The 57,671-nt window shown below is 31.4% G+C and carries 51 protein-coding genes and 1 rRNA gene (2 of these 52 running past the window's edge); 17 read left to right on the forward strand and 35 right to left on the reverse strand.

The genetic code is table 11. The features are described 5' to 3' along the window. The 6 genes from KTC94_RS04425 to KTC94_RS04450 all read right to left on the reverse strand — a co-directional run. A 16S ribosomal RNA gene (locus KTC94_RS04425) occupies nucleotides 1-592 on the reverse strand; it reaches 940 nt to the left of the window's first position. Nucleotides 593-1,175: 583 nt separating this feature from the next. Continuing rightward, entirely contained in the window at nucleotides 1,176-2,120 is a 945-nt protein-coding gene (locus tag KTC94_RS04430; RefSeq protein ID WP_220320568.1) for a ribonuclease Z, read from the reverse strand. A gap of 426 nt (nucleotides 2,121-2,546) precedes the next feature. Then, the gene (locus KTC94_RS04435; protein WP_220320567.1) at nucleotides 2,547-3,164 is read right to left on the reverse strand and encodes a nitroreductase family protein; all 618 of its coding nucleotides are present in this window, start codon (nucleotides 3,162-3,164) and stop codon (nucleotides 2,547-2,549) included. Nucleotides 3,165-3,423: 259 nt separating this feature from the next. Next, nucleotides 3,424-5,094 carry an oleate hydratase gene (locus KTC94_RS04440; protein WP_220320566.1) on the reverse strand — a complete coding sequence of 557 codons (1,671 nt, stop codon included), beginning with the start codon at nucleotides 5,092-5,094 and terminating at the stop codon, nucleotides 3,424-3,426. Between the two features lie 57 nt (nucleotides 5,095-5,151). After that, nucleotides 5,152-6,015, reverse strand: a complete 864-nt coding sequence (locus KTC94_RS04445) for an SDR family NAD(P)-dependent oxidoreductase (RefSeq protein WP_220287455.1) — start codon at nucleotides 6,013-6,015, stop codon at nucleotides 5,152-5,154. A gap of 27 nt (nucleotides 6,016-6,042) precedes the next feature. Next, a complete protein-coding gene (locus KTC94_RS04450) occupies nucleotides 6,043-6,837 on the reverse strand; it encodes an acetoacetate decarboxylase family protein (RefSeq protein WP_216304089.1) in 795 nt (264 codons plus the stop codon). Nucleotides 6,838-7,146: 309 nt separating this feature from the next. Here KTC94_RS04450 and brnQ (KTC94_RS04455) point away from each other — a divergent pair, with 309 nt between their 5' ends. From brnQ (KTC94_RS04455) to KTC94_RS04465, 3 genes are all read left to right on the forward strand, one after another. Further along, nucleotides 7,147-8,457 (forward strand): branched-chain amino acid transport system II carrier protein, encoded by a 1,311-nt coding sequence (gene brnQ, locus KTC94_RS04455; protein WP_220320565.1) that lies wholly within the window; start codon nucleotides 7,147-7,149, stop codon nucleotides 8,455-8,457. Between the two features lie 205 nt (nucleotides 8,458-8,662). Then, complete coding sequence (locus tag KTC94_RS04460) at nucleotides 8,663-10,123, forward strand: IS1182 family transposase (protein ID WP_220287894.1); 1,461 nt, start codon at nucleotides 8,663-8,665, stop codon at nucleotides 10,121-10,123. Nucleotides 10,124-10,558: 435 nt separating this feature from the next. Next, nucleotides 10,559-10,957 carry a (deoxy)nucleoside triphosphate pyrophosphohydrolase gene (locus tag KTC94_RS04465; protein WP_220320541.1) on the forward strand — a complete coding sequence of 133 codons (399 nt, stop codon included), beginning with the start codon at nucleotides 10,559-10,561 and terminating at the stop codon, nucleotides 10,955-10,957. Nucleotides 10,958-10,968: 11 nt separating this feature from the next. Here KTC94_RS04465 and KTC94_RS04470 read toward each other — a convergent pair whose 3' ends face one another. The 6 genes from KTC94_RS04470 to KTC94_RS04495 all read right to left on the reverse strand — a co-directional run bounded on the left by KTC94_RS04470 (nucleotide 10,969) and on the right by KTC94_RS04495 (nucleotide 17,111). Beyond that, a complete protein-coding gene (locus KTC94_RS04470) occupies nucleotides 10,969-13,869 on the reverse strand; it encodes a DEAD/DEAH box helicase (protein ID WP_220320542.1) in 2,901 nt (966 codons plus the stop codon). Nucleotides 13,870-14,078: 209 nt separating this feature from the next. Then, nucleotides 14,079-14,222, reverse strand: a complete 144-nt coding sequence (locus KTC94_RS04475; protein WP_220320543.1) for a hypothetical protein — start codon at nucleotides 14,220-14,222, stop codon at nucleotides 14,079-14,081. Between the two features lie 65 nt (nucleotides 14,223-14,287). After that, nucleotides 14,288-14,443, reverse strand: coding sequence for a hypothetical protein (locus KTC94_RS04480; protein WP_220320544.1), 156 nt, complete (start codon nucleotides 14,441-14,443; stop codon nucleotides 14,288-14,290). Nucleotides 14,444-14,686: 243 nt separating this feature from the next. Beyond that, nucleotides 14,687-15,292: a hypothetical protein gene (locus tag KTC94_RS04485; protein ID WP_220320545.1), complete on the reverse strand. Its 606-nt coding sequence runs from the start codon at nucleotides 15,290-15,292 to the stop codon at nucleotides 14,687-14,689. A gap of 29 nt (nucleotides 15,293-15,321) precedes the next feature. Then, entirely contained in the window at nucleotides 15,322-15,711 is a 390-nt protein-coding gene (locus KTC94_RS04490; RefSeq protein WP_258876471.1) for a hypothetical protein, read from the reverse strand. Nucleotides 15,712-16,067: 356 nt separating this feature from the next. Further along, the gene (locus tag KTC94_RS04495; protein ID WP_220320546.1) at nucleotides 16,068-17,111 is read right to left on the reverse strand and encodes a DnaD domain-containing protein; all 1,044 of its coding nucleotides are present in this window, start codon (nucleotides 17,109-17,111) and stop codon (nucleotides 16,068-16,070) included. A gap of 413 nt (nucleotides 17,112-17,524) precedes the next feature. On the opposite strand from KTC94_RS04495, the gene KTC94_RS04500 reads away from it, so the two are divergent. Continuing rightward, nucleotides 17,525-17,971, forward strand: a complete 447-nt coding sequence (locus KTC94_RS04500) for a staygreen family protein (RefSeq protein WP_258876472.1) — start codon at nucleotides 17,525-17,527, stop codon at nucleotides 17,969-17,971. Between the two features lie 111 nt (nucleotides 17,972-18,082). Here KTC94_RS04500 and KTC94_RS04505 read toward each other — a convergent pair whose 3' ends face one another. From KTC94_RS04505 to KTC94_RS04545, 9 genes are all read right to left on the reverse strand, one after another. Further along, nucleotides 18,083-19,591 (reverse strand): 4Fe-4S dicluster domain-containing protein, encoded by a 1,509-nt coding sequence (locus KTC94_RS04505; RefSeq protein ID WP_220320547.1) that lies wholly within the window; start codon nucleotides 19,589-19,591, stop codon nucleotides 18,083-18,085. Nucleotides 19,592-19,788: 197 nt separating this feature from the next. Beyond that, the gene (locus KTC94_RS04510; protein WP_216304104.1) at nucleotides 19,789-20,199 is read right to left on the reverse strand and encodes a peptide deformylase; all 411 of its coding nucleotides are present in this window, start codon (nucleotides 20,197-20,199) and stop codon (nucleotides 19,789-19,791) included. Between the two features lie 126 nt (nucleotides 20,200-20,325). Continuing rightward, the gene (locus KTC94_RS04515; RefSeq protein ID WP_216304105.1) at nucleotides 20,326-20,583 is read right to left on the reverse strand and encodes a hypothetical protein; all 258 of its coding nucleotides are present in this window, start codon (nucleotides 20,581-20,583) and stop codon (nucleotides 20,326-20,328) included. 302 nt (nucleotides 20,584-20,885) lie between these two features. Next, complete coding sequence (locus KTC94_RS04520; protein WP_216304106.1) at nucleotides 20,886-22,412, reverse strand: transposase; 1,527 nt, start codon at nucleotides 22,410-22,412, stop codon at nucleotides 20,886-20,888. Between the two features lie 701 nt (nucleotides 22,413-23,113). Beyond that, nucleotides 23,114-24,067 carry an IS3 family transposase gene (locus KTC94_RS04525; RefSeq protein ID WP_216304646.1) on the reverse strand — a complete coding sequence of 318 codons (954 nt, stop codon included), beginning with the start codon at nucleotides 24,065-24,067 and terminating at the stop codon, nucleotides 23,114-23,116. Next, nucleotides 24,007-24,690, reverse strand: coding sequence for a helix-turn-helix domain-containing protein (locus KTC94_RS04530; RefSeq protein ID WP_258280590.1), 684 nt, complete (start codon nucleotides 24,688-24,690; stop codon nucleotides 24,007-24,009). Before KTC94_RS04530 ends, KTC94_RS04525 begins: the two co-directional genes overlap by 61 nt. 127 nt (nucleotides 24,691-24,817) lie before the next feature. Further along, entirely contained in the window at nucleotides 24,818-25,204 is a 387-nt protein-coding gene (locus KTC94_RS04535; RefSeq protein WP_220286931.1) for a HEPN domain-containing protein, read from the reverse strand. Beyond that, nucleotides 25,179-25,607, reverse strand: a complete 429-nt coding sequence (locus tag KTC94_RS04540; protein WP_220286932.1) for a hypothetical protein — start codon at nucleotides 25,605-25,607, stop codon at nucleotides 25,179-25,181. The genes KTC94_RS04535 and KTC94_RS04540 overlap by 26 nt, the downstream gene beginning before the upstream one ends. Before the next feature lie 100 nt (nucleotides 25,608-25,707). Continuing rightward, nucleotides 25,708-27,081 carry a DUF4317 domain-containing protein gene (locus KTC94_RS04545; RefSeq protein ID WP_220320555.1) on the reverse strand — a complete coding sequence of 458 codons (1,374 nt, stop codon included), beginning with the start codon at nucleotides 27,079-27,081 and terminating at the stop codon, nucleotides 25,708-25,710. A 366-nt stretch (nucleotides 27,082-27,447) separates the two neighbouring features. On the opposite strand from KTC94_RS04545, the gene KTC94_RS04550 reads away from it, so the two are divergent. Both KTC94_RS04550 and fliB read left to right on the forward strand, forming a co-directional pair. After that, nucleotides 27,448-28,608, forward strand: coding sequence for a metallophosphoesterase (locus tag KTC94_RS04550; protein WP_220286934.1), 1,161 nt, complete (start codon nucleotides 27,448-27,450; stop codon nucleotides 28,606-28,608). 233 nt (nucleotides 28,609-28,841) lie between these two features. After that, nucleotides 28,842-30,062, forward strand: a complete 1,221-nt coding sequence (gene fliB, locus KTC94_RS04555; protein ID WP_220320556.1) for a flagellin lysine-N-methylase — start codon at nucleotides 28,842-28,844, stop codon at nucleotides 30,060-30,062. Nucleotides 30,063-30,132: 70 nt separating this feature from the next. Here fliB and KTC94_RS04560 read toward each other — a convergent pair whose 3' ends face one another. Then, a complete protein-coding gene (locus KTC94_RS04560) occupies nucleotides 30,133-31,872 on the reverse strand; it encodes an ABC-F family ATP-binding cassette domain-containing protein (RefSeq protein WP_220320557.1) in 1,740 nt (579 codons plus the stop codon). 310 nt (nucleotides 31,873-32,182) lie between these two features. On the opposite strand from KTC94_RS04560, the gene KTC94_RS04565 reads away from it, so the two are divergent. From KTC94_RS04565 to KTC94_RS04590, 6 genes are all read left to right on the forward strand, one after another. Beyond that, nucleotides 32,183-32,563, forward strand: a complete 381-nt coding sequence (locus KTC94_RS04565) for a GntR family transcriptional regulator (protein WP_165412281.1) — start codon at nucleotides 32,183-32,185, stop codon at nucleotides 32,561-32,563. Then, the gene (locus KTC94_RS04570) at nucleotides 32,560-33,420 is read left to right on the forward strand and encodes an ABC transporter ATP-binding protein (RefSeq protein ID WP_220320558.1); all 861 of its coding nucleotides are present in this window, start codon (nucleotides 32,560-32,562) and stop codon (nucleotides 33,418-33,420) included. Before KTC94_RS04565 ends, KTC94_RS04570 begins: the two co-directional genes overlap by 4 nt. A 155-nt stretch (nucleotides 33,421-33,575) precedes the next feature. Next, a complete protein-coding gene (istA, locus tag KTC94_RS04575; RefSeq protein WP_304518694.1) occupies nucleotides 33,576-35,138 on the forward strand; it encodes an IS21 family transposase in 1,563 nt (520 codons plus the stop codon). Beyond that, on the forward strand, nucleotides 35,126-35,869 hold the full coding sequence (gene istB / locus KTC94_RS04580; protein ID WP_220320588.1) for an IS21-like element helper ATPase IstB: 744 nt from the start codon (nucleotides 35,126-35,128) through the stop codon (nucleotides 35,867-35,869). The genes istA and istB overlap by 13 nt, the downstream gene beginning before the upstream one ends. A 69-nt stretch (nucleotides 35,870-35,938) precedes the next feature. After that, nucleotides 35,939-36,568 carry an ABC-2 transporter permease gene (locus KTC94_RS04585; protein WP_220320088.1) on the forward strand — a complete coding sequence of 210 codons (630 nt, stop codon included), beginning with the start codon at nucleotides 35,939-35,941 and terminating at the stop codon, nucleotides 36,566-36,568. 111 nt (nucleotides 36,569-36,679) lie between these two features. Then, nucleotides 36,680-36,913, forward strand: coding sequence for a hypothetical protein (locus tag KTC94_RS04590; RefSeq protein ID WP_165412278.1), 234 nt, complete (start codon nucleotides 36,680-36,682; stop codon nucleotides 36,911-36,913). Between the two features lie 111 nt (nucleotides 36,914-37,024). Here the strand turns inward: KTC94_RS04590 and KTC94_RS04595 are convergent, their stop codons facing one another. The 11 genes from KTC94_RS04595 to KTC94_RS04645 all read right to left on the reverse strand — a co-directional run bounded on the left by KTC94_RS04595 (nucleotide 37,025) and on the right by KTC94_RS04645 (nucleotide 49,278). Continuing rightward, entirely contained in the window at nucleotides 37,025-37,231 is a 207-nt protein-coding gene (locus tag KTC94_RS04595; RefSeq protein WP_165412277.1) for a hypothetical protein, read from the reverse strand. A gap of 175 nt (nucleotides 37,232-37,406) precedes the next feature. Then, nucleotides 37,407-37,577, reverse strand: coding sequence for a hypothetical protein (locus KTC94_RS04600; protein ID WP_220286939.1), 171 nt, complete (start codon nucleotides 37,575-37,577; stop codon nucleotides 37,407-37,409). Nucleotides 37,578-37,845: 268 nt separating this feature from the next. Continuing rightward, a complete protein-coding gene (locus KTC94_RS04605; protein ID WP_220286940.1) occupies nucleotides 37,846-38,232 on the reverse strand; it encodes a VOC family protein in 387 nt (128 codons plus the stop codon). A gap of 765 nt (nucleotides 38,233-38,997) precedes the next feature. After that, on the reverse strand, nucleotides 38,998-40,158 hold the full coding sequence (locus tag KTC94_RS04610; RefSeq protein WP_253198235.1) for a cell wall hydrolase: 1,161 nt from the start codon (nucleotides 40,156-40,158) through the stop codon (nucleotides 38,998-39,000). A gap of 281 nt (nucleotides 40,159-40,439) precedes the next feature. Then, nucleotides 40,440-41,393 (reverse strand): TDT family transporter, encoded by a 954-nt coding sequence (locus KTC94_RS04615; RefSeq protein ID WP_220320080.1) that lies wholly within the window; start codon nucleotides 41,391-41,393, stop codon nucleotides 40,440-40,442. Nucleotides 41,394-41,405: 12 nt separating this feature from the next. Then, entirely contained in the window at nucleotides 41,406-41,870 is a 465-nt protein-coding gene (locus KTC94_RS04620) for a C-GCAxxG-C-C family (seleno)protein (protein WP_216303740.1), read from the reverse strand. Between the two features lie 245 nt (nucleotides 41,871-42,115). Further along, entirely contained in the window at nucleotides 42,116-43,528 is a 1,413-nt protein-coding gene (locus KTC94_RS04625; protein WP_216303741.1) for a phosphoglucomutase/phosphomannomutase family protein, read from the reverse strand. A 40-nt stretch (nucleotides 43,529-43,568) separates the two neighbouring features. Beyond that, the gene (locus KTC94_RS04630; RefSeq protein ID WP_220320079.1) at nucleotides 43,569-45,971 is read right to left on the reverse strand and encodes a GH36-type glycosyl hydrolase domain-containing protein; all 2,403 of its coding nucleotides are present in this window, start codon (nucleotides 45,969-45,971) and stop codon (nucleotides 43,569-43,571) included. 142 nt (nucleotides 45,972-46,113) lie between these two features. Continuing rightward, entirely contained in the window at nucleotides 46,114-46,995 is an 882-nt protein-coding gene (locus KTC94_RS04635; RefSeq protein WP_165412270.1) for a carbohydrate ABC transporter permease, read from the reverse strand. Nucleotides 46,996-47,018: 23 nt separating this feature from the next. Next, nucleotides 47,019-47,888, reverse strand: coding sequence for a carbohydrate ABC transporter permease (locus KTC94_RS04640; protein WP_216303743.1), 870 nt, complete (start codon nucleotides 47,886-47,888; stop codon nucleotides 47,019-47,021). Between the two features lie 124 nt (nucleotides 47,889-48,012). Further along, on the reverse strand, nucleotides 48,013-49,278 hold the full coding sequence (locus KTC94_RS04645; RefSeq protein WP_216303744.1) for an ABC transporter substrate-binding protein: 1,266 nt from the start codon (nucleotides 49,276-49,278) through the stop codon (nucleotides 48,013-48,015). A 361-nt stretch (nucleotides 49,279-49,639) separates the two neighbouring features. Here KTC94_RS04645 and KTC94_RS04650 point away from each other — a divergent pair, with 361 nt between their 5' ends. Both KTC94_RS04650 and KTC94_RS04655 read left to right on the forward strand, forming a co-directional pair. Beyond that, nucleotides 49,640-51,400 (forward strand): sensor histidine kinase, encoded by a 1,761-nt coding sequence (locus KTC94_RS04650; RefSeq protein WP_220320078.1) that lies wholly within the window; start codon nucleotides 49,640-49,642, stop codon nucleotides 51,398-51,400. A gap of 17 nt (nucleotides 51,401-51,417) precedes the next feature. Further along, a complete protein-coding gene (locus KTC94_RS04655) occupies nucleotides 51,418-52,239 on the forward strand; it encodes a response regulator (RefSeq protein ID WP_216303746.1) in 822 nt (273 codons plus the stop codon). Between the two features lie 56 nt (nucleotides 52,240-52,295). On the opposite strand, the gene brnQ (KTC94_RS04660) is transcribed toward KTC94_RS04655, so the two are convergent. Continuing rightward, entirely contained in the window at nucleotides 52,296-53,594 is a 1,299-nt protein-coding gene (gene brnQ, locus KTC94_RS04660) for a branched-chain amino acid transport system II carrier protein (RefSeq protein ID WP_304518716.1), read from the reverse strand. Between the two features lie 396 nt (nucleotides 53,595-53,990). Next, complete coding sequence (locus KTC94_RS04665) at nucleotides 53,991-55,457, reverse strand: amino acid permease (RefSeq protein ID WP_220320076.1); 1,467 nt, start codon at nucleotides 55,455-55,457, stop codon at nucleotides 53,991-53,993. Nucleotides 55,458-55,708: 251 nt separating this feature from the next. Between KTC94_RS04665 and KTC94_RS04670 the strand changes: the two genes are divergently transcribed. From KTC94_RS04670 to KTC94_RS04680, 3 genes are all read left to right on the forward strand, one after another. Beyond that, the gene (locus tag KTC94_RS04670) at nucleotides 55,709-56,107 is read left to right on the forward strand and encodes a hypothetical protein (RefSeq protein ID WP_253198236.1); all 399 of its coding nucleotides are present in this window, start codon (nucleotides 55,709-55,711) and stop codon (nucleotides 56,105-56,107) included. 29 nt (nucleotides 56,108-56,136) lie between these two features. After that, a complete protein-coding gene (locus tag KTC94_RS04675; protein ID WP_216303749.1) occupies nucleotides 56,137-56,628 on the forward strand; it encodes a hypothetical protein in 492 nt (163 codons plus the stop codon). Nucleotides 56,629-57,016: 388 nt separating this feature from the next. Beyond that, nucleotides 57,017-57,671, forward strand: the 5' portion of a protein-coding gene (locus KTC94_RS04680; protein WP_304518695.1) for an endonuclease I family protein. 167 nt of this gene lie beyond the right edge of the window; the window shows 655 of its 822 coding nt (coding positions 1-655); it begins with the start codon at nucleotides 57,017-57,019; its stop codon lies off the right edge, out of view.

Below are 57,671 nucleotides of genomic sequence, written 5' to 3' on the forward strand. Positions count from 1 at the left end.
ATTTCACATCTGACTTAAATGTCCGCCTACGCATCCTTTACGCCCAGTAAATCCGGACAACGCTTGCCACCTACGTATTACCGCGGCTGCTGGCACGTAGTTAGCCGTGGCTTCCTCCTCTGGTACCGTCATTATCGTCCCAGAAGACAGAACTTTACAACCCGAAGGCCTTCATCATTCACGCGGCGTTGCTGCGTCAGGGTTTCCCCCATTGCGCAATATTCCCCACTGCTGCCTCCCGTAGGAGTCTGGACCGTGTCTCAGTTCCAATGTGGCCGATCACCCTCTCAGGTCGGCTACGCATCGTCGCCTTGGTGAGCCGTTACCTCACCAACTAGCTAATGCGCCGCGGGTCCATCTCAAAGTGGAATTTTCCGAAGAAAAATCCTTTGATGTTTCGATCATGCGACCAAAACATATTATGCGGTATTAATCTCCCTTTCGGGAGGCTATTCCCCTCTTTGAGGCAGGTTACCCACGTGTTACTCACCCGTCCGCCGCTAATCCACCCCGAAAGGTTTCATCGCTCGACTTGCATGTGTTAGGCACGCCGCCAGCGTTCGTCCTGAGCCAGGATCAAACTCTCAATTTAAAAGTTTACACTTTTTTAGTTGAAATGATTAATCTGCGACAACTGTTAAGTCGTTTAATCAACAATTAAGTTGATTCGCAAGCTCATTACATACTTTTAGTCTTACGACTAAATTTTACTTTATACTAAAGTAATTAACTGGTTTAACGAAATATTATTTCGCTATCTTTACCTATTTCTCTGTTTAATTTTCAAAGACCAATTTGTTTTGTCATCATGTGACGACTTCTACTATATTACTAGGTATTTCTTGTTTTGTCAATAACTTTTTAAAACTTATTTTCATTTGAAAACATATTAAATAGTTATCAACAGTTAGCTTATCGTGCCACTAGTTTGTGACGACAAGGAGTATTTTATCACATAAATAAGAGCATAATTTCACAACATAGGTACCCTAGCTAGATTATATTCATATTTCTACATATTAGTCTAAATAATTCAATATTTCGCATCCTGATACGCATGGCTAAATACTAAAACCACCTCTTTATCTACCATAAAAGAACTTGCGTCATTTGTAGTACTAGCTAAAAAAACCACTACTCCTATAAGTAGTGGGTTACATTAAGGAATATTTTTTCTAATCTTTAAAAGACATAGTCCGTACAATTCTATCAAAGCCAATAATAGTGTTTTGAAAAATGCCTTCTGCTCTATCTTTATACTCTTGCGGGTTAAACATTGAAGGGCTAAAATGTGTTAATAAAAGTTCTTGTACATCTCCACTTAAAGCAAGTTCTGCCGCCTCACTAAAGGTCATATGTTTGTTCCTTATGGCTTTTTCAATATCATTTTCATTACCATAAGTACCTTCACAAATGAACAAGTCACTTCCTTTAATAAAAGTTGTTATTTTAGGAGTTGGTCTTGTATCTGTTATAAAACTAATTTTTATCCCTGTTCTTTCTTTTCCCATCACCATGCTTGGAAAATATGTTTTATCATGTTCATTTATAATCTCATTTTTTTGCAATCTACTCCAAAATCTCTTTGGTATTTCATTTTTAGCTGCACTTCCTACATCAAATTTTGGTTTTCTATTAAAATAGAGGCTATAACCCAAACAATTAGTTGAGTGCTCAAGTTCTAGTGTTGAAATTATTAAATCATTAAATTCTCCTACTGAAGTATTAATACATTTTAATGAAGCTTGTATTTTCACGGGTTCTTGAGGATTTTCTAAGATATTAAGTTCGTAAGGAAGGTAAGGTGCTGCAACCCTTAGCCCTTTCACAATATCAGTAATACCTTTAGGCCCAATTATAGTAATGGGATCAGTTCTACCACTGTTACCAATCGTTGCAAGAATACCTGGAAGTCCTACAATGTGGTCCGCATGTCCATGAGTTATACAAATCACATCTATCGACTTAAACCCCCAGCCAAGTATTTTCATGGATACCTGGGTACCTTCTCCGCAGTCAATAAGTATTTTTCTTCCTTTATAGTTTATGAGAAGTGAAGATAAATATCTTTCGGGAATTGGCATTCCCCCTCCACATCCTAGCAGTGCTAAATCAACCAATTAAATCACCTCATCTATTGTTTCAACATGAAAAATATGCTAAAGTCTCCAAGTTGAATCCTATTATTCCTCTTTACAACTTAATAAGAATATCAATTTCGAACTTAAAATCCACAAAAATATAGGGTATTCCTTATATGATTATATACTATCATAGTCTTCTCATATTCACGGACCTTCATTCAAACTCTTTTATTCTAAACTTATTTATATGTCTATATATGAAGGAATTAATAAAAGTTGTAAGAGCCATTATGAAAAATAATAAGAAAATTACAAAGAAAGGTGTTCATATATAATACAAAACACATCCAAGCTATAGAATTTCAAAACTACAATTGGATGTGTTTTTGTGGTATTGAATAACCAAATACAGATGTTCAATACCCCGAGGAAACTATAGGAGACTTTCCTTCTGAAATGTCGTTAAACTTCTTTAACTATCTCATCGTAGCCTCTTCTATATGCCCTTGGATAAAGTGTCTTACTTTCATCTAAGTATCCAAGTGAGATTAGCATTACTACTGTCTTATTCTCATCAAGTCCAAATTCTTTTCTCACACCCTCAAAATCCACGCCACTCATTGGATGAGAATCTACTCCAAGGTTCTTAGCTGCATACATTATAGACATTGCTAGAAGTCCTGCATTACTCTCAGCGAACTTTAATTTATTTTCCTCTGATGTACCATATAAACTATGTGCAAACCCTTGTGTACCTGCTAATTTTTCTTTATCACCACCAAATAGATTTAACATATCCTTCCATGTAGGATTTGTTTCATTATATCCAGTTTTATTACCTACAATTATTAGGGTCACTGGAGCCTCTAATATCTTAGGCTGACTACTTGAAAGTTTATACAATTTCTCTTTAGCTTCTTTAGATTTCACTGCTATAATTTCCCAAGGTTGAAGGTTAAATGCTGATGGAGCTAATACCGCAAGGTTAATTATATCCTTTAGTATTCCCTCTTCAAGACCTTTATTTACATCAAAAAAATTAATAGCTCTTCTATTTTCAAAAACTTCTTTTAAATTCATTTAAATACACCCCTTAATTTCCTTTTTTAAGATTATTCGTTACTAATTATTATTACTTAATTTATATTATTATACCGATAGTTTACTGATTATGTCAAGCATATATTGAAATTATTAATTTCTTTAATACTAAAAAATCGTTTAACTTTGATATTATGCTCGCATTCTATTCATATATCCTTTGAGTCCATAAAAAGTACCTATAGCTAATTCGCTATAGGTACCAGTTTATTTAATCTACTTAGGCATCTTTGACTTGTTATTTTGTTTCAGGAGCCTTAAATATATTCAATACTGAGCTAAGTGATTCACGGAGATTATCATCCCTTAGCATAGTCATAGCTGAATCAATTACTACACGGGTATCATATTGGCCCTTGTAAATAGGAGTAACCTCTTTATCTAACTTGAGAAGAGAATAAACTGCTGTTTGTGCTGATCTAACCGAGTAATCAACTGTAAAAACAACATCGTCAGGCATTTCACAGAATTGTCCAATAAATGCTAAATTAGTTGATCCTATTGGTACAACCGCAGGCCTATCTCCCATTGTTCTAGGTAAAAATTGACTTGTTATAAAAGGCATTATACATGGTATACATGTAGATGTTTTAAGAATTAAAGGCATTTCTTCTTTCAAAGCAAGATGGCAACATAATTCTGTTAATATCTCTTCACCAGTACATTCAGACATCTTTTTTTGCACATAGTTACCTTTTTTATTTGGAGACAAGCAATAGCCCCAACATATATTAACATTTTCAGGTTGATTATTATAATATGGTTGATGAGGTAAAACAACTGACATAAGCCAATTGGAGTCCTTGAAAGTAAATACAGAATTTTCATTAAAACTCTCCATTAATCTGAAAAATGTTGGATCTCTAAAAGTAACTGTGAATGATTCCCATAGCGATTCATCTATATGATCATCAAAAACGGATGGCTTACCAAACTCAGGTCTATTTTTCGCTATATTTTCCCAAAGTTTCCACGAGCCTCCTAAGCTCTTAGCTTCAACCTTAGGTACAGTTGACATTGATCCAAGGCTTGATCCTGCCGTCATAGATCCAATGGTTGCAAGAACATAGTCCCCGTTTTCAATGTGAATACTTTTTGGTTTTCCATTACTAGTATAATGAATACGTTCTACAGTTTTTTCATTTTCAGAAGTTTTAAAATCTAGATTAGTGACTTCACAATTCATTTCAAAGTGGACGCCTTGTTCTTTTAGCCATTTAACTATTGGCAAAACCATAGAATCATATTGATTGTACGGCGTGCGACGGACACCAGATAAAGTGTTAATACGAGGCAACTCATGAATAAATCTATGAAGATATCTCTTAAATTCTACTGCACTATGCCATGGTTGAAACGCAAAAGTTGTGCACCACATAAACCAAAATTTACTTTTGAAAAATGAATCTCCAAAACAATCTTTTACCCTACTTGTTCCAAGTGATTCCTCAGATTGAGCCATAATTTTAATTAAATCCAATCTATTCTGTTGATTAAATCCAAGAGAAGATACATCAATTACCTCTTTATTTTCACCAACTAATCTAGCTTTAGCGCTGGACTTAAATTTCTTATTGAATTCAACAAATTCATCATATAATGTTTTTTCTGAATCAGTTAATGACGGAATGCTTGATAAAAGATCAAAAGTGGCGGTGTAGGCTTCTTCATCGAACATTCTTCCACCACGATAGACATACCCATTTTCAGCTGAACCTTGGGCATCTAGACTACCACCTGTTATATTAGACTCTTCAAATATTGATATATTCTTTCCAGAAACATGTCCATCTCTAATAAAATAAACAGCACTAGCAAGGGATGCAATTCCACCTCCAACAAGATAAGCTTTTATTTTATAATTATCACCATTAGAAAATTCATTTATATTTTTATAGTTTTGTTCCATTTTCGCCTCCTATTTTTTGGTTTATTCACTAATCCTTTATCATATACTGTATTAAAATCACTTAACGCCTCTTATTACATTCATAGATGGACTTCCACCTTCAAACATGTTTTTTACTCTCAGACCTATAAGTGGATTTAACTCTTCATGTGTTAAGATATAAAATTTTTCTTCTTCAATTGCCTTGAATATAGTTGCCCCAATTGTGTCAATTGGTATACCGCCTTTGATAACCTTATGTTTCTTTTGCTCTTCTTCTTTATATAAATCACTTTGATAATAAGGCTGGCTCATATCATTTTTATAAATATTTGGTCTGTGCCTCTCACAATTATCAAGGTCTGTTTGAATAAATCCTGGACAGAATACTGACATTTTTATTTTGTCCGTTTCGCATTGAAGATCTAAGTAGGTAGATTCAGAAAGACCAACCGCTGCAAATTTCGAAGTATGGTAAGCTGACATTCCATTCAAATCCAAAAGCCCAGCTACAGAAGAAGTATTAACAATATGGCACTCAGTATCCTGTTTTAACATTATTGGAATGAACACTTTTTCACCATGGATAATGCCCCAGACATTAGCTTTCATAACCCATTCCCAATCATTTAAAGATAGTAACCAAGCTGGCCCTGCAACTACGACTCCTGCATTATTAAACAATAAATCTATGTGTTGAAATTTTTCAAGGGCAATCTTCGCTAGCATCTCCATGTCCTCAAATTTCATGACATCCATTTCAACAGCTAATACTTCAGCTCCCTCTGCCTTAAGTTGTTCTTCCGCTCTTTTTAAGTCCCTTCCATCAATATCTGCTATAACTATTTTAATCTCTCTTCGTGCACATTCCTTAGCTATTGCAAATCCTATTCCATTTGCAGCCCCTGTAATAACTGCTACCTTACCTTTAAACTCTTTCATAATATAACTCCTCCTTTTTATACTGTTTTATAGAGTATCTTCCCACCAATCCCATTTTGAATTTGAATATGGTAAATACGCAATTGGATCTACTTCTGCCAAAACTTTACCCCTTAAAAGTACTGAAGTTCCTACAGTGTAAGTGCAACCTAGCATCTTTACAACTTCTAATTCTGCCCAAGGGTCATGTGGTGAGTCTTTCAGATTCATCTCAAATTCTCCAGTTTTAAACACTTTATTATCCATAGTTGCACCTTGCTCTATAAGTAGTGGGCTTAAGTCGAATCCACTGCCATCTGGTGACTTAGAATATTTGAAATTAAATATAGGTAATCCCTCTCCATAATTATCAGCAATTATTTTCTGTCCATCTTCAGCATTACATTTTCCATTAAGATTTGCTTTTACACTAAAGAAGTTTATTCCATTTCGAGATACACTTCCGTAAACAGAGTCTCCATCTTTCTTAAGTTCGATTTCTGCCATCTTCTTTGGAAAACCATAAATTTCTCTGCCAAGCCCCATAGCCATGCCATCACTTATAGGCATTGAAAGACAATACATTCCAATTCGACCATTAAAATCTGCTGGTATAAATAAAGCTGCTTCCTTGTATGGAGGGCAAAAATTTGTTCTAGGATAATTAGCTACAAAAGCATGTACCAAAGGTACTTTTAGAGGCTTTAGAGGTGCTGGAAGTATACGTGCAATAATCTCAGGCTTTGTTTCCCAATAAGCTGTGAGCATCTGAGCATCGTAAAAAGTTGTAGGTTTACTAATATATTTTTTAATATCATTTGGATTTTTTACAAAACTATTCATTAATGATACCTCCCTATATTTTATATTTCAGGTTTATTTTACTAATATTATATCATCGCCATCCTTTCTTTAAACTTATATTTTTATATAAGAATTCTACATTTATAATATAACGCTAATAAAAAAGGTGTTAAACAATCAATTTCCTTAATTTGTATGAAAAACATACACTGTACTCAAAGTGTATGTTTTTTGGCATTAGCGGAAACTAAAAGTTAATTATTCCTTGCTTTATTAAGAAAAATAGCTATAATAGAACTAATTTAATTTTTAAATTACATATATTAATTAATTTGGAGGTATGCATTAATGAAAGATTCAACAAAACATTCCGTGATTATAGGTTTTGCACTATTTGCAATGTTTTTCGGTGCAGGAAACCTAATTTTTCCACCATTCTTAGGAAAAACTGCAGGAAGCGCATTTTTTGCATCCATAATAGGATTTCTCATTACAGGCGTTGGTCTTCCACTAACTGGAGTAATTGCCTGTGCCAAAATTAATGGTACTTACGACAAAATGGCCAATAGAGTAGGTGAAAAATTTGCTATAATAACTGGTGTAGCTTTAATTCTTGTTATCGGTCCGTTATTTGCAATTCCAAGAACCGCTGCATCAACTTTCGAGCTTGGAATACATCCAATATTTCCATCTGTGCCACAAAACATAGTAGTTATATTGTATTTTGCAATAACACTTGCCTTTGTGCTTAAACCTTCTTCAATAATTGATAATATAGGTAAAATACTTACCCCCGCACTTTTATTAATGCTAGCTATAATTATATTTAAAGGAATAATAGATCCTATTGGACCAGTTGTAGCTACATCTTATAAAAGTGGATTCTCAAAAGCTTTAATAGAAGGTTATCAAACAATGGATGCTATGGCTTCTGTTATATTTGCAGGAATAATTATTTCATCTGTTAGAGCAAAAGGTTATAAAAATACAAAAGATATAATGAATATGACTATAAAATCAGCACTAGTTGCTGTAGCGGGTTTAACCTTTGTATATGCTGGACTTATGTATCTCGGAACACAAACAAGTACTTTGTTCCCCGCAGATATATCTAGAACTAAGCTAGTTACAGAGCTTGTTAAGTTAGACCTAGGTAGCGTTGGTGCAGTTATTCTTAGTTTATGTGTTGCTCTTGCATGCTTAACAACCGCTATAGGGTTACTCGCAAGTGGAGCAACATTCTTTGCTAATCTTTCAAATAATAAAGTATCTTACAAGACTGCTGCTGTTATTATGGCTGTAGTAAGTGGATTAATAGCTACGAAAGACGTTGATAGTATAATTACATTGGCAGGGCCTGTTTTACAAATTTTATATCCAATTGTAATTGTTCTAATAGTTATTACATTGCTTGGAGATATTGTGAAGAGTAATACGGCTGTTGCTATAACTACATACACAGCGCTAATTATAAGTATTTTAGATACTATAAATAGTATCTACGCAAATAGCATTGGATTTATTAAATTTATTCCTCTATCAAGTGTTGGATTCTCATGGCTTATACCTGCTTTAATAGCTTTTGTAATTTCTAATATTTTAATTAAACCAAAAGAAGTTATAAATGAAGATGGAGCTACTTCAATTTTTGAAGGGTAAGTTAATGTAATACTGTTGATTCATAATTAATATTGTTAGGATAAAAAGCCACCTTTATATGAGAGGCCACTGAAAAACTATATGAAAAATCGTCATCTAATTAAAGATGGCGATTTTTTTATATAAAAGACTAAAAAACAAAAAGGAATTTTAAAAGATATGTCGAATTAGTATAGTAGAATAAAATAAAAGGGGCTAAACTATTATGCTAAAAGGACAATTGGAAATAAAAATAAATACATACCATAGCTTATATTCGTTAATTATTCCGAAAGATAACATTTTAAAGCAAATTAATGACCTTGTTGACTTTTCATTTGTTTATGACGAATTGATGATTAACTATAGTTCATCTATGGGTAGAGGTGCTATTAACCCCATAATGCTATTTAAATATTTACTTTTGAAAGTAATATATGAATTGTCTGATGAAGATGTTGTTGAAAGAACTCTTTATGACATGTCCTTTAAATATTTTCTAAATTTAGCCCCAGAAGAAACAAATTTAATAAACTCAAGTACACTAACTAAATTTAGAAAGCTTCGCCTTAAAGACATGAATTTATTGGATTTATTAATAAACAAGACTGTAGAACTTGCTATAAAAGAGGGGGTTTTAAAAAGTAAAGCAATAATAGTTGATGCTACGCATACCAAGTCACGTTATAACCAAAAGTCAGCAAGCGAGGAATTATTGAAACGTGCAAAAAACTTAAGAAAAACATTGTACGGAGTACATCCTGGTATTAAAGAAGAGTTACCTAATAAAGTTACAACTGGAGTACTTGAAGATATTCTTGAGTACTGCAAATTATTAATTGATACCATAAACGAGAAGCCAGAAACTGCAGCAAATCCAGCTGTGAAAACTAAATTAAACTACTTAATGGAAGCTATTAATGATGACTTAGAAAATCTAAAAATATCAAAAGATGAGGATGCAAAAGTGGGGCATAAAACTGAGGATAGTTCTTTTTTTGGATATAAATCACACCTTGCTATGAGTGAAGAACGTTTAATTACAGCAGCTGTTATTACAACTGGCGAAAAAAGTGATGGAAAGGAGCTCATAACCTTAATAGAAAAAAGCCGTGAGGCTGGTATAGATGTAAATGAAGTAATTGGAGATACAGCTTATTCTGAAAAGAAAAACCTAGAATATACAAAAGAAAATAAAATTGCATTAATTTCAAGACTAAATCCTGTAATTTCACAAGGAATGCGAAAAAAAGAAGATGAATTTGAGTTTAATAAAGATGCTGGTTTATTTGTATGTCCGGCAGGTCATATGGCTATTAAAAAAGCAAAACAGGGAAAGAAGAATGTTGGTAAAAATCAAGTGCTAACCTACTATTTTAATGTAGAAAAGTGTAAAAATTGTGTTCATAAAGATGGGTGTTATAAAGAAGGCGCTAAATCTAAAACTTATTCAGTTTCAATAAAGTCAAATACTCACAAAGATCAAATAGAGTTCGAAAAAAGTGAATATTTTAAAAAACGAGCTAGGGAACGTTATATGATAGAGGCTAAAAACAGTGAACTTAAGCACCAACATAGCTATGATGTAGCAATATCGTCAGGCTTAATTAGCATGCAAATGCAAGGTGCATTATCAATCTTCACTGTGAATCTAAAGAGAATAATTAAGTTGAAAAGCATGAAATAGGGCTTTTAAAACTTAATTATAAAATAAAAAGCATGAGATATCCAAAATATGAATATCTCATGCTTTTTCTATTCAAGCTTGAAAACTCTACTAAATAAAGAGTGCTTTTTTCAGCGGCCTCTTATATGAAGGTGGCTTTTTATCCTAAAATATAGTTTCTCAACGACTCCAACTAGCTTTTTATGAGCTAAAGTCTCTATTGCAGATGACAGAAAAAGAATTGATATTTTACTTGAACATTACTTTAATTTATTATTGCAGAATGAGGCTTATGAATTATAATTTGCTAATTTAGGTAGTAATTCTTGTTTTGTCTATTAAAATAAAAAGTATTCGAACATGGAATTTGAATTTTGGAATACTTGTGTATTTTTAAATGCGCCATCACTTTTACATTCACCCCTTTTATGCTAAACTTATTTAGAGGTGTTTTATATGAAGAAATTAATAAAAGTTGTAGGAGCTATTATCGAAAATAAAGAGAATGAAATCTTATGCGCTCTTCGGTCTCCAATAATGGCTCTTCCAAACATGTGGGAGTTTGCTGGCGGTAAGATAGAGTGTGGTGAAACTTTAAAAGAAGCTATTGAAAGAGAAATAAAAGAAGAGCTATCATGCGATGTTGAATTCATTGATATATTTAATGATAACACTCACGAATACGATAAATTCATAGTAAATTTAATTACTGTTAGGTGCCGCATAGCATCTGGTACCCCCACTGCGAGTGAACATTCAAAATTGATATGGTTACATAGAGATAATTTACTTTCTCTAAAATGGGCTCCAGCAGATATGAATGCTGTAAATCAGCTTGCACTAGAAAAGGTATAGCAAAAATTTTGCTATACCTTTTTTATGAATTCTGTATACAAACCTGCTGGCATTTCATTTTCTAATTTCATTTTAACAGTTATAGGTTTCTCTCCTTCATACTCTATTACATCACCTTTGCCTATGTAAATGTAAGGCTCGGAGGCTCCATCAATTTGCTTATACTTTCTTACAAAAATATGAAGGTTAATTCCTCTTTGTTTATTAAAAATAATATTTTGTCCTCTTTCTGAACTTTGAGCTGTACTATTTGGACTTTGCCATTGAAAATATTTGCTGCCTTTAAATTTATCTTTATAATTTATACTTTCTTTAACATCTTCGTCCTTATGTAAATCTATAAAAAGAAAATATTCTTGACCGTTTGCTATAAGTCCACTCCCTCTAAAGGAGCTATGAATTTTAGTATAATTAGAAAGTAGTGCTGCATCTGTCATTTGATACTGTTCGTATAACTTAAAGAATGGCACTCCATAATACTTACTTTCAAACTCTTTTTCATATCTTATATGAGCATAATTTATAACATCTTCAATGTATATTCTATATTTCTTATTATGTATTACCATTTTAAAATCCCATGTACAATTTAGAACGTCACCATTAAGCTCAAAACATTTAATATTGTTTTTAACTTGAGCTGAATCATAATAGTTTTGATTTAAACACTGGAAAGCATGAATAATACTATTATCATCTACAAACTCAATATACTTTAATATTTCATTTTTAGCTTGATTTAAGCATATTTCTTCATGGCTTAGTAAATATTTAATTATACTAAATTCATATACTCTTTTTATAGGCAATCTTGTTGAAAGTTCTTTAAGGATTTTGAAGAAAACATCCTCTTCTAATAGTTTTTTTAAAGCTTCATCATTCTCCATCTTTGCCACAAACCCAATATAAGTTTTTTCCTTATTTAAAAATCTTAAAGGATTTGGAGCTCCATCATACTTTATATAATCCATAAGAAAATAAGGAGTCTTTCCAGAATTCATCATCTTAAATTCTAAATATTCTTCCTTTAAGTATTTCATGGAATTAAAATTTTCTTCAGTTAACTGTTCTAATATTCTTTCCTGAGCAATTCTATCCATTTGAATATTTGAACATCCAGGTATATTACCAAATTGAGTTGCAACAGCTACCTTTAAACTATCTTTATCATAATATCTTGCACCATTTAGAGCTAATGCTATTAAAAATACTTTTTTATGATTTCCTATAAAATCTAGTACAGTTAAAAAAGATTTTTCTTTATGATTTCTAAGTCCACGACCCAGCTGTTGTATAAATATTATGGGAGAGTTAGTTGGTCTAAGCATTAAGACTAAATTAATAGCTGGTATATCCACGCCTTCATTAAAAATATCTACAGTAAATATAACTTCTAAGTCATCCTCATCTGCTTCTAATTTCTTTATGTAATGTTCTCTTTCATCAGCAGAATTCTTTCCTGTTAAACAGGTACTTCTTATCCCTCTTTTGTTAAATTCAGCTGCCATATACTGCGCATGATCAATACTGGCACAGAACCCTATCCCTTTACGTTTCTCTCCATCATAACCGTAAAATTCCATCTTATCGATAATAAAGTCAACTCTCTCATTAACCTTTAATCTCTTAACTATTTCATCTATATCCTGAAGATTTACATCACTTAAGTCAATACCCTCAATATCAGATATACCAAAATAGTGAAAAGGAATAATTAGTTCTAGCTCCAAAGCTTCCCTAAGTCTCACTTCTAAGGCCACATTATTATCAAAAATATCGAATATATTTCCTCCATCACATCTTTCTGGCGTTGCAGTCATCCCAAGCAAAAACTTTGGTTTAAAATATTCCATAACTTTTTCATAAGATTGGCTCGAAGCGTGATGAGCCTCATCTATAATCATGTATTCAAACTCATCATGCTTAAAATCCCCAAGATTATTATTCATTGATTGTATAGTTGAAAATAAATAATCTACGTTTAATTCCTTACTTGTACCAGTTAAAAGCCCTGTGGTTTTATCTTTATTCTTAACGAGCTTCTTAAAAGCACTCTCTGCATCTCTTAATATTTCTTCCCTATGAGCTAAGAAAAGCAACTTTTCAGGTTTATAGCTAACAGCATCAAATGCTGACATATAGGTTTTCCCTGTAGCAGTAGCAGCAATAACTAATGCTTTATCTTCACCAGAAGCTCTTAATCTATGTAAATTCTCCATAGCTTTCTTTTGCATAAAATTGGGTTTAATTAATTCATAGCTGCTAAAATCCAAGCTATTGTTTTGTTGAGTTTTTTTTATTTGCTTTAGAAAATCACTGTATCTATTAATAAATTCATCATCAACAATAGAAGTTGTTTCCCACAAACTTAAATACTCCTCCAAAACCTCGCGGGTAAAGCTATCATCCTTTTTAGAAATAACTTTAATATTCCACTCTACATTACTTTTTAAAGCTCTCTGAGTTATATTAGAAGATCCTATAATTATTTTATACTCATCTTTGTTTTCAAAAATATAGGCTTTAGTATGAAAACCCTTTTTATTAGTAGCAACAAAAATCTTTAAATCAATATTATTAAACTTATTTATCCTCTCAAGTGCCTTTGGTTCAGTAAAATTAAGGTATGTAGATGTTAATATTTTACCCTCCACGCCTTTTTCCTCAAGTTCCTTAAAAGTGTCTAATAAAAGCTGAAGTCCACTAAAATTAATGAATGCTACACTAAAATAAAACTTTTCACACTCATTTAAGCACCTCTTAAGCTCATCTAATAGATTTCCTTTTTCTGAATTCACTATTAACTTATTATTTAATAGAAATTCGGTGTTTTCTATTTCTTTATATTCAATATCAACAGGATTAAGTTGTTGATATTCTTTAATATCTATTTTATCAAATGTTAAATTCATTTTATCCCCCATAATTTCGTATGTAACTCAAGAAAATATGTACACCATCTTAGACTATTATTTCCCCAATATACCAGCGCTAATATACAATAAAATTACTATCCATCTCTAAAAGCTGTTAAAATTGTTAGTTTTCTCATATGAATTTTGTTAATAATTTTATCTATTTTTCAGAAATTGTTTCGTTCATATCTTCATTATAAATTTATCTATTTAAAGCCTACCTGTATCCTATTATTAATAAGTCTATACTTTTCTGATTTTGATCCGATAGAAATACTCCCATTTTCGCCTAACACTTCACTTTTCCAATTATCACATAAATTTTTAATTAATTCTACATTCTTTGACATGATTATCACCCCACTTATAGCATATTATACCATTATAAAGGTTAAATCATTTACATTTTTACAACTCAATCACAAATAACATCAATTTCATTAATTTCATACATTAAATCAGGATTATTATCTATACTGTTTTTCATTTGAACAGCGGTTTCTATATGCAAGAAATAATTTATTGTATTAAATTCATCATAACTGCTATCCTTTTCTCGATATACTTTCATTTTTTATACCTCTATTAAATAAATTTCTCACCAACTTCCAAACTTCATACACTATATGGTATATTATGTCCATAAATGAAATAGGACTATTAAAATCTCTTTAACTATTATATTTAGCTATTATAGGAACGTGTTAAAAACTAAAAATAAAGCATAGCTTACAAATTTAATTCTCGTCCATTATTACACAACAACACTTATAGACTGATATATTAATATATTTATCAATAAAAGACAAATTTATTAAATCTGTCTTTTTATCTTATTATTAATTATTGTTTTAAATGCCAAAAGAAATATATTTGAGAACACTCCATTTTTAATAGCGTCTTCAAACATTTCTATGAATTCATCCTCAGTAACATCAATTGGTCGTGGAGCTAGTTGAAATTTTCCATTTTTATTTTTCTTATAATAGCCAAATCTTATTTCTCTCCTATCAAGATCTTTGATAAAAATTTGATCTAAACTAAACCTAGCATCACCCAGTGAAAAAGATCCTCTAGCATAATATCTACAATAATCGGTATCACAAAATGCTTCGTCATAAGGATTACCAACTTTTGTATTTTCAATAATCTGATTTATTCTCTTAACAAACCCATCGCTAATTACATCTTTGTTTATAGCCTTTTGGAATAACTCAAATAATTCATCTTCGGTTACATCAAGTGGCCGAATAACAAGCTTGTAGTTATCCTTTATATTTTTCTTATAATATGCAAATCTAATCTCATCTCTTGCTTTATCATTAATATATATCTTCTCTATTGCCATTTTACGTCCTGCGGCCTCATATTCTATACTTGCCTCTTTTAAGATATCGCAGTAATCTGTTGATTTAATCATAAATACATCACTCCTTTGGTTTTTCTTAATTAAAGAATACCACCTGTATGTACTAATTCATAATCTAAAATTACATGTAATTCACTCTTAACTTCATCTATTAATGCTATAATACCAATCTTGGCCGTAGCTAAAATAAACTTATTCGCATTTTTAACAATTTCTTGTTGAGCTTCCGATATCTTCTCATTATTCAAGTTGGCCATTACAAATGCACTACATACATCCATGAAATCCTCGGAGTTATATCCCTTTTCTAGCTTTTCATCAAATTCAAATTCTATAGCACCTTGAGGAGTTCTATCGTGATTTTCATCAGTTAAAGGTTTCAATCTATTGGGTATATATTTAATTATATTTGATGCTGCTAAATAATTACCGAACTTACCATGTTCCTTTTCTCTTAAAGCCTTTGTCAAACTAGATAATCTAAAACTCTTTGTCCATCATCTAATACATAACATGGTAAATCATTAAATATTTCTAATACTCCAGATTTTATAACTTTTGGTGTCTTCATAATATTTATCCTTCCATCATTAGTATTGGTTGTTTATATATATCTAGTATGCTACAGTTGAATATTTTTCTTTTAATACCTAGATACCATATCTCTTTCAGTGACTTTATATTTTTCTTTATTAGCTAAATCATCCCATCTAATCGCCTCTGTTGCCCCACTTTATTTATTTTTAGCCTTTCCAACTAGTTTTCCCATGATAAAACACAGCCTTTAAAAATTTCCATATAGAATATATTCAAAAATAATTTACTGCTATGCTAGTCCCAATAACTGTTTTTCTAGGATATCAAAATCGTATGTTCTCTGTTCATAGTCGCAGAACCCACCACTCTTAACGTTTTGACGTGTCCTGCTACTTTTTTTATTAGCCCATTGTTTTTGATATATTATTACTTGCTCATCAGTTTTTATGCCATTACTTATCCAGTTATTTAGTATTTTTGCAATGTATTTAATGGTCTTGGCATTGTAGTTCACAGCCTCATAGATGGCCATAATGATGACTTTACTACTCACCTGTCTTGTAAAATCTAATATTTTTTCATACACAAAAGGAGTTATGACATGTATGTTCTCTTCGAAAACTTTAATGATTTTTTTTAGGCCTTCTGAAGTAGCCGCAGATTTATTTTTATAGTCTATTGCCACTGTTTCTTTACTCTTTACTTCTTCTTCTTTATTATTTAATCCTTGTTCTTTATTTATTACTTCTTGTTCTTTACTTCTTATTCTATTACTTGGTAGCCTCATGTAAGGGGCTTGTAAGTGGCTATCAAGTGGCCTATTAATTGAAAATTCACTGACTTGTCCAGTTTCTTTCTCTTCTACATCATCATCTGAATTGCTCTCTAAAAAAAAATCATCATCTATAAATTTCTCTACAATAATATTTTCAAAAATTTTCTCCACATCGAGTTGATCTGCCTTGCATTTTTCAAGCAAAACTTTAAGAAATTCTTTGTTTTTAACCTTTTTTAATTCTTTTTGAACACCTAAAATTGCGTTAATATTATTAGGAACATTGTATTTTATCCAATTTAGCACCATAATCTCTTTTGTCTCTTCACAGTATAAGATTTTGTTGTACTCACAGAATTTTTCAATTAATTCATCTACAGTTTCCCTGTTAATCCCTGTTTCCATCTCTATAAACCTTTTGGAAATTTCATAAATACCACTTTGCGTTGTTTTAGTATTTGTTAAAAGATATAAATAAAAAAACTTTTCCTGTGGAGTAAGTTCAAGAACGAAGCTATCACTCCAAAATTCTGTATAAAGCTGTCTATATTTAGCCATTATTTGTTCCTCCTAATGTTTTATCTAAGACTTTTAATTAGTCCCTCTACTATATAGCCACGAGAATGGCAAAACCGAACCCCCTATTATCGCTATACTTTCTATACTTTCTCTTCCTATTTATAATAATTTAATATATTTATTAATGTGATGCATATATAGTTCTGTGGAACTTATCCTTTTACAATACATATATGCTTTTGTTTACAATTTTGGCGCATATATCAAACTATTTTAAAAATAATTTATAAAGGGGATCAGTATCAATGAATAAAGCGATGTATGTTGGACTTTAGAAAAAATGTTAGTTTGTTAAATCATCTGCGCAGGACTTGATTTAAGTACATAACAAGAACATAACAACAGTTAACTTCATAATATATATAATGTATTTATATTATGGAGGGAATGCTTTGAGCAAATTTAATACGGAAATGTTACACGTTAATTTTGGCATGGGAACAGGTGAAACAAAACCAATTATTCCTAGGAAATATACCCTTACTCATTCAGACGTTACCGGAGAATTATTTTTGACTATTGCAGCAAAGTATGATTATGATAAAATCACTGCCATGAGGGATGAAGTGCTGGCAGAATGGATCATAGTTAATAGTGAGTACGCACTGCTGGTTAATGTTATGGTAGATAAAGAAAAGAACCCAATAATGTCAGCTGTACGTAATAGCATTTTCACAAAAGAATTACCGCTAGCATTGCAGGCGCTTAGATATGGAGATAGAGAATTTTTCAGAGAAAATCCCTCTTTAGATAAAGCACCTATTTATGTGAAATTTAATTCTGTTTATCCTATGTTTAATCGTTTAGAACTATGGGGAACTCCTTCAGATTATAAATAAAAATTCTTAATTTAGTATCCATATAACATAACTTAAAATGTAAGAAAACCCACAACTAATTAAATAGTTGTGGGTTTTACTGTATAATAAATACGATTTTCTATTCTTCCTCTAGCTTTTTCCATCTAACAAGTAAAGTTTATCAGCATATTTAGACTCATCTGAAATCTTCAGCTCAGAATTTTTAGCCGCTTGTTTAACCTGAGCACCAGCTATGTTAGGTTTGACAATACACCCAGCTCCAGCCACACAGCCGCCCGGACACGCCATTCCTTCAATGAGATATCCATCATACTTTCCTTTTATGGCATCATTACACATCTCCCTACATTCTCTCAGTCCATTCGCAGCTTTAATCTTTACTTCTCGCCCTGGATGTTCTTTTTTTATCAAATCAGCTACAGCCTTAGCGACTCCACCTGCAACCGCAAAGCCTCTTCCTGAACCAGTTGCTTCATTACTCAAGCTCATATCTGTACCAATTATTTCTACTTCTTTGGCTGTAAGCATTCCAGATAACTCCTCATATGTAATTACAAAATCAACTTCACTTTTTACGCTTTTTCTGGAAGCTTCTAATTTTTTCGCACTACATGGCCCAACAAAAACAATCATTGCATCTTTATGTTTTTCTCTCACAAGTCGAGCAGCAAAAACCATTGGAGTCAAAGTCATTGAAATATTTTCAGCATATTCAGGATATAATTTTTTAGCCATAACAGACCATGAAGGGCAGCATGAAGTAGCCATAAAGGAAAGTTTTTCAGGTACATTTTCTATAAAATCTTTTGCCTCATCAATTGTACAAATATCTGCACCAATCGCAACTTCAACAACATCTTTAAATCCAATTGTAATCATCGCTCTTTTAAAATCATTAAATCCAACATTTTTACCAAACTGCCCCACATATGATGGAGCTACAATTGCAATTACTTCTTTCTTTTGATTAATTGCCTGAATTAGTTGAAATATTTGGCTTTTATCAGATATTGCTCCAAAAGGACAATTTACCAAACACATTCCACAGCTAACACATTTATCATAATCTATTGATGCTCTGCCATATTCATCCGTATATATTGCATCCACTCCGCATGCCATGGCACATGGGCGCCCATGTTTTATTATTGCTGAATACGGACACACTTTAGCACATAAACCACACTTTATACATTTTTCCTGATCAATAACACTTTTCCCATTAGCTATACTAACTGCGCCTTTAGGACAAACTTCTACACAAGGGTGTGCTAGGCAGCCACGGCACATATTTGTAACTTCATAGCTATTTGTTGGACAAGAATTACAAGCAAATTTTATAATATTTACAAGTGGCGGTTCATAATATTTTGAAGGTTTGGTTGCCCCCTCTAATCCCTCCGTAATTGATCTTGGTTTATCACTTGGTCTTAAATTTAGTCCCATTGCCAAACGGATTCGCTCACTAACTATTGCTCTTTCAAGAAATGTACTTTCTCTATACTTACCCACCTCTCCACGAATGATCTCATATGGAATATTCTCTATATCTTTTAAATTGTCTTCAAAGGCCATCTTACTTACGGCCGTAAAAACTTTGTGTCTAATATCAGTAAGTGTTTTATATTCGTATTTCATTTTTACTCCTTTTATGCTTTGATATTTATAAAAACTACATATATATATTCTTCGTTAGAATATCATATAGTATAATTCAGTCAATTTTGTTTGTGTATTTATTTTACTTATAGCTTTTTATATTATAACTGGTTAATTATCATGAATTTTTCTTTAATTGCTGTGATTGCACCTTGAACAGCGCTCTTACCTTTTTTCTATATGACTATCCCATCACAATGGTCTACTTCATGTTGAATAATTTGAGCAATCCATCCTGAGTATTTTCCCCTTCGCTTCTTAAATCCCGAATCAAAATACTCTACTTCTATCTCTTTGAATCTATTAGTTTTTCTAACACCTATAAGTGAAAGACATCCTTCTTCTGTTTCATATTGACCCGATTTATTCGCTATCACAGGATTAATCATCGGAACGTTCATATCGCCCATACTGATCACAATAATTCTTTTTTTGACACCAATCATATTAGCTGCCATTCCTACACACCCTTCTTTATTTGCTTTAAGCGTATCAAGCAAATCCTGTATCACCTGAGCATCTGCTTTTGTAGCAAGTTCTGATTTTTGATTAAGAAAAAATATGTCTTTCATAATTGATCTAACCATATGTTATACTCCTTCTTTAGTCTTATTTATATTTTTAAATGATTCCTCTATTGTACAAATACATTATGGAGCTTGTATTAGAAAATGCATAGCAAAATTTGATTTTACTATACATTTTCTATGAATTCAATATAATTTCTTAATTAATAATGGTAACTTATCTAATTTTTCACTATATCTTTCTTCATTAAATAACTCCTCGTTTTTCAAAACATAATATAGCTCTTCCACTAAAACTGCTCCAATCATTTTCTTTGCCATATCTTGTGCATATCCACAAGCTACTAATTTTTCAAAAACTTCAGTTGTACATTTAGGATTGTTATCCTTTATTTGATTTTCAACAGTTTCCATAATATGGTCTTTTAATTTATCCTTTACCAAGATTGCATTTCCCCTTTATTTAGTTATTGTTTATCGCAAACATTGTTCTCTAAATGCTAAACATCTATATCAATGATAACATAGCTGATAAGAAATATTAATACATTCATCCCTTTTATACTATCTTCTTTTATTCTGAAACTCCCACGCTTAAAAGCATGTGGTTCTTAGGTACTAAATAACTTTCTTTAATATCACGAATGATATTAACACTAATTATTTTCCCCAAAAATTTCACCATCAAGGATTGCAACCAACCCATTAGCGATAGCATAATGCCCGTTTCAAGACATTTTTTTATTCTAAACTCCCATACTACTTAAATTATCTAATCCTTGCAATCTTTTAATTTCTTTACTATGCAATACTAAAAACTTTTCAAAATCTTTATTACATGCATCAAAATTTATACTGCATAAATCATCATTAACATTTTTAATTAGGTATGCCGAATATATATCCCTTTGGACTTTGATTTGTTTGCCATTATATTCAAAATCATTCCACCTTTGAGATAATTTCTTTTTACTATATTGTTGATTTAAGTGGTTATACTGTGAAGCTTTCACTTGCCACGTATTAATTTCAAAGTATTTTCCGCCTTTAGATTTTAGCTTATTTTCTAGCATTGTTAAAAATTTACTAGGTGCTTTATTTGCTAATGATTTACCAAATCTCTTTTTCTTGTTAATCCTTCCAGTCTTATCATTAGTAGTTGCATTTTTAACACGTTTTTGCAATCCTTTAAAATTCATTTCTTCAACATAGACTACATTGCAATTTTTTACTATTTCATTAATCATTATATTATGATCTTGTTCTCTTATATCCCTTTGTTTCCTATATATATCTTTAAGTTTATTCTTAGCTTTTACGTATCTCTTTGAATATTTCCATTCTAATTTAACACCTTTTTTTATACTGCAATTTTCATCGAAATTATTAGGATTAGTTTTTCTCTTACTTCTATCCATATATCTTTGAATTCTACGTTTTTCATTTTCAATATTTTGTACATGTGGAGCCAATTCATATAGCTTAACATCAGATTCACAAGTATAAGCGATTGTCTGTGTGCCTATGTCAATTCCGCAATCTCCAAGGCCGATATCATTTCTAATTTCTCCTGTCTCTTGGTTAAACTTAGTAGGAGCTACTCCATCCAAAACTATTTGAAGTATATATTTATAACGCCCTCGTACAAATTTCCTTTTAATTCTACAGAAACATATTTTATTCCTTAAAGCATCTATCTCATATTGGTTATTTATATTAAGCATTGTTTCAATCTTTAACCCATTCCATTTAAGCGTATTTGTTTCAATATCATATTTTATTCCAGTGCCATTAGATTTACCTTCTAATGAATTTAACGGATTGTTTCTACCTTTAAAGTGAACTTGTTCACCTTTGCCAAATAAATTATTTTCTAAAGATTCCCATACTCTTGATGCAATCTTCTGAGCAGTGAAGCTGTCTAAATTATGTTTAAATGTATGTTGCGTTGATCTTACATCTTCATGAAGTGAATATTCGGTTAGCCTAAATTCTTTAAGCATTGCATTTTTAATATCAAAATACGGAGTGCAAAGCTTGTTCAATTCTTTCTTGTCCAATTTATTTTTATAAATATTTGATAATTCAGATTGATTTTTCCTCCAGTTTTTAGTCTTGCTCATTTCATTATACCTACTTAAAGCTTTACCTAAAACTGAATTATAGATCTTCCTTCCAATCTCAAATCTTTTATCCAATATCTTTTCTTCAAATTTTTCAAGTTTAAGATTTAGGTTCAATACGAACCGTTGTTTAGCTTCTTTTTTTGCCACTGAATATTCACCTCACTTTCTATAGTTGAAGTTTCAATTTTAACGACATTTCAGAAGGAAGTCTCCCACTTCTATAAGCTGGAGTTACATACCCTAACAAACAGAAAACTTCAGTGGAAGTATAAATCTCCTTCTGAAGTCGTTAATACTTCAGCTCCGCAGGAGATGATTTAATCCCCTTAGTTATGTATTTAAGTCTTCTTCTACACTATGTATTAATAATATTTTCTCCTATCCCTTGGACAATATACAAAAATGATAATTAATTATAGTGTTATATTTGTTCCTTTATTATTTTTTTTATAATTCTTTTATTGCCTATCGACAAGTGCTATCCATCCCACACCTTAAGGAGTGGGCTTTCCGCACAAATTCATTGTAAATTCAAAACTGTAATTAGTTTTGAAAAATATATTGACTTCAAATTGAATAGTAGTTTGTAAATGTTACAATAAGCCTGTGAATTTTTCAGTGAGACAATAAAATCCAAAGAATAAAAAGACATTTAGGTGTGCAGTGGTTTATATTAATAAGCTTAGGGAGAAGAATGTTGATGTAGATTTTATTGCAGATGATAACATGGTGGATTGACTATACGAATATATTAAAAGGGAATTCATTTGAACTGCCCCCTGTCAAGTAGACAGTGGAAATAATTAAAGATTTTATGTAAGGCGTCTATTATTTGGTAGGCGCTTTATTTATGCTGCATTACCTAATAGATATCGCTGATATTCCATTGGTGTCATGCACTTTAAACGTTTTTGATAACGTCTATTATTATAATATTCTATATAGTCTTCAATCGATTTCTTTAAGCTTTCATAGTCTTCAAATTTATGAAGATAATACATTTCTGTTTTTAAGATTCCCCAAAATCCTTCCATTGGACCATTATCAATACAATGCCCAACCCTCGACATGCTCTGTATCATTCCAGCTTTTTTTAGTTTTTCTTTAAATATTTTTGAAGTATACTGGAAACCTCGGTCACTATGAAATATTGGTTTAGCATCAGGGTATACTTTAACAGCAAGATTAAAGGTTTGATAAACCAATTGGTTATTATTAGAATGACCAATGACATATGAAACAATACTTCTATCACCTAAATCAAATATTGCACTTAGATAAGCCTTTTGTCCACTTCTCCCATATTTAAACTCGGTTACATCTGTAAGCCATTTTTTATTGACTTGTTCTGCTTTAAAATTTCTATCCAAAATATTTTCTGCAGTAACTTCAGGAGTTGACTTAATATAATTATATCTTTTTTTTCTGCATACGGATTTTAATCCTAATATCTGCATCAGACGATAAATTCGTTTATAATTAACTTTTTTATTATATTCTCTACGGATTTTAATCGTCATCTGGCGATAGCCTAAGATACCGTCTTTTTCCTCATATAACTCACAAATAAGCTTTAATAATTCTTCGTTTTTCAATACTCGGTTACTTTTTTCTCTGTGTAGCCATTTATAATATGCAGAATGGCTAACGCCGCCTATAATGCACAACTCAGTTATAGGAAATTTATCTTTGTTAGATAATTCTTGGATTGCAAGATAAGTATCTTCGTATCTAGCTTCGCTTAATATCGCCTTCTTTCTATCTCTTGGATTTTTTTTAGAAGAGCATTCTCCATCCGTAATCTTCTATTTTGTGCTTCTAAAAGCTTGTATTGAGCTTTTAGCTTTTCATCTTCTGTCATTAACTCTTCAGCCTTTGGCTTTCCACGTCGGTCCAAAAGCCCTTCAATACCAAACTGATTATACTTCTTCATCCAGGTATAAATCTGAGGATAAGATACCTTATATTTTTCAACAGTTTTATTATAACTGTTATTGTTTTCAATACAGTACTTTATGATTTCAATGCGTTCAATATAAGAAGTTTTGCGTCCTTTGGTCATGATTATTTTTCCTCCTGTTCCAGAAGATTTTATGTTTTCATGACCATTATACTTCTTTATCCAATTGCATAAAACTGTATTTGACGAAATATGATACTTAATGCATAAATCATTCAGTGAGCCATGCCCATCAAGATATTCTTTTACAATGTTAATCTTGATTTTGGCAGTATAAGAAGTATTTTTGCTAGAATGTTTTAACCCAGCTTCACCTTCTGATTTATATCGTATTACCCATTTTTGAAAAGAACTCTTATGTACTTGAAGTTTGTTGCATAAACTTAACATACTAGCTTTTCCATTTAAATATGATGTTACAGCCTTAATTTTTTGTTGGTCTGATATAGTTGATTTTCTTCCCATAAAAAAATAGCCCTCCTTATAGTAAACAGTTTTATTATTTTAACTGTCTACCATAAGGGGAGCATATCAATTTGAATTCCCTTTTAACTTGTTAAAGACTAGAAAGGCAGTAAAAATAAAATAAACATTATCTACTCTGCATCAACATGATTTGATTAAGCCACTCAAATGCTGCAGTATATATAATTAAAATATCCTCTTTAGATTCTCTAAAATTCACATTATATCTTGGCTCTGATACCCATCTAATAATTTCAAATTTCCTTTCGACTATTATATTCGGCACCTGTGTCCCTTTAGGAAGAGACGAAATTAAATAACTTATATTATGTGTCTTATACTTTCTGTCAGTCAAATCATTCCCATTAAGCTCTAAAAGTGCTTTAATTATTTTTTCAATTGCTTGATTTACATGATAAGCCGCATAATTAATTTCTACTTCGTCTGTGCAATTTGTAAGACCAAAATTCGCATACTTCAAATCACTCTTAGCAAGATGCAGATAATTGCTCATATATTCTTACCCCTTTCGCCCAAGCGTTCCTATAAAAATTATTATTTTCCATATCACTAAGGAATAGTTTTTTATTATATCCAAATAAATCAATTTCTCCAAACTCGTGTAAATCTACAGTTGGATAAAACTCAGAAAAATCACCTAAAACGATTATATCAATATCACTAAAGCTACTACAGAAAAGCGTTGTGGCACTACCAAACACTATAATATCAGTGATGTGCTTACCAACATTATCTTTTAATAATAGATTAGCAATTTCATAAACTTTCCTTTGTTTGACTGGATGTATACATTCATAATTATCCAACCCAATTAAATTTTCAAATTTATAATTGGTATTATTACTTGTATTAAAAATATTATCTAATGCATAGAAATCTTTTAAACATTCTATCATAATATTTCACCTTCCTATTCTTATATTGTATCACTACATAAATTGAGTGTAAATAACAAAGGGTGACTGTCACTTGTCGAAAGGTGTAAAGTTAGTTGTTTTAAATCAAATTATCTATACCATTAACCGTAGTTTGTTCATTGTCATTAATAGGAATAACTATGCATTTTTGGCCATTAATTATTTGAGATTTTATTTGAGATACTTTTTCGGGTTTTACTTGTAGTATAACATCATAATGAGGGGTAACATTATTATCTTCTGAAAATGCATCTGGAACTTTCTCTAAATTAGTTTCTAAAGTTTCTTCTAAATTAGTTTCTAAATCTTCTTCTAAAACCACATTATCATCATTAACTTCTGTAGACAGGTCAATTTCATTATCTATAGTATTCTCTTGTTTAACTTGATCAAGTCTAGCTTGAAGTATTTCCACTTGTTTGTGAAGGCGTTCTTCCTTTTTTCTTTGCACATTTGCCTTAAGAGCCTTTGCGTCAATTAAATTCTTTGCTAAAGTGATATCATCACCAAAGTTCTCTACATAGGAGTTTTCAATCTCAGTAGTAATTTCCTGCGGAACTTCACTTTCTATTAAAAGTTTTTGTATATCCTTCTTTGTTAAGCTTATAGGTTCACAGTCTGCATCATCGTTTAAATCATTGTATTCTTCTATCATTGTGCTTAGGTTTTCTTGTATATCCATAAAAATTTTATCAGCTTTATTTTCATCAGAACTAAAAGAATCTTTAATAATTGATTGGAATGTTTCCTTTTGCACCGTAGCCGTTTGTTTTGAAGGACAACCTAGAACATTTTCCATTAATTCAGAATGTGTATCCTTTGCATTTTTTGTATAATACATAATAGAGTTAACATCTGAACTACGATCAATAAAAGCAGGAAACACAAAGCCATTAATCGGGGACTCGACTACCCAATCTCTAATACGTGCTTTTATTTCGTTTTGCTGTTCAAAGTATCTAAGACCAGGCTCTGAAAGTGAAACTGGACATATTGCACATAACACATATTCATATACTTCTTCAGATTCATCTATCTTTATATTATCTCTGGTTTTGCTAACAACATCATAAGCATCATGAAAAAAGAGTATTAAAAAATTACCAGTGTAATCATAATTGTCTATAATCAAATCATAAAGGTTATCTACAAGAGCATCATCTTTTAATTGACTGTTTTTAAGCTGCATAAGTGAAGTCTGTCTTTCATTTGTAAATTCTTCATTAACTTCAAAGTTAAGTTCTAAAATATTATTCCCAATAGTTCCAGACAGTACTTTTTTAGCAATTTCTAAATATTTAAAGTATTCATCCTCATCTAAATTTAGAAAGCTTTCTCTAAATTTTAAAATAGTATGTTTTTCTCCATTAACATAGCAGCCACACATTTTAGTGAAGGTGCATTGCTCTTTTTTAAAACGTCTTTTTAACTCAAGTATATCTTTTCTTCTCATGTATAAGCTCCTCAATTTATAGACAAACCTTACGTAAATTTATAGTTGAAGTGGTTTGTCTTTAGTATTTTTTGTTTGTAGCTATAATTAATATATTATCGTTATTAATTATAGTATTTTTTTTACAGAAAATAAAGGATTTATATATCAGTTTTTTAAATGATTTCTATTGAGAATAGAATAGCAACACAGCTCGTACATTTCATTTCCAATTTATGGTATTTGTTTTTCTAACCCTACAGTATGAATTATTGGTAATTAATCTTTGCAATCTCACCAATAGACTGTGCGAAAACACAACATCATGGTATAATTTTATATAGTATAAAATTTTATAATAAAAAAACAATATGAAGGAGCAAAAAAATGAATGGATTAATGATACTTATTGCTATTTTATTTATTTGCTTGTATGGAAGCATAAATTATTATATAGGTTTAAGGATGTGGCAGAACCTATTTCGCCATATTCCTTGTATAAATCCCAAAATATATTGGATACTGTTTTCAATAATAGCATCATCATATATTGTAACAACGCTTATACCTTCTTTCATACCAGCAATAATATCAACTAAATTAAATATTATAGGATCATATTGGATGGCAATAATGTTTTATCTTATTTTAATATTGCCTATAATAGATTTAATAAGAGTTATAAATAGAAAAATTATAATTCTCCCAAGAAGTTTATCTGGCGATACTAATGTTTCGTTAATAGTAATGGGTCTAGTAGTTGCCTTTATATTTGGTGTAATGATATATGGTACTTGGAGTGCTCGTAGCGTAAGAGTAACAAAGTATGATCTAAATGTTGATAAAGTTGCGGGTAATCTAGAGACCTTGAAGGTTATTATGGTCTCGGACATTCATCTTGGGATTATGGTAGATAATAATAGGCTTACAGGTATGGTAAATAAAATCAATGATTTAAAACCTGACATTGTGTTAATACCTGGAGACATTATTGATAGTAGCATTGACCCTTTTGTAAAAGAAAACATGCGTGATAACTTTAGGCGAATTAAAAGCAAATATGGAGTGTATGCCTCCCTTGGTAATCATGATGGAATGGGAAGTAATGTAGATGATGTAGTTAAAAATTTTGAGAATGCAGGTATAACTGTGCTGCGTGATAATTCAGTTTTGGTAAGTGATAGCTTTTATGTTATAGGTAGACAAGACCCATCCTTAGAGCGTGTTACAAAAATTAAAAGAAAAGATTTGTCATCCTTAGTAAAGGACTTAGATAAGACAAAACCATTTTTGCTTATGGATCATCAGCCAGTAAATTTAAGTGAACCTGAAAACCAGGGGATTGATTTACAACTATCAGGTCACACCCATAGAGGTCAGATATTTCCTGCAAATATTATAACCAATGGAATTTTTGAAATAGACTATGGGTATTTAAAAAAGAACAATTCTCAATTTATTGTATCTTCAGGTTATGGAACATGGGGACCTCCAATTAGGATAGGTAGCCGCTCGGAAATTGTTGAAATAAATCTTAAACTCAAATAATAAATAGTTATTTAGAATGTAGACGAAGCTACTATATTTCTTAGTTTAAAGTAATGTAGTAGCTTTTCCTTAATGGTTTATGGTTTAATTAGTAAGTGGGTCCAGCAAAGCGTGTCCCCACAACAGGGTCAGACCCTTGGCAATAAAAATACATCTGACAGACTTAAAATACTATAGTAAAATAAATATGAAACAGAAAACTTGAAATAATTTATATACAAAGGAAGTATACAATGGAAAAAAATATAAAAATGAGATATCCGAGCTATCTTAAAGAATTTAAATGTATAGGTGGAAAATGTACAGATAGCTGTTGTATTGGATGGGATATAGATATCGATAAGGTTACCTTTAGGCAATATTATAAGGTTCAAGACAAAGAAATGAAGCGAATGATTCAAAAAAATGTACATAATAATGATGAATACCTAAGTCCTGATATAGATTATGGAAAAATAGAATTAAAAACTGGAAAAAGGTGTGCTTTTTTAGATGACGAAAATTATTGTATTATTTATTCCAAAATTGGAGAAGAGTATCTTTCAAATGTTTGCACATCTTTTCCTAGGATAATTAATAAAGTAGATACATGTTATGAAATATCACTTGATATTGCCTGTCCGGAAGCTGCAAGAATTATTTTACTAAAAGAAGAAGGAATTGGATTTAAAGAAAGTGAAGAAACTTTAGGCAAACATATACTATCAGGTGATATTGAAACCAGCTCTAAAGAATATGATAATTCAGCTTTTAAGTATTTTAAAGAAATTAGAAATCTAAGTGTTGAAATAATACAAAACAGAAAGTTCGACTTAAGTAAAAGACTTTATATATTAGGTGATTTTATAAAAACATTAGAAGAAGAACTTAAATATAAGTATACTAATGTACCTAAATTTATTAGGGAATATGATATGAACTTAGTTAGTGATGGTTATGAAAGAGATCAATTAAGTTATATTGTTCAGATAGATTTTTTCAAAAAGATGATAGGCTTCTTAAATGTATCTAAAGAAGTGGATAGTCTTTATTTTAAGGAATATACTAAGCAAATTATAGCTGGATTCAAGTTTGATGAAGGTGGCGACATTAGTAAACATTCAGAAATGTACATAAAAGCATTTGAAGATTATACTGAAAATTTTATGAATAATAATAGCTATATTTTCGAAAATTATTTGGTGAATTTTATGTATAACTATATGTTTCCATTTTCTGAATCAGAATCAATATTCGATGGATATATTATGCTTTTAGTAAGATATTCATTTATTAGATTTTATTTAGTTGGTAACTATCTATATAATAAACAGGATAACAAAGAAAATATAGTTGAATTTATTCAATCTTTATCGAAGACCATAGAACATCACAGAACTTTTTTAATTGATTCAATAAATTATATGAAAGAAAATAAACTTGATAATATACAATTTGCTAAAACACTTTTATAAAAATAAAAAATATTGAGTTCTCAATGTATATACAAGAGAGCTCAATATTTCCACTTAAACTTTGCTAAATTTAGAGTAACTTAATCAGCTCTTCTAACTCCTGCGATAAAACTTTTGCAAGCGTAAAATCAATATCTTTTAAAGCCAATTCTATTTTTGTTTCGACTAATTTTTTCTTTTGTTCAATTTCTAAATAGTCTTTGTCAAAATGATTAGCATAAATCATCTTTCTAAATTTTCGCATACTCATTTTTCTAATTGTCTTATCTTCAATGATTAAAACAAAATCCATACAGTTTACTATAGAATAGAAATCATGGGAAATCATGAGAATCGCACCTTTATAGTTTTCTATGGCTTTTTCCAGTGCTATTTGTGAATATGTGTCTAAATGACTTGTCGGTTCATCAAGAAGCAAAATGTTTGCTTTACTAGCAGAAACTTTGGCCAGTTGAAGCATATTTTTTTCTCCACCAGATAAAGCCCCTATCTTTTGATTAATGGCTTCTTCTTCGAAACCATAACCAGAAATATATGCTCTAACCTTTTGATTAGTTTTAAAACCAGCATCTAAGAACTCTTCAAGTATCGTATTAGACTCATTTAGTGTTTTGCCTTGAAGTTGAGACAAATAAGCCACTTCAACATCTTCATTTATCTCAATAGAATCATGATTATTTTTAAATATTTCTCGAAGTAACGTCGTTTTCCCGGCACCATTTGAACCGATAAGAGCTACTTTATCAGTAGATTTAATCTCAAAGTTAACATTTTCTAGAAGCATATCATCAAAGGCAACACTGTAATCATTAACTTTTAAAACAATGGTTTCTTCGATTTCATTATCTGTAACTAAACTGATATTTGGTTGTTTAATATCTACAAATGGCGATTTAATTCTACTTTTTTCTAATCTTTCTTGAATTTTAACTCTAGCATTTAGAGCTTTCCCTTTAGAAGATTGATTATACTCAGTTGCGAGAAATCTTAACTTCTTTATTAAGATCTCGTTTCTCTCAAGTTCTTCATTATCAGTAGCAGCTAGTTCTTGTAACTCAATTTTAGTTTGAAGTAATGAGAAGTTATACTCAATATAGTTTCCATCAAACTCTTGGATCTCCATGTTTTCAAGGTGTAGAATTTTATTAAAACAATGATTCAATATATATCTGTTGTGCGTAATAATTAACATTGTTCCAATGTGCGAATTAATTAGATCTTTAAGCGAATTAAGGTTTTCAAAGTCTAAAAACACATCGGGTTCATCCATAATCATTAAGTCTGGACTATTTAGCATTTCCTTAATTACTTGAATAAGCTTGAATTCCCCACCACTAAGTTCAGATATCATTAGATCTTTATACTTGCTTAAGTTTGCAAGATTTAAGTTTTTATTAATGATGTTTTCGAAATCATCCCCATTAATTGCATCAAATGCGTCTAAAGTTTGTTGATACTTTTCTAGTAAAGAATCAATATCCGAAGATGTTTCCATTTCACTGCAAATAGATGTTATTTCATTTTGTAGTTTAATAAATTTTTCCCCTATATATTCGAAAACTGTAATTTCTTTCATTTCGCCCTGTTGCGAGAATTGACTTACATACCCAATGCTACAATTTGGGTCAATCTCGAGCTTTCCATCGAACATATATTTTTCTGGATCCATAATTATATCTATCAGTGTACTTTTTCCACTGCCATTTGTTCCTATAAAAGCACAATGCTGACCATCTTCTAATGTAAATGAAATATTATTATATAGATCCTTTTGCGGAAATGAGTAGGACAAGTTATCAATTTTTATCATATTATTACCTCTCTTTATCACTAAAAAAGAGCCTATAAAAATAAGCTCTTCAATATATTCTCTTCTCAATTGCAATTTTACACTTGATTTTTATGTAGTAAAGACATTCTACTGAGTTTACCATTGATATCATAACACTTTTTACGACTAAGTTCAATCATTTCATATTAAAGCTTCTCGTGATATCCGTTAATTCTAAAAAGCCTTTGCGAGCCCGGTACCCACTAACGTGTTGACAAAAACAGAACCTAAGTGTATAGTGTGTATTAAGTGAATACACACTATACACTTAGGAAGGTGATAAGGTGATATGAAGATTTTAATTTCAAATATATCCAATATACCCCTATACCAACAAATAAAAGACCAACTAAAAGATATTATTTTTAAAGGTGAGATGTCTGAGGGTGATCCACTTCCATCTATCAGAAATTTTGCCACTGATTTGAAAGTAAGCATTCTTACAATTCGTCGTGTCTACAATGAATTAGAGCAAGAGGGATTTATTACAAGTCAGGTGGGCATTGGCACTTTTATTTCTGCTGGTAATTTAGAGCTGCTTCGTGACTCTAAACGACGTATTGTTGAACAAAAAATGCAGGACTTAATTCAAACAGCAAAGACGTTAAAAATTTCTAAAGAGGAATTAAATGCAATGATGAATATTTTATATGAGGGGGATGAACAATGAACAATGTATTAGAAGTATCAGGATTAAATAAATCTTATAATAAATTTGCCCTTTCCGATGTTAGTTTTTCTTTACAGGAAGATTGTATTACAGGTTTTATAGGTATTAACGGGGCTGGTAAAACAACCACTATACAGACCATTCTTGGTCTTGTAATGAGAAGTGCCGGTACTATCAAATTCTTTGGAAAGGATATGGATAAACATGGGCATGAGTTAAAAAACCGTATTGGAGTTGTGCTGGATGATGGCTGCTTTTATGATGAATTGACAATGAAAGAAATGAAAAGCATTATTTCACCGGCGTATTCAAGTTGGAATGAGCAGGATTACAAAACCTATATGGAACGTTTTTCACTCAATCCACGCCAAAAGATTTCAACACTTTCAAAAGGTATGCGTATGAAGTTCGCATTAACTTTGGCACTTTCCCATGAGGCAGACTTACTTATTATGGATGAGCCTACAAGTGGACTTGACCCCTTAATTCGAAGCCAATTCATGAATATCTTGACAGATTATATGAAACAAGGTGGCAAGAGCGTTTTCTTTTCAACTCACATAACTTCAGATCTTGATAAAGTTGCAGATATGATAATTCTTATTAACAATGGCAAGATTTTATTCGAGGAAGAAAAGGATACATTGATTGATACCCATCGATTAGTAAAAGGTGATAGCAAGGATTTGACTATTGAAACCAGAAAATTGTTCTTAAATATTCAAGAAACAGGATTTGGATTTACTGGTATCACCAATAAATTATCTCAAGTTCAAAAAACCATAAAAGACATTTTGGTTGAAAGACCTACCATAGAAGATATTATGCTGGGCTATGTCGAAGGAGGGGGAAAATAATGCTGGTACATCTTGTTAAAAAAGATATTGTTAGCGGTAAACTAAAAGGGTGATATTTCGGCAAACAAAAAAGGAGAATAATTTCCAGTTAAGTACAATAATAATTCCTTCTCTGATACAATTAGAGATATATTTTACAGAGGGGGAATTTAAAATTGAAAGGATGGAATATGTTTAGTGAAATAAAACAATATAAAGCACTTGGATTTAATAAATCACAGGTTGAAAGAGCTCTAAATATAAATTACAAAACAGTTCAAAAGTATTGGGACATGGATCCTGGTGAATATGCTAAAGTCACTATTCAATCGAAGAATAGACATAAAAAAATTGATATCTACAAAGATGATATTTTAGAATGGATTACTGATTTCAGAGATATGTCAGCAGCACAAGTACTTGATTGGATAAAGGAAAGATATGGTGATGTAAAATTTAAAGAAAGGTCTTTAAGGCTTTATATTAGTAATTTAAGGAAAGAATACAATCTGCCTAAGGCTTCGCCAATAAGACAATTTGAGGAAGTACATGAACTTCCCATGGGCTACCAAGCTCAGGTTGATATGGGTCAAATATGGCTCAAAAGATTAAATGGAAACAAAGTAAAAGTGTATTGCTTTGCAATGGTTTTATCACATTCAAGGTATAAATACATACTTTGGACAGACAAACCATTTACTACCGCCTCTTTTATTGATGCTCATAATCGAGCTTTTGAATATCTTGGTGGTATGCCTATTGAAATAGTGTATGACCAAGATCGTGTGCTTGCAGTAGCCGAGAATTCTGGAGACATTATTTATACCGAAGGTTTTCAAAATTATATTAATACTATGAAATATAAAGTTAGGCTTTGTAGAGGTTTTGATCCTCAAAGTAAGGGGAAAATAGAATCTGTGGTAAAATACTCAAAATATAACTTTGCTATAAACAGAGTATTTATAGATGTTGATTCCTTTAATGAAGACTCATTCAAATGGCTAGATAGAACAGGCAATGGTAAAAAACATGAAATAACGAAAAAAATACCGGCAGAAGTGTTTGCTCTCGAAAAGAAACACTTGCTACCAGTACCTGAACTCTTTGAAAAAAATTCATTTAATACTAGTTTAACTTATGCTGTACGAAAAAACAATGTAATTTTGTATAAACAGAACAGGTATCAAGTGCCCAAAGGAACTTATAGCCCAGGTAAAGAACTTAAATTAATGATAAAAGGCTCCAAAATGAATATAGTTGATTTTGATACAGGTGTATTAATAGCAAGTCATCAAGTAAGTACAAGGCAGGGTGAACTTATAAAAATAATTCATCCCGAAAGGGATATTCACAGTTCTATTGACCAAGTTTATGAAAGATTGTTTTTTGCCCTCGGTAAAACTGAAAATGCAAAAATGCTACTAGATGGCATAAAACGTGAAAAACCAAGATACTGCAAAGATCAATTTGGTTCAATACTAAATATAGTACATTCATATGAAGCTTCGCTAATAGAACAAGCATTGAATTATTGTGTTATACGAAACTTGTGGAGTGCTGGAATGTTTAAAGAAACCCTTGAATATCTTGCGATACAGGATATTGCAAAAGTTGATAAAAAATCTGTAATTGACAAGTTATCTATACCATCAAAGTATAGAGGGTTAAAACCGGAAGTAAGAAGTATAAGTGACTATATTGATGCTTTGAAGGAGGACAAGCAATCATGGAGAAATTAGAATTAATCAAAGAGTATGCCAAAAATCTTAAGCTAAACTATTTAAATGTAGATGCAGATAAAATTATTGAAAAAGGTGAGTTAGGTAATGTTTCCTATCAAGACTTTCTATTATCAATACTTAAAAATGAGGTTGTTTTGAAAGATCAGAAAACACAAGAAAAAAGACTTAAATATGCTGACTTTCCAGTTAAAAAGACAATGGAGGAATTTGATTTTCTATTTCAAAAATCAATAACAAAGAAACAAATAAACAGACTCATGGAAATGGAATGGATAGATAGGATGTATAATCTTATATTTTTAGGCCCACCGGGCGTTGGGAAGTCTCACACAGCTATTGCCTTGGGTTATAAAGCCGTTGAGGCAGGTTATAAGGTAAGTTTTGTAACTATGGATAATCTGATGCATGTTTTGAAAACTCAGCAGATATCAAGAAAAAGCAAAGGTAAACTAAATAGAATCCTTTCTTCAAGCCTCGTTATAATTGATGAGGTCGGATATCTTCCTATAACTAGAGATGAGGCTAATTTGTTCTTTCAATTAATATCATCCCTTCATGAACAGGCATCACTAATTATAACTTCTAACAAAGGATTCGAAGAATGGGTAGAGCTTTTAGGAGACCCAGCATTAACAACAGCTGTATTAGATAGAATATCTTATAGGTGCGAACTTTTTAACATGATTGGAAAGAGCTATAGGTTGGAGCACAGAAAATCTATATTTTAGCAGTTAAATGGGAAAAATATACTGGGATAAATTCAGTAAAATAGTTTGCCGAAATTTCTCCAAAAGTACTTGCCAATAACAGATATCTTACTTATAAAAAAATATTTGCTGCTTTTAGTTACTTTTCCATTTGCTATACCTCTTTTTATGATGATACAACCATCCCAATTTTGGGGGCTTAGTGCTTTTTTGTTATCGGTGATTTTTTCGGTGTTTATGTTGTATCAATATGTTTTGATGGCCGAAATGAAATACCCTAAAGCTGAAGCTCTGCTGTGTTCTACGCCATACTCCCGTAGTAGTCTTGTAAAAGCAAGATATGCTTTTCTCCTATTGATCTTTGCTTATTGCTGTGTGGCATATAACGTATTAGCACTGCTATTTGTCAAAATTGAATATCTTACTCCGTACAACTATCTTATTGCACTGCTGATTTCAGTAATCCTATTTAGCGTATACACACCTGTACAATATAAATTTGGCTTTGAAAAAACAAAGTATTTCTTCATGATATTGATCATGGGAACTCCATTTTTATTGACTGTATTAATAAAAGCCAATATTAAACTCGATTTTACGGTATTGTCTGCAATGCCTATATTGGTCCAGTACTTAATGCCGATTGTGGCTATAATTGCTATCCTCTTTATTTCTATGAATATATCTATAAACATTTACTCAAAGAAAGAATTGCTATAACAGCAGTATAACTTATACATTTTGAGAAAGGAGCGATAACTATGCATGCTTTACCAACCCCAGTAGTAATAATATGTGTGCTGTTCCCCTTTGTGTATTTAACTACAGGCAATGGATTTAGTTAAATCAAAAGTAAAATTAGATACTAACGAAACTTTTAATACAACTAATCAAAGATTCCAGAGAACAGGTATTTATAATGGTGATGATTATTACGCGATAGGAAAATCTTACAAAGATCCTGTTAATCCTGAACAAGAATATTCCTTATGTTTATATTTAGTAAACATTAATACTGGCGCAATTACGCAATTTACACAAGGAATATGTACACCAATAAATTAACTTTTGTATTAATTAATTCACTATCTTGTTAATTTATATAAAAAACACAGTAGAGAAAGTATAACTCTACTGTGTTTTCACATTTTAAGATTTCCAAGTAAATTAATTCATCTAGTTTTTATTTCTAGTTCCTTGATTAGCAGCTTGCACGCTAGCATTTCCATTAACCTTATATCCATTTTTAGCATTTTCACTATCTAAACTATTAGCCATAAGGCTTTGATCTTTTTGTTTCATGGTCATATTTTGGCTCAGACTATTTTCACTATTAGGTATAATATTTTGATTGTTTTCAGCTATGGTTTTATTTTGACTCATAAAAAGCATCTCCTTTACTAATTATTTTATATTATAATGCCCATAAGTTAATGATAATATCATATTTAGTTGAATTTGAGAGTTGCTAATCAATAAAAAAAAGCCTACCCCTAGATTTCTCTATGAAATAAACTTTTAGAGTTACATATATTTTATTAATAACAAGGGAATTTATTCATTGACCCCTGTTATTTTTACCAACTAAACCTCCGCCATTACCTGATGATGCGCTTTGTGATCCATAGACTGATGCTCTCTTATTATTTTTTTGCGTGGAAGATTTTGCTTTTCTTTCTTCAATAATTTTTTTCATTATTTCCATGTTTTTGTTTATATCATTTTTCATATTTTTACCCTCTTTTTTTTATTTTTTACGGCTTAAAAAAACTTCATAACTAATACCTTCTAAATTAATATTCACGATAAATATTTTCAAGGTAGGTCTTGTTATTTTACTAATTTATTATACCCTACAAACAGCCTTTTGAGCAACACTGCTTGTCTGTTTTATCTCTGTAATGGGCCAGACCCTTGGGAAATTATGCAAGTTAAAAAAGCTCTTCAAAGATATTTATGCTATGACATACAGTTGTCAATTTTAAAATGCTATCCTACTATTTTTCATATAATTCTATAGGTAAATCATCTGGATCACTAAAAAAAGTAAATTTTTTCCCCGTAATCTCATCAATTCTAATATGCTCAGCAATTACATTCTTATCAGCCAGTTCTTTTATCGCCTCATCAATGTTATCTACCTCAAAAGCAAGATGCCTTAGTCCTCTTGCTTCAGGATAACTCGCCCTTTTAGGTGATTGCGGAAAAGAAAATAATTCTATTTGATAATTCTCTCCAACACCTAAGTCGAGCTTATATGATTCTCTATCTTTTCTGTATGTTTCTTTAATGATTTTCAAATCTAAAACATTAACGTAAAATTCTTTAGATCTTTCATAATTTGTGCAAATAATAGCTATATGATGAATCTTATTTAACTTCATTTTTTTATCTCCTTCTTTATATTACGTACGTATTTTCTTTCGGATGCACCACAGTTTAAGAATACTGTGAAGCATTTAGTTTTCTATTAATATATACATATGATATTTTAATACTAACATATATTCTACTTAAATCACTAGTTTGCAAATTTTTTCACACCAGCGTATTATTAATATAGGAGATGTAAATGCATATATTTTTTACTCATACTCATCATTATTATTTATATATCCCTCCTCCACTAACAATCATTGAAATTTCTTCTTAAATAACATTTATTATTAATTGAAAATAGTTGTTTACAAACATCTATTACTATGATATTATTAATTTATAAACAAAACAACAGAATTTAATTAGTACAAGAGATGGAAGTGATTCCACAAAGATATTAACCTTCATTAGATAAACTAAAAGAATTGCTAATAGAAAGGGGATAGTCCAATGTTTCAAATTAAGTTGTTAAAGTTTTTAGAGGTTAGTACAATTTATAAATAAGAGGTCTTTAAGATATGTGATAAGACAAAGAAAAATACTTTAGTTAAAAAAATTACTAATCTCTACTTAGTTCAAAATTAAATATTTGTATATATATAAGGGAGTTCACAAAGTGAACTCCCTTATTCATAATAATTCTCTGTACCATCCCAGTAACAACATCTGAGTTTAAGATGATTAATAATTATGTAGTCCTAAGCAATAAATATATATGATTGTATTAAAATTAAATCTTTAGTTAAGAAGTTATCAAAAATACTCTATAGTCAGTCTTTTAGCATTTTAATAAATGTTAAATCGTCTATTCTTAATGACACTGGTTGTGGTAAAGTCAAGCCCTTAGGTGCACTACCACTATAAAAAAACAGTGCATTATTTGTTGGATCATTTCCACTGAGTGCTTCATTTGCAGCCTTAACAGCACTTGCCTGTGCAGGTCTGTTAATGTTACCATTTAGTATTGGAGTAAATTGATAAAAACCATTTGTTTTTTCATTAATAACAGCACTGATTGAATTTGGAAAACTGCTGCTCTTAACTCTGTTTAAAACTACAGCGCCTACAGCAACTTGAGCTTTATAAGATGCTCCTCCTGCTTCGGCAGTTATTAATCTTGATAGCAAGTCCAAATCACTTGAGTCATTTTTGATTGCTATAGGTTTAGTTTGCACTGAAGTATAACTAGCTATTTCTGGAGTTTTTACAACTTGTTTAGGGGATTCATTCCGTTTGTTATTAGCTTTTTTTGAATCAATTAATGCTTGTTTTTCTTCTGTTGCTTGTCTTGCTTCATTAGCTTGATCTATTACCAGTTGTGCGCCATATTGATTTTCTAGGGCATTCAATTTTAATGCTAATACATCTTGGTCTGATTTTTGTTCTGTTAAAATCGCTAAATTCTTTTTATTCTCAACCCTTAAAGATAGCAACTTTGTATTTTCTGCATCTAGCGCTACCTTCTTTAAATTAATTGCTGCTTCTTTTGTTTTCATATTTTTCATAACCTTTTGATCAAATGTTACTACCCTTTTAATATTTTCTACTCTGGATATAAAATCATCCATACCATTTGAGCTTAGCATAATGTTTAGATAGCTTGATGACCCATTCATATACATTACTCTCATTCTTTTATTAAAAATAATCTGTTCTGCTTTGATATCAACCTCTGCTTTTTCAATATTTATTTTTGTTTGCTTAATATTCTTTTGTGTTATAGCTATACTGCTTTCATTACTATCGATATTAGACACAATTGTTTCACGCTTATTGTTCATAATCTCAACTTTGCTTTCAAGGTCGTTTCTTTGAGTTTGAACCTGATGAATTTTTGCCTTATCTGATGCAGAATCTGCATATACGGTAGTAGAACCAACGCTTATAATTACACCAAGTGCCATTACGGCTGAAATAATTTTTTTGTTCAATTTTCCATTCCCCCTACATAATATTTTATTTTTAAATATATTATGTTTAAAAGTATTTATCATCTGAACATAATAACATACAGAGATATGTTTAGCAAATATTGGTCTTTGAATTATTTGTAATATGGCGCCCAGTTATCAAATTGTCTATCATATATATTCTGTTCATTTTGAGGCTTTTCTGTTAATAGCTTCTTAAGCTTTTTTCTTCCAATATAAGTAATAAAAAGACTATAATTAGCTTTATATCAAATCTAATCACAGTCCTATTTATTATATGTTTAGATCGCTTCGTCTATTTTAGAATTTTTGGAGATTTTATCCTCAAGAAAAAGAAATTTAAAGTATCTTGCTAAAACATAAATAACGATTAAAACAGCTAGTACTTCTTGAAATTTAACCAAATATTTTAACATATATATTGGTTCTTTAATATTAACTAGATACCCATTAAGTTGCTTCATAGCAACTGCGCTTATCACCATTGGAAAAGTAAAAGCAGAATAACTTGGGTAAAATTTAGTTTTAAGTAGCTTTGGTAAATACAAAATCACCACTAAGAACATTATAAATGCTAGACCTCCTAAAAAGCCTAATATAAAATTATTTTTCACTGTAAAACATGCTAAATATCCAGCTAAACATAAGCTAGCTGGAGCCGCGAATATTGAAATAGTTGGTAGTGCCTGCTCTTGAATTCCCTTAATAAAGAATGTCCTATAAATCACAATAGGCAACAATAATAAATATGATATAAGGCCAAACCAGAAAATACCTTTTCCAAGACTAATTAAATTATAGGTAGGTGCAGTCATACTTGCTACCACAATACCAACATAAACTACAAAATAGCTTGGAAAAACTTTTTTTATATCAAAGTTAAAAATAAATTTTGCAGTAAAACAAATTAGTAAAAAACAATGCAGTAATAAACCAAAAGACCACACACCAAAGGATATTGAATGAGCATACGGAACTATGTAAGTTGCCAAAATCATTAAACCCATAGTAAAAGTAATCATTACGCTGGCAACAACTGGGTTTTTAAAAGACTCTACTACACTTTTTGTATCAAAAAATATCTTAAATATAAGGAGTACTAATATTAATGAAGCTACAACTCCAAAGATGTTCCTGTATATATCACCATAAGATAATAATAGATTACCAGTTGCTGCTAAAGCTAACATTAACCCTGCAATTGGTACAGGAGTTTTTTCTATCAGGCTTTTCATTTTTTTACCACCTTATTCATCAATATTTACAAGGCCGAGCTCTCTAACTATAATTTGCGCAGCTTTTTCAGCTATTTCCCCAGTAAAGGAAATGCATTGTGCTTGATGTTCTCCAGAAGTCATGTCCATTCCGTGAGTAAGGACTTTACAACATAACACCTTATGGTTATTTTTAAAGCTCTCTTGTAATTCATTAGCAAACTTAAGAGCATTTTGCACCTTAGGATCTCCAGCTGTTGTTCTCCCAAAGAAATAACCTATGCACATTACTCCGCCTGATACAGCACCGCAAACACATTTTGATTTTCCTATTCCAAGAGGAAATCCTGAAGACATTGCAATCATCTCATCTGGCATTGGAATTTCAAAATTGTTTTTTATTGAGCTAACAATAGCTTCGGAACAAAAAAAATCACCTTTTCTGAATGACTCTTCTGCTTCTCTTCTTATTTTTTTAATACTAACTTCATTTCTCATAAATTGCCCCCTTTTAATAAAATATTCCACATACTATTATATATGTAATATTACAGCAAGTCCACTAGTTAATTGAAACACATGGACACCACCAATGGCCGCAAACAAATTGTGAACACAATTCCTTTTGTTATGGGTAACTTTTTAATTAAATCAAAAAATAAAAGGTGTATTCTATACCATAATTAGGTATAAAATACACCTTTTATTAAATCATCACCTTCTGTGCTGCAATATTAATATGCTTATAAGTTTAAGAATTCTCTCATAATATTACTTATTTCATTGGCCATAGCTTCATTTTCCATTTCAGAAAATACTCTTAAAAGCGGTTCTGTGCCAGAGAATCTTGCTATAATCCAGCCACCATTTCTAAAATATACCTTTAAGCCATCTTCGTAGTTTGTTTTTTCTACTTTATAACCAAAATTTGGGATTAACTTATTTACGAAAAGTTTTGTCCTAATCTGTTCCTTGTCTTCTATGCTGAATTTATAATCAGATTCTGTCATGTAGAAGTATCCATATTGCTTATGAATTTCTTCAAGTAATTCCGATAAGCTTTTTCCTGTTACACTAAGCAATTCGATTAGAAGGCTAGCAGCAAATATTCCGTCTTTTCCCTTAATATGCCCACGAATAGTTAATCCACCACTGCTTTCTCCTCCGATTAATGCATTCTTTTCTTCCATTTTTGAGCTTATGTTCTTGAAACCAACTGGAACCTCGTAGCATTCCTCACCAAAGCTCGCTGCTATTTTATCTAGGAGGTGAGTGGTTGCAAGGTTTCTTACAGCTCCACCTTTCCATCCCTTGTACTTTAATAAATAGTAATATAACACAGAAAGAATATCGTTTGGATGAATAAAGTTACCTTTTTCATCTATGATTCCAAGTCTATCAGCATCCCCATCTGTCCCTATCCCGATATCATATCCTTTTTCAACTACTAAATCCTTTAAACGATGTAGTGTGTGTGTGCTTGGGGAAGGTAATCTTCCACCAAATAAGGTATCGTGTCTATTATTTATTATTTCAACCTCACATCTTGCAGTTAAAAGTATAGTTTGAAGGCAAGTCTTTGAAACTCCAAACATTGGGTCAAGAGCTACCTTTAGTTTGCTATTCCTTATAGACTCTATATCTATCATGCTGATAATTGAATCTATAAATTCATTAAACGGATCTATAATTTCAATTAAACCATCTGCTATTCCTTTATCAAAGATAACAAGCTTAACATCATCTATAGTAATATTGTTTATAATTTCTTCAAGACTTCTTGTAACGTCTTCTTTAGCATCTCTTCCACCCCTGGTGAATATTTTGAGTCCATTGTAATCAGCTGGGTTATGGCTTGCTGTTACAGCTGCACCATAGTATGCATCTAAAGAATTCACAGTGAACATTATTAGAGGGGTAGGTGCAGATTTTCCTACTAAAAAAACCTTTATTCCATTTCCAGCCATTACTTCTGAAACCCATTTTGCTGATTTGTCAGATAAAAATCTATTATCATAACCTATTACAAAGCCACTGCCCTCACATTTTTCATTTTTCATAAGGTTTGCAAGAGCTTGAGAAAGAAGTTGTACATTTTTTTTTGTAAAATCTTCGCCTATAAAAGCTCTCCATCCACCAGTACCAAATTTAATCATATTTTTAACTCCTTTACTAATTTTAATATACTTACTTTTATTAGCCCATTATAGCAACTATAATATTTTGTGAACCAGCTTTTTGTGGCTTAATAGCACCTTCCACTGCCGTTCCATTTAAAATTATTTCTTTAATACCCTTCTGTACTCCATTTGGATTTTTTATGGTTATATTATAAGTTGCTCCACGCCATAGACGAGTAACTTCGAATTCTGTCCAATCTCCTGGTATACATGGATCTATAATCATGCCATCAAAGTTAAGACGAACTCCTAGCATGTAGTGAGTTGCTGCATAGTATGCCCAACCAGCACTTCCTGTAAGCCATGGGTGCCTTGCTCTACCGTGAGCTGTATGATCTTTTCCCATCACGAATTGACAGTATGAGTATGGTTCGGCTTCACGAGTCTCTATCATATCATTTTGATTATAAGGTAATAATGCGTCGTAGAACTTCATAGCACTCTCACCACGTCCAATCATACATTCAGCAACCCAAGCCCAAGGATTAGGATGACTGAAGATAGCTCCATTTTCCTTAACTCCCTTGTATACACGAGTTACGAAACCTATTCCATCATTTGGTTTGGTATAGGATGGTGATGTTAAGTGTAGACCAAAGTCTGAATATAAATATTTATCTACCGCATCCATACAAGCCTTAGACCTTTCTGGGCCCGCTACACCAGAAATAACAGCCCAAGTGTTTGACTCAAGGTGAACCTTTCCTTCTTCATCTTTTTGAGTTCCTATTTTTTCTCCATCCGATGTAATTCCACGAATATACCATTCCCCGTCCCAAAGCTCATTTTCACATATTTTTTTAACTTTACTCGCTATTGCGCTATATACCGATACATCTTCTGTTCTACCTAAGAAGTTAGCACATTCAACAAAGTTGTTAAGTGCCCAAAAATGCAGGAAAGATACTAGAGCACTTTCCCCTCCTACAAGGTTTAAGCAGTCATTCCAGTCTGCTCTAAGACCTTTACATATCCCTGTAGCTCCAACCTGCGACCTTGAGAAATCAAGTATTTTCTTCATGTGATCATATACCGTGGCTTCTCCTCCATCAGCAAAAGTAACCATCGTATCAAACAACTGGACTTCACCAGTTTCTTGTACATATTCACATATTGCTGCAATTAGCCATAATGCGTCATCTGAGCATGCATCCTTTAATCCATGTACTACATCTGACATGTTTGGAGTCGGTAAAACTGTTGGTGATTTTGAAGGTAAAATTTTAGCAACCTCTGAATCAAACCATTCTGGTTGGAATAAATGTAATCCGTAGCCTATGCTCGACTGTGCACGAAGAAGTTCAATTATACGTTGTTTGCACTTTTTAGGATTTGTATGAGGAACACACATAACATCTTGAGCAGTATCTCTATATCCAAGTCCTGTTCTTCCACCTACTTCTATAAATGAAGCAAATCTTGAGAACACAACGTTTGTTTCTGCTTGATAAAGGTTCCATGTATTTATCATGGTATTCATGCCTTCATTTGGTGTCTTAATCTGGAATGCCGATAATTTCCTTTCCCAGTATTCGTTAAGTTCATCAAATGCTTTATCTACAGTAGCAACATTTGAATATTTAGCCTTCATTTTCATGCCTTTAGCCCTTGCACCAACACCAACCATAAATATAAGTCTAGTTTCTTCTCCTGGAGCTAAGATTACTTTTTTATGTAAAGCACCACAGTGATTTCCACCGAGTTCTGAGCTCCCACTACAAATTCCCTTTTCTACAGCTATTGGATTATCTTCAGTGTGGTAGTTTCCTAAGAATTTATCTCTTAAACAATCATAGCTCTCTGGTTTAAAACTCGATGCTATGTATTGATAACCTGTCTCACCATTATCATAAAAAAGATCATTTTCTATAACTCCATCTTCATAACTAGAACCTGATGCGTATAAGCTCATCTGGAAGTTTTCATTATCCATATCAATATTTTGGAATGAGAACTCTACATAAGAAAACACACTTAATTTACGTGGAGTTGTTCCATTGTTCTTTATCTTTACATCCCATAATTCTACATCATCGTTTACTGGAATAAACAAAATCTGTTCTGCACTTATATCGCTATATTCGCAGGAAAATTTGGAATAAGATAGCCCATGACGGCATTTATAATTTGCCTTTTTAAGGTCTTTGCCAACTGGCTGCCAAGAAATTGTCCAATAGTCGCTAGATTCATCATCACGAAGGTAAACATAGTGGCCAGGTCTATCTAGTGGTACGCCGTTTGGTCTAAAACGAGTTATTCTATTGTACTGTGGCTTTTTATAGAATAGGTACCCACCTGCATTTTGAGAAATTACAGCACACATATCCTTTACCCCAAGATAGTTCGTCCAAGATACTGGTACATCAGGGCGTTCAATAACATATTCCCTGTTTACATTATCAAAATATCCATATTTCATTTTATCTTCTCCCTTTACTATAATTTAATTGTACTACTAACTTGATTTAGTTCTTCTTTAAATAACTCCTTAGCATTGCTGGATATTTCTAAAGTACAAGCACAGTAATATTATCAAATCCTTTCAGTTAGGTTGATTTTCCTTATCCCTTAACAGCACCAGCCATCATACCCTTAATTACATATTTTTGAGAAATTACATAGAGTGCTATCACTGGAATTATTGTTATTGTGAGCGCTGCCATCATCGCACCATAATCCGTGTTAAACTGGCTTGAAATTTGTGTTAAAAGCACACTTATAGGTCTTAATTCCCCTGTAAGATATACAAGTGGGAGAAGTAAATCATTATAAGACCATAAAAAAATCATTATACCTGAGGTTGCGAGTATTGGAGTAGACAATGGGATTATTATTCTCATAAATATTTTTGGTATACTACACCCATCTATTATCGCAGCTTCTTCAAGCTCAACAGGAAGAGACTTCATAAATCCTGTCATCATAATTATAGCAAAATTTAAAAATCCAGCAGTATGTGGTACTATTACAGCTAAATAAGTGTTATTAAAATGAAAAAACTGCAATATTTTAATATTAGGAATAATAACTGCAAACTGTGGAACAAGCATACTAGCAACTAAAAGTATCATTATTGGTCCATTTAAAAAGAACTTAAATCTTGCTAGTACAAATGCAGCCATTGCTCCAAGAATTAATACTAATACAACAACAGTACCAGAAATAACAAGACTATTAAAAAACCCCCTAGGAATGTCTATTTGAGAATATTTTCCAAGCGATTTGAAGTTATCTAAATTAAATTTAGTTGGAAAACTAAGAGCGCTAGAAATTATTTCAGATGAACTCTTAAAGCTATTCATAATAACCCATGCTATTGGTGCAATGGTTGTTATACCCCATGCTATTAATATAAAATGTGTAATAATCTTCGACATCTTAACTTTTGAATTAATATGCTTTTTTTCTATATAAATATCTTTTGAAACTTTCGAATTTAACATACTCTAACACCCCTCCATAACAACTAATAACTTATTGGATCTTTCCTTGATATTAATGTAGTAATAATAGTCAAACCAATTCCTATAACAACCATAAGAATAGATAGTGCAGACCCATAGCCTTGATTCATAGATTGGAATGTAGTTTGATATATATATGTGCTCAAAACCTGACTTGAATTCATAGGACCACCCTGCGTTATTGTAAATATAATATCAAAAACCTTTATAGCTGATGTAATTACCAAAGCAATAGTTGTAATTATTACATCCCTTATAAGTGGAAGTGTTATATATATTGATTTGGTTAATCCCGTTGCACCATCCAAAGATGCTGATTCATATATATCACTTGGTATTTTTGTAAGTGCGGTCATAAATATTACAAAATAAAAACCTGTCATTTGCCAAATATACGGCATCATAGAAAGTAATGCTGAAGATTTTTCAGTTAGCCATATTGTCTTTGACATACCAAATACACCTAAAATGTTATTCAAAAGACCTGCATCATACTGATATGTAAGTGAGAACAAAAGTCCTATTGCGGAACCTGATACTACAACAGGAAAAAAGAAAACTGTCCTATAAATCTTAAAACCCCTCTTGACTCCATCCATTAACATAGCAAGGAGTAGAGCGAATCCAATTTCAAATATAATACATAATACTATTAATAATAGTGTGTTTTTAATTGCTATCCCAACTACTGGGTCATGTAGAAGTCTCCGATAATTTTCTAAACCAATAAAAGACTTTTTCATTGAAAAATAATGCCAATCAGTTAAACTAAAATATAATGTTTGGATTAGCGGATTGAATAGAAAAACCGTAATTAAAGTAAGGGCTGGCGCTAAAAATAAAAAAGCATATTTTTTATCCTTTAAAATCATATTCATTACTCCCCGAAACATTATTTTAAAATACACAATGATCAATAAAATTTATTATATATTGAGCATTGTGTATTATTAATTAAAAATATTATTAATTAGAGATATTACTACTGAGTCTTGACTATTTTACTAATTTTTGTGCCTCATCGAGTACTTGTTGTGATGTCTTCTTTCCAGAAGCTATATATTGCATACCTTTCCATATAGCTGTAAAGGCTTCCTGATTCATATTATCTCCAGCAGGACCAGTCATGCTAGTAGCTTTAGTCGTAAAGTCACCGATATTTTTTGCTAGTGCACCACCTGTAGTTGAAGATGGTACATTTTCAAGTGGAACCCCTCCTTTTTCAGCAAACTTAGCGAGTTGTTCTGGCTCTGTCATAAACTTAACAAATTTAATACCAGCTCCATTTTTCTTATCATTAAGAGCCTTAGTTACATACCAACCTGTGCCTGTACCACCAATGATGTCATTAGCATTAGCTTTTGCACCTGGTACTAGTGGGAACGGTATTACACTAACATTTTCCATACCCTGAAATGCTCCACCTGCCCAAGAACCTGAAATAAACATTGCAGCTTTCTTATCAGCAAAAGCCTGAGAACAAGCAGCTTGTTTAATTGTTAAGGCATCTTTTGTAAATGCTTTTTTATCATAAAGGTCTTTAGTTAATGCAAGTGCTGGAGCCCAACTCGCATCAAATAATTTACTATGACCGGAAGCTCCACCTTGTGAAAGTAATAATGTCTCAATTAAATAATGTGGTTCTTCAGCAAACGAACAAGCGATTGGGGTTATGTTCTTTGCATTAAGTACTGGAATAGCCTTTATAATATCTTCATAAGTCTTAGGAATCTCAAGTCCGTTATTCTTAAATAAATCGGTATTTATCCATACTCCTTCAAAAAAACCAATGTAAGGAAGTGCATAAAGCTTACCATTATACTTTGCAGCATCTAGTCCTGATTTCTTAAAGTTTGCAGCCCAAGTAGCATCCTTAGCTAATTCATCTTCCCAAGAAATTACCTTACCGGAATCAACAAGCGGTTTTCCAGATGCGCTATTAAATCCGTATGTTACATCTGGTTCATTACCTGAAGCGAAATCAGTATTTATTTTTGTTTTAAAAGCCTCACTTGCAGCAGAAGTAGCTTCATCTATAACTTTAATTTTCGGATTTTTAGCTTGGAAATCTTTTATAGCCTGTTGCCATACTTCGGTGTATGGGTCTGCACCAGTAAAAGTTGTTTCTACTCTAATTGTTACTTCCGTCTCCTCTGCAACTGTTGTACTTGTAGCTGAATTCTTGCTACCGCATCCAGCTAAAGCTGAAGTTAAAACAGCAGTTGTCATGAGCAAACAAAACAATTTTTTGGATTTCTTCATTTTGATATCCCCCTATTTTTATTTCTACAATATTATTAAAATATTAAATTATGAGCTTTGTGCTTATTAATAATACTGATTGAATCTTTTCAAATTAGCAAGTAAATGTTTACATGATACTTCTTACTTACAATCATATTATAACATTCATATCAAAAACTTAAATCAGTCCATATTGGTATTTATTTGTTTATTTTGGCTTGTCTCCAAAATATGGTAGTTTACACATTTGAATCAATGCTTTTTTTGTGATAATTTCTTTTTAATATATAATTAGTTCCGGAATTCATTCAGCCTAATATAAGGTATACTTATAGAAAACATATTAAAATTAAAATCAGCTTATGAAAGGACTTTTATTATGACAAAACATTCTATGAAATCCAAGCTTATTATTATTGCAATTCTATTCATTCTTTATCCTATAATAATTATTGGCTATTTAGGATATGTGAATTATTCAAAAACGATTAAAGAAAAAACTATAATGGACTATCAAAGTGCGGCCCAACAACTAACCCATTCGCTTTCAGACAGAATGGATAAGCTTAACCTTTACTCTATACAGCTTTTTTATGATAGTAAAATAATTGATACAAACACTTTAATTAATACTAATAATTTAGATTTTATATATGAAAACAGTTTTCAACGGTATTTACAATCTTTACTTTTCGCTAAATATGAGCTAAACGAAATTCTCATTAAATACTCTGATAGTGGAAAGGTTTTTCAAGCAAATAGAGCCTTTGCTGCTACTACGGATTGTTACGCTAATATGGATAAGTTAAATGAGATAGCCATAAAAGGAAAAGGCTCTCCAGTGTGGTATGTAGCAAGTAAAAACGGGAAAATAGATGGTATATACTTAGCAAAATCCATATACGATTCATTAAATGTGAATAAGGTAGTGGGTCTTTTAGCCCTTAAAATAGATAATCAATGTTTTATGGAAATATTTAACAATACCATGATTAACTCAAAGCAAACTTTGGGTCTCTATAGTAGCGATGGCCAATTAATATTTATAAATGATAGTTTTGATGTAAATACTAATAAATCCATACAATCTTTTCTTAATTCTAATTTAGACAAAGGTGAAGGAGAGATAAAGACTAAAAGTGACTCTCTATATATGATATATGACACAATTAAACCAACCAAATGGAAACTTGTTGTTGGAATTTCAGGAAACGTATTGTTTAAAGAGATACGAAAGGTAGCCAAATTTAGTATAATTCTATGTATAGCCACTCTTCCCATTTGCTTATTACTTATAAATTACTTATATAATACAATGATACATCCACTGAAGGTATTAATAAAAAGAATGAAGGAAATAGAAAATGGTAATATGGGTGTAATAATAGAAAGTGATCGCAAGGATGAATTTGGTTTCGTATTTCGTACCTTTAATAAAATGTCGAAAAACATAAAGACCCTAATTGATACAGTATATAAAGAGCAAATTGTAATGAAGCAAGCTGAAATTAATGCATTGCAAGCTCAAATTAATCCTCATTTTTTATATAATACACTTGAGTCCATTAACTGGAAAGCAAAAATTCACGGTGATGATGAGGTCAGTGAAATGATTTCTGCTTTTTCGTACATTATAGAAGCAAACCTAAATAGGAGCAACGAGAAATTTATTCCTGTTTATAAAGAAATCGAATATATCCAAAGCTATAAATTCTTAATACAGAAACGATTTGGAAAGAAAATAGGATTTAATTTAAATATTGATGAAGACACCCTAAATAACAGGCTTCCTAAGCTTTTAATTCAACCTATAATTGAAAACACAATATACCATGGACTTGAAATGAAAAAGGGTGGAGGAACAGTAGATATTATAATAAAGAAGGAAAACAATCAACTAATTATTACTGTGGCAGATGACGGGTTAGGTATTGAAAAAAGCAAATTACTAGCCCTAATAGAAGACATGAGTGATGATAAATTTCCAGAGTCAGAAAATTTCTTGGATAATTCTAAGATAGGCGTAATTAATGTGCATCGCAGAATTAGACTACTTTATGGTAAAGATTACGGACTAACAATAGAAAGTCAAGAGGGTATGTGTACGATTGTTACAATTAAAGTACCCGCCGACATATAAAAGGGAGTGTATATTAAATGTTTAAAGTACTTATAATTGATGACGAAGAAATCATAAGAGAAGGCCTAAAAACTGTTATTGATTGGAATTCATTAGGGTGCAGCGTTATAGGTGAAGCCTCAGACGGGGATGAAGGACTAGAAATGATTTCATCAATGCAACCTGACATTGTCTTCACTGACATTAGGATGCCAGGTTTAAATGGTTTAGAAATGATCTCTAAACTAGAAAAACATAAGCATGAATGTAAAATAATAATATTATCTGGCTTTAGAGATTTTGAGTATGCCCAACAAGCTGTTAAACTTGGAGCCTTTAGATTTCTTCTTAAACCCACAAATACTAAGGAATTAATCCTCTCCATTAAAGAAGCTATTATTGAACTTAAAAAAGTAAAATCAAATGAAGAAATCTTTAAGAATTTGAAAAGAAAAGTTAAAGAAAATTACAATTTAAGTGATGACGTTACAATCATGGAAGATAAATCACTTAATACTAATGAAAAAAGTTCTAAGTTTCTTGTAGTTAAAGCCCTGTCTTTTATGAAGGAGAATGTAGCTATGGGCTTAACCTTAAAAGATGTATCAGCCTATTTATATATCAGTACCTGGTACCTTAGTAAGCTGATAAAAAAAGAGACTGGTAGTAACTTTATTGATATCTTAAGTGAAATACGTATTGATGAGGCTAAAAAACTATTACTTCAACCCCAATATAAAATTTATGAGGTTTCAGCAATGATAGGTTTTACAGACGTAACTTATTTCAATAAACTCTTTAAAAATAATACTGGTTTAAAACCTACGGAGTATCGAAATAAGATTTTTAATAATGAATAGGAATCAAAAGCTTCCAGTTTTTATGTAGTCTTTATAACTTAAAAGATTCTAGTGGATTAATCCACTAATCCTCTATTTTTAGTAATTTCATTTAATTTCACTAAATTGTTAGAAATCACAAAAGCAAGTATAGCTGGTATAATCCATGCAAATCCTAGATTGGATAAAGGAACATATTTAAAGAACCCAATGCTATTTGCTGTTAAATAATTTATAGTATTTAAAACACTTACTATTAAAACTGTGTAGGTAGTTATAGCAACTACCTTATTATTTTTCACTATATCGCCAAGCAAGGTAGTAACTATTAGAACAATTACAATTGGATATATAATTTGTAAAACTGGACCTGCCAATTTAATTAAACTATCAACATCCTTTGTAGCCATTACTCCACTTACTAAAGCCATACTAATAGCAATACTTTTATAAGATAATTTCCCCTTAGAAAGTTTAGCAAAGAATTTTGATCCAGCTGAAAGTATTCCTATAGCAGTCGTTAAACATGCAATAGTAACACATAAACTAAGTATAACACTACCAATACTACCTAGGTCTAATCTAACAATTTCTGTAACCAGACTAGTTCTAGATATACTTTTTGAGAACAAAGTAGTCGTTTGAGTTCCAAGGTACATAAGTCCAGTATATACAAAGGATAAACCGATTAAAGACACTACAGCCGATTTCATAGTTATCCTCATTATATCTTTTGAGTTTTCATAACCTCTTGCCCTAATAGATGCAAGAATTATTGATGAAAATATAACACCAGTCATAGCATCCATTGTTTGATATCCTTCTATTAAAGCTTTTGAGAATCCACCTTGGTAAGATGTAGATACAGTTGGCCCAATAGGATCTATTATTCCTTTAACTATAATTATAGTTAACATTAATAAAAGTGCTGGTGTAAGTATTTTACCTATATTATCAATTATTGAAGAAGGTTTAAGCGCAAATGCAAGCACTATTGCAAAAAAAGCTATAATCGATATGTTTTGTCCAATTAATGGAAATAAAGGATGTATTCCCAGTTCAAAAGTTGTTGCAGCAGTTCTTGGAATTGCGAATAAAGGTCCTATTACAAGAATTAAAGCAATAGAGACTATCACAGAAAATATTGGACCTACCCTATCTGCCATTTTTTCGAAAGTACCATTAATTTTAGCACAGGCAATTATTGCACATAGAGGAAGACAAACTCCTGTAATAAGAAAGCCTATAATTGATAATAAAACTGAGTTCCCTGCTGCTTTTCCTAATGTTGGTGGAAAAATTAGGTTTCCTGCGCCAAAGAACATTGCAAATAATGCAAAACCTATAACTATTGAATGCTTTGTTGAATTTTTGATTTATGTAACCTCCCTCTTAATTAATCTTTATAGTTTTTATAATAAATAAATCAGTACTTCTTTTAAAGATGATTTACTTTGTACATATTAACTTCATATTCATATAAATAGAAACAGAACTTGTCGGTAAATTGTAATTCAGCTATTACAATGATTACTTTCTCCTTAAATACAAACAATTACCTGTACTCGAAAAAATTATACAATTCTCCTTTCAACTTTAGATCTAAAATTATTATTAATATCCCATCTTACCATTTTTTCAGTTTACTGTCAATTTCCCTTAGTAATGGAATTAGACTACAAAAAAAATTAAACGGCCTTAGCCCATGGAATTTAGGGCTTTATCCGCTTAAGTCAATTTTTATTATTTCCCCTTAGATTTTAAGATATATTCTAAGATTTTTTTGTAATATTTGTTTTATTTATGGTAATTCGTTTATTTGATATTTTTACAATTAGAGGCAATATTAATCCTAAGCATAAAAGTATAAATGGTGTTAATAAATTAAGCACAAGTTGGAAAGTATACTCTGATGAGCTTGGTTTTACTTTTGGGAACATTCCCATAATGCATGCAAATGCAGTAAATGCAAAACACCATGAACCTATTATGAATGCTATCTTATCATTTTTTATAAATTTATATTCAGAAGAGAATTTCTTTTTAGCAAAGCCTCTTAAAGCCATGTATGCTAAGAATACCCACAAATATCTTATTGGCATAACAATTGAATTTAGATCTAATAACCAGTTGTACAGGGTATTCATATCTCCAATACCTAAGGCTGGTACAATTATTAAAATTCCAACTAAAACAGCAGTCATTTTGTATCCATTAATTGGAGCGCCATATTTATTTGTTTTCATTAGACTAGCAGGAATATATTTTTTATCTCCTTCTGCAAATAATATTTTTAAAGGAGCATCAATGGAGAACGCTAATGCAGAAATTTGAGCAAGCATATTCGCAATTGCATATAAAATTAAAAATAAATTTCCTACGCCATAGTAATTACCCAATGTTTTAAATGCGTAGTACTGTCCATTCATTTTTAAATCTACTGGTATGTTATTTCCATCAAACATCATTCCCATTGCAACTGAACCTAATAATGCTGACATTGCTACCATTATAGCAAGTACAATCATTCCCTTTGGGAAATTTTTTGATGGCTCTTTTGTATCGTTAACATAAGGTGCTATTTTTTCACAGCCACCTATCGCAAACACCAGCATAGATATTGTAGTAAAGTATGCAAAGTTAAAATCCGGAATAAAAGATTTTAATGTTATGTGTGCTGTTGCAATTTTCACTCCTGTAATTGAAGGTGCTGCAATCATCATCACTATGTATAACATTGACATTACAAATACTGATGTTCCTGCTATGGTTCCTATTTTTTTCAATGAATTAACACCTCTTGAAGCAAACCACAGGAAAAATAAAAATAGTACTAATGTTACTGATTGTAACACTAATGGGCTAAAACCATTAATGAATTTTCCATTTTGTGTTACTACCCATCCTAATGCTATTAAAATTGACTGGGGTTTTTGTGCTAAATATGGTACATGCACTACCCAATAAGTCCAACCTGCTAAGTAAGCTAATTTTGTACCCATTGTAGATTTTATCCATGTACTAACTCCTGCTTTTCCGTCCTTAAATGTAGAACCTAATTCCCCTACCATTAATGCATAAGGTATAAAATATAATGAAATAATAATTATCCATGATCCAACAACTTTTAACCCTTGATTTGCAAAGTTATTAACAACATTCCCAAATCCCCATACCATAACAAAAGCCATCAGCGCTAGATTTTTCCATGTAAGTTTTTTAACCCCTGTCCCATTCATATTATGAACCCCCTCCAATTAATTAATATTCTAGGAATCGTTTACAAATCTTTCATTTCCTAAAATTTTCTATAAATCCTTTTCATATTAACATCATTCACACTTTTTTGCAATATTTTACATTATTTATATATTATTATTAAATTCACTTAACTCAATTTGCTTTTCTACTACAATCCCCTAAAATTAAGAATAACAAAATCTATAAGTAATCATATACTGTATTGTAAATACTTTAAGGAGTTAGTTAAATGTATATTGATGAAGATACTATTAGATTTTATAATCCAACGTATAACTATGAACTAGAAACTCAAGATTTCCCTTTAATGTATCCATACAGACAAATAGATGATTTTACATCCTTCGCTCAAGGGCCTCAGGGTGGACCGTCTTCTGCACCTCCAAACTTTACACCATCGCAGCCTCAATCACAACAATTTGGTGCTACCCCTCTAGCTATAGACCCAGGTGCAATTAGACCTTGCCTCTATAGATTTGTATATATATGGCCAAGGAGAGAAAGAGGCTTCTGGGCATGGCTTACATTTGTTGGTCCTAGATCTATATCCGGTTTCCGCTGGAATAGAAATAGATGGAGATTTTTCGGAATGGATTTGAGAAATATTAATAGTTTCCAATGTTTTTAAAATATTAATTAAAGAATCGAGGAATAAAGATGGAAAAATTCCAACCTTTCCATGGTATGATTACCATGATTAATGACTTTTGGATAGGGGCAAATGAAGAAGGCGTGGGATGTTATAAATTAATGTCTGTAGAAAACGGATATGGAGCTTTAGTTAATTTCGTGGTGACGCCAACTACTTACTTTGTAGACCATGTAATGGTGACACCTGGAGATATGGTAACTGGCTTTTATGATGCAAATGCACCTGTTCCGCTCATTTTTCCGCCACAATTTAGAGCAATTGTTATGGCAAGAGATACACAACATCAAAATGTGAAAGTAGACTATTTTAACGATAAGTTGGTTAGTAGTGATAATAATTTAAGATTAAACATTGCCCCAACTACTCAGATAGTTTTAGAAAATGGGCAATCATTTAGCAATAGCCCTGCAAATCGAAATCTAATTATTGTCTATGGTGCTACCACAAAGAGTATACCGGCTCAGACCACACCATATAAAATTATTGTTATGTGTTAGATGAGTTTTTTGTATTTTTAATGTCGTTGAAAAATCCACTTTGGCTCCCATAACTATATTAACATAGATTGTTCGTTTCATTTCCAGTCTTTCTCTCTAAAAGATTGGTGATGTGACGGGCAATTTTTTATAGTTTTTATCAACACAGCTTATCTGAATCAATTCCAATCTCTGCAAGGGAAATAAGCCATTCCTTTTGTGTTTATTTATATTATTTAATAATCAATGAAATAATTTATCACCTAAAAGCATATAGATATTTTATATGAATTAAGTTTAGATGCTATGGGGAAAGTTATACATTTTATTAATTATGTTAAATTATTATTAGGGGGCGTTAATTTCGAATAAGAAAACTTTCAAAAAAGGAAGCTTCGTAATTAGTTTTGTGCTTATTTTATCCTTTGTTCTTTCGTCTTTTTTATTTGACTTATCATTTGCAGCTACACAAAACAACACCTTAAAAGCAGTACAAGGTCATCTAGCTAGGCAACCTACAGCTTCAAGTACTACTTCACCATACGATAATACCTACTATGCATCTGCAATTGGTAAAACAGGCATAAGTCTTAAATCAACATTAAATGATATCATTGATAATCATACTAAGCTTTCTTATAAACAGGTTTGGGATGCATTAAGAAATACAGATGAAGACCCAAACAATGCAAATAACGTGATCTTGCTTTATACCGGACGTTCTCAAGGAGAGCTTACAAATGGAGGCGGAGTAGATAATTGGAATAGAGAACATGTATTTGCAAAATCACATGGTAATTTTGGAACTACCGCAGGAGCTGGAACAGATTTGCATCACCTTAGACCAGCCGATGTATCTGTAAACAGCGCAAGAGGGAATTTAGACTTTGATATGGGTGGTACACCTAACTCTGAAGCACCTCTATGTAAATCTGATAGTGATTCCTTTGAACCAAGAGATAGCGTAAAAGGGGATATCGCTAGGATGCTGTTTTATATGGCAATCCGCTATGAAGGAGAGCATGGAGAAGTGAATTTAGAGCTAAACGAATTAACTAATAATA

This window comes from Clostridium sp. CM028 (assembly GCF_030585565.1).
GTDB classification, from domain to species: domain Bacteria; phylum Bacillota; class Clostridia; order Clostridiales; family Clostridiaceae; genus Clostridium_AD; species Clostridium_AD estertheticum_B.

Excerpts from the sequence above, each read along its gene's own strand:
- KTC94_RS04435 (WP_220320567.1), bottom strand. The coding sequence starts at position 3,164 with ATGAATTTAAAAGAAGTTTTTGAAAATAGAAGAGCTATTAATTTTTTT.
- KTC94_RS04440 (WP_220320566.1), bottom strand. The coding sequence starts at position 5,094 with ATGGAACAAAACTATAAAAATATAAATGAATTTTCTAATGGTGATAAT.
- KTC94_RS04445 (WP_220287455.1), bottom strand. The coding sequence starts at position 6,015 with ATGAAAGAGTTTAAAGGTAAGGTAGCAGTTATTACAGGGGCTGCAAAT.
- KTC94_RS04450 (WP_216304089.1), bottom strand. The coding sequence starts at position 6,837 with ATGAATAGTTTTGTAAAAAATCCAAATGATATTAAAAAATATATTAGT.
- brnQ (WP_220320565.1), top strand. The coding sequence starts at position 7,147 with ATGAAAGATTCAACAAAACATTCCGTGATTATAGGTTTTGCACTATTT.
- KTC94_RS04460 (WP_220287894.1), top strand. The coding sequence starts at position 8,663 with ATGCTAAAAGGACAATTGGAAATAAAAATAAATACATACCATAGCTTA.
- KTC94_RS04465 (WP_220320541.1), top strand. The coding sequence starts at position 10,559 with ATGAAGAAATTAATAAAAGTTGTAGGAGCTATTATCGAAAATAAAGAG.
- KTC94_RS04470 (WP_220320542.1), bottom strand. The coding sequence starts at position 13,869 with ATGAATTTAACATTTGATAAAATAGATATTAAAGAATATCAACAACTT.
- KTC94_RS04475 (WP_220320543.1), bottom strand. The coding sequence starts at position 14,222 with ATGTCAAAGAATGTAGAATTAATTAAAAATTTATGTGATAATTGGAAA.
- KTC94_RS04480 (WP_220320544.1), bottom strand. The coding sequence starts at position 14,443 with ATGAAAGTATATCGAGAAAAGGATAGCAGTTATGATGAATTTAATACA.
- KTC94_RS04485 (WP_220320545.1), bottom strand. The coding sequence starts at position 15,292 with ATGATTAAATCAACAGATTACTGCGATATCTTAAAAGAGGCAAGTATA.
- KTC94_RS04495 (WP_220320546.1), bottom strand. The coding sequence starts at position 17,111 with ATGGCTAAATATAGACAGCTTTATACAGAATTTTGGAGTGATAGCTTC.
- KTC94_RS04505 (WP_220320547.1), bottom strand. The coding sequence starts at position 19,591 with ATGAAATACGAATATAAAACACTTACTGATATTAGACACAAAGTTTTT.
- KTC94_RS04510 (WP_216304104.1), bottom strand. The coding sequence starts at position 20,199 with ATGGTTAGATCAATTATGAAAGACATATTTTTTCTTAATCAAAAATCA.
- KTC94_RS04530 (WP_258280590.1), bottom strand. The coding sequence starts at position 24,690 with ATGGGAAGAAAATCAACTATATCAGACCAACAAAAAATTAAGGCTGTA.
- KTC94_RS04535 (WP_220286931.1), bottom strand. The coding sequence starts at position 25,204 with ATGAGCAATTATCTGCATCTTGCTAAGAGTGATTTGAAGTATGCGAAT.
- KTC94_RS04540 (WP_220286932.1), bottom strand. The coding sequence starts at position 25,607 with ATGATAGAATGTTTAAAAGATTTCTATGCATTAGATAATATTTTTAAT.
- KTC94_RS04545 (WP_220320555.1), bottom strand. The coding sequence starts at position 27,081 with ATGAGAAGAAAAGATATACTTGAGTTAAAAAGACGTTTTAAAAAAGAG.
- KTC94_RS04550 (WP_220286934.1), top strand. The coding sequence starts at position 27,448 with ATGAATGGATTAATGATACTTATTGCTATTTTATTTATTTGCTTGTAT.
- fliB (WP_220320556.1), top strand. The coding sequence starts at position 28,842 with ATGGAAAAAAATATAAAAATGAGATATCCGAGCTATCTTAAAGAATTT.
- KTC94_RS04560 (WP_220320557.1), bottom strand. The coding sequence starts at position 31,872 with ATGATAAAAATTGATAACTTGTCCTACTCATTTCCGCAAAAGGATCTA.
- KTC94_RS04565 (WP_165412281.1), top strand. The coding sequence starts at position 32,183 with ATGAAGATTTTAATTTCAAATATATCCAATATACCCCTATACCAACAA.
- KTC94_RS04570 (WP_220320558.1), top strand. The coding sequence starts at position 32,560 with ATGAACAATGTATTAGAAGTATCAGGATTAAATAAATCTTATAATAAA.
- istB (WP_220320588.1), top strand. The coding sequence starts at position 35,126 with ATGGAGAAATTAGAATTAATCAAAGAGTATGCCAAAAATCTTAAGCTA.
- KTC94_RS04590 (WP_165412278.1), top strand. The coding sequence starts at position 36,680 with ATGGATTTAGTTAAATCAAAAGTAAAATTAGATACTAACGAAACTTTT.
- KTC94_RS04595 (WP_165412277.1), bottom strand. The coding sequence starts at position 37,231 with ATGAGTCAAAATAAAACCATAGCTGAAAACAATCAAAATATTATACCT.
- KTC94_RS04600 (WP_220286939.1), bottom strand. The coding sequence starts at position 37,577 with ATGAAAAATGATATAAACAAAAACATGGAAATAATGAAAAAAATTATT.
- KTC94_RS04605 (WP_220286940.1), bottom strand. The coding sequence starts at position 38,232 with ATGAAGTTAAATAAGATTCATCATATAGCTATTATTTGCACAAATTAT.
- KTC94_RS04615 (WP_220320080.1), bottom strand. The coding sequence starts at position 41,393 with ATGAAAAGCCTGATAGAAAAAACTCCTGTACCAATTGCAGGGTTAATG.
- KTC94_RS04620 (WP_216303740.1), bottom strand. The coding sequence starts at position 41,870 with ATGAGAAATGAAGTTAGTATTAAAAAAATAAGAAGAGAAGCAGAAGAG.
- KTC94_RS04625 (WP_216303741.1), bottom strand. The coding sequence starts at position 43,528 with ATGATTAAATTTGGTACTGGTGGATGGAGAGCTTTTATAGGCGAAGAT.
- KTC94_RS04630 (WP_220320079.1), bottom strand. The coding sequence starts at position 45,971 with ATGAAATATGGATATTTTGATAATGTAAACAGGGAATATGTTATTGAA.
- KTC94_RS04635 (WP_165412270.1), bottom strand. The coding sequence starts at position 46,995 with ATGTTAAATTCGAAAGTTTCAAAAGATATTTATATAGAAAAAAAGCAT.
- KTC94_RS04640 (WP_216303743.1), bottom strand. The coding sequence starts at position 47,888 with ATGATTTTAAAGGATAAAAAATATGCTTTTTTATTTTTAGCGCCAGCC.
- KTC94_RS04645 (WP_216303744.1), bottom strand. The coding sequence starts at position 49,278 with ATGAAGAAATCCAAAAAATTGTTTTGTTTGCTCATGACAACTGCTGTT.
- KTC94_RS04650 (WP_220320078.1), top strand. The coding sequence starts at position 49,640 with ATGACAAAACATTCTATGAAATCCAAGCTTATTATTATTGCAATTCTA.
- KTC94_RS04655 (WP_216303746.1), top strand. The coding sequence starts at position 51,418 with ATGTTTAAAGTACTTATAATTGATGACGAAGAAATCATAAGAGAAGGC.
- KTC94_RS04665 (WP_220320076.1), bottom strand. The coding sequence starts at position 55,457 with ATGAATGGGACAGGGGTTAAAAAACTTACATGGAAAAATCTAGCGCTG.
- KTC94_RS04670 (WP_253198236.1), top strand. The coding sequence starts at position 55,709 with ATGTATATTGATGAAGATACTATTAGATTTTATAATCCAACGTATAAC.
- KTC94_RS04675 (WP_216303749.1), top strand. The coding sequence starts at position 56,137 with ATGGAAAAATTCCAACCTTTCCATGGTATGATTACCATGATTAATGAC.